57 protein-coding genes and 4 pseudogenes (2 of these 61 running past the window's edge) are annotated in these 56987 nt (G+C 66.1%); 24 read left to right on the forward strand and 37 right to left on the reverse strand.

Going from position 1 to position 56987, the window contains the following annotated elements; translation table 11 throughout:
• A protein-coding gene (locus ACX9NE_RS17360) for an SDR family NAD(P)-dependent oxidoreductase (protein ID WP_459362924.1) crosses the window boundary here: on the reverse strand, positions 1-481 show its 5' portion. 482 nt of this gene lie to the left of the window's left edge; 481 of the gene's 963 nt are visible here — the first part of the coding sequence; the start codon lies at positions 479-481; the stop codon falls past the left edge of the window.
• 55 nt (positions 482-536) lie between these two features.
• Here ACX9NE_RS17360 and ACX9NE_RS17365 point away from each other — a divergent pair, with 55 nt between their 5' ends.
• Complete coding sequence (locus ACX9NE_RS17365; RefSeq protein WP_459362925.1) at positions 537-1889, forward strand: TIGR01777 family oxidoreductase; 1353 nt, start codon at positions 537-539, stop codon at positions 1887-1889.
• On the opposite strand, the gene ACX9NE_RS17370 is transcribed toward ACX9NE_RS17365, so the two are convergent.
• Genes ACX9NE_RS17370 through ACX9NE_RS17380 form a run of 3 tightly spaced genes read right to left on the reverse strand, consistent with a single transcriptional unit; the run spans position 1810 to position 3037 of the window.
• Positions 1810-2154, reverse strand: a complete 345-nt coding sequence (locus ACX9NE_RS17370) for a hypothetical protein (protein WP_459362926.1) — start codon at positions 2152-2154, stop codon at positions 1810-1812. The two genes, ACX9NE_RS17365 and ACX9NE_RS17370, sit on opposite strands and share 80 nt — an antisense overlap.
• Positions 2155-2166: 12 nt before the next feature.
• On the reverse strand, positions 2167-2346 hold the full coding sequence (locus ACX9NE_RS17375; protein ID WP_459362927.1) for an NAD-dependent epimerase/dehydratase family protein: 180 nt from the start codon (positions 2344-2346) through the stop codon (positions 2167-2169).
• Positions 2339-3037, reverse strand: a complete 699-nt coding sequence (locus ACX9NE_RS17380) for a phosphodiesterase (RefSeq protein WP_459362928.1) — start codon at positions 3035-3037, stop codon at positions 2339-2341. Before ACX9NE_RS17380 ends, ACX9NE_RS17375 begins: the two co-directional genes overlap by 8 nt.
• Before the next feature lie 329 nt (positions 3038-3366).
• Here ACX9NE_RS17380 and ACX9NE_RS17385 point away from each other — a divergent pair, with 329 nt between their 5' ends.
• The 12 genes from ACX9NE_RS17385 (at position 3367) to ACX9NE_RS17440 (ending at position 12454) form a co-directional block, all read left to right on the forward strand.
• Positions 3367-4437, forward strand: coding sequence for a polyprenyl synthetase family protein (locus tag ACX9NE_RS17385; RefSeq protein WP_459362988.1), 1071 nt, complete (start codon positions 3367-3369; stop codon positions 4435-4437).
• A 19-nt stretch (positions 4438-4456) separates the two neighbouring features.
• On the forward strand, positions 4457-5977 hold the full coding sequence (crtI, locus tag ACX9NE_RS17390; RefSeq protein ID WP_459362929.1) for a phytoene desaturase family protein: 1521 nt from the start codon (positions 4457-4459) through the stop codon (positions 5975-5977).
• Positions 5974-6927, forward strand: a complete 954-nt coding sequence (locus tag ACX9NE_RS17395) for a phytoene/squalene synthase family protein (RefSeq protein WP_459362930.1) — start codon at positions 5974-5976, stop codon at positions 6925-6927. The genes crtI and ACX9NE_RS17395 overlap by 4 nt, the downstream gene beginning before the upstream one ends.
• A complete protein-coding gene (locus ACX9NE_RS17400) occupies positions 6924-7247 on the forward strand; it encodes a lycopene cyclase domain-containing protein (RefSeq protein ID WP_459362931.1) in 324 nt (107 codons plus the stop codon). The genes ACX9NE_RS17395 and ACX9NE_RS17400 overlap by 4 nt, the downstream gene beginning before the upstream one ends.
• Positions 7244-7555 carry a lycopene cyclase domain-containing protein gene (locus ACX9NE_RS17405; protein WP_459362932.1) on the forward strand — a complete coding sequence of 104 codons (312 nt, stop codon included), beginning with the start codon at positions 7244-7246 and terminating at the stop codon, positions 7553-7555. Before ACX9NE_RS17400 ends, ACX9NE_RS17405 begins: the two co-directional genes overlap by 4 nt.
• Before the next feature lie 2 nt (positions 7556-7557).
• Positions 7558-8277 carry a class I SAM-dependent methyltransferase gene (locus ACX9NE_RS17410; protein ID WP_459362933.1) on the forward strand — a complete coding sequence of 240 codons (720 nt, stop codon included), beginning with the start codon at positions 7558-7560 and terminating at the stop codon, positions 8275-8277.
• Positions 8274-9791: a hydroxysqualene dehydroxylase gene (locus ACX9NE_RS17415; protein WP_459362934.1), complete on the forward strand. Its 1518-nt coding sequence runs from the start codon at positions 8274-8276 to the stop codon at positions 9789-9791. Before ACX9NE_RS17410 ends, ACX9NE_RS17415 begins: the two co-directional genes overlap by 4 nt.
• Entirely contained in the window at positions 9788-10783 is a 996-nt protein-coding gene (locus ACX9NE_RS17420; RefSeq protein WP_459362935.1) for a DUF5914 domain-containing protein, read from the forward strand. The genes ACX9NE_RS17415 and ACX9NE_RS17420 overlap by 4 nt, the downstream gene beginning before the upstream one ends.
• A gap of 60 nt (positions 10784-10843) precedes the next feature.
• Complete coding sequence (locus ACX9NE_RS17425) at positions 10844-11212, forward strand: DUF2784 domain-containing protein (protein WP_459362936.1); 369 nt, start codon at positions 10844-10846, stop codon at positions 11210-11212.
• 27 nt (positions 11213-11239) lie between these two features.
• Positions 11240-11455: a hypervirulence associated TUDOR domain-containing protein gene (locus ACX9NE_RS17430; RefSeq protein ID WP_459362937.1), complete on the forward strand. Its 216-nt coding sequence runs from the start codon at positions 11240-11242 to the stop codon at positions 11453-11455.
• A gap of 9 nt (positions 11456-11464) precedes the next feature.
• Entirely contained in the window at positions 11465-11800 is a 336-nt protein-coding gene (locus tag ACX9NE_RS17435) for a DUF3140 domain-containing protein (protein WP_459362938.1), read from the forward strand.
• 75 nt (positions 11801-11875) lie between these two features.
• Positions 11876-12454 carry a MarR family winged helix-turn-helix transcriptional regulator gene (locus ACX9NE_RS17440; RefSeq protein ID WP_459362939.1) on the forward strand — a complete coding sequence of 193 codons (579 nt, stop codon included), beginning with the start codon at positions 11876-11878 and terminating at the stop codon, positions 12452-12454.
• Here the strand turns inward: ACX9NE_RS17440 and ACX9NE_RS17445 are convergent.
• The 3 genes from ACX9NE_RS17445 to ACX9NE_RS17455 form a co-directional block, all read right to left on the reverse strand.
• Positions 12383-13675: a glycosyltransferase gene (locus tag ACX9NE_RS17445; protein ID WP_459362940.1), complete on the reverse strand. Its 1293-nt coding sequence runs from the start codon at positions 13673-13675 to the stop codon at positions 12383-12385. The two genes, ACX9NE_RS17440 and ACX9NE_RS17445, sit on opposite strands and share 72 nt — an antisense overlap.
• 8 nt (positions 13676-13683) lie before the next feature.
• Positions 13684-14727, reverse strand: coding sequence for a type 2 isopentenyl-diphosphate Delta-isomerase (gene fni, locus ACX9NE_RS17450; protein ID WP_459362941.1), 1044 nt, complete (start codon positions 14725-14727; stop codon positions 13684-13686).
• Between the two features lie 67 nt (positions 14728-14794).
• Positions 14795-15391 carry an SOUL family heme-binding protein gene (locus ACX9NE_RS17455; RefSeq protein ID WP_459362942.1) on the reverse strand — a complete coding sequence of 199 codons (597 nt, stop codon included), beginning with the start codon at positions 15389-15391 and terminating at the stop codon, positions 14795-14797.
• 375 nt (positions 15392-15766) lie between these two features.
• Between ACX9NE_RS17455 and ACX9NE_RS17460 the strand changes: the two are divergent.
• A pseudogene (locus ACX9NE_RS17460) lies at positions 15767-15965 on the forward strand (hypothetical protein); the annotation flags it as partial.
• A gap of 135 nt (positions 15966-16100) precedes the next feature.
• Positions 16101-18359 carry an MMPL family transporter gene (locus tag ACX9NE_RS17465; RefSeq protein ID WP_459362943.1) on the forward strand — a complete coding sequence of 753 codons (2259 nt, stop codon included), beginning with the start codon at positions 16101-16103 and terminating at the stop codon, positions 18357-18359.
• On the opposite strand, the gene ACX9NE_RS17470 is transcribed toward ACX9NE_RS17465, so the two are convergent.
• A complete protein-coding gene (locus tag ACX9NE_RS17470; protein ID WP_459362944.1) occupies positions 18326-18823 on the reverse strand; it encodes a MarR family winged helix-turn-helix transcriptional regulator in 498 nt (165 codons plus the stop codon). The two genes, ACX9NE_RS17465 and ACX9NE_RS17470, sit on opposite strands and share 34 nt — an antisense overlap.
• A 96-nt stretch (positions 18824-18919) precedes the next feature.
• Here ACX9NE_RS17470 and ACX9NE_RS17475 point away from each other — a divergent pair, with 96 nt between their 5' ends.
• From ACX9NE_RS17475 to ACX9NE_RS17490, 4 genes are all read left to right on the forward strand, one after another.
• On the forward strand, positions 18920-20968 hold the full coding sequence (locus ACX9NE_RS17475; RefSeq protein ID WP_459362945.1) for an MMPL family transporter: 2049 nt from the start codon (positions 18920-18922) through the stop codon (positions 20966-20968).
• Entirely contained in the window at positions 20965-21444 is a 480-nt protein-coding gene (locus ACX9NE_RS17480; protein ID WP_459362946.1) for a TspO/MBR family protein, read from the forward strand. The genes ACX9NE_RS17475 and ACX9NE_RS17480 overlap by 4 nt, the downstream gene beginning before the upstream one ends.
• 11 nt (positions 21445-21455) lie before the next feature.
• Positions 21456-22790 (forward strand): cryptochrome/photolyase family protein, encoded by a 1335-nt coding sequence (locus ACX9NE_RS17485; protein ID WP_459362947.1) that lies wholly within the window; start codon positions 21456-21458, stop codon positions 22788-22790.
• A gap of 97 nt (positions 22791-22887) precedes the next feature.
• Positions 22888-23433 carry an anti-apoptotic protein gene (locus ACX9NE_RS17490; RefSeq protein WP_459362948.1) on the forward strand — a complete coding sequence of 182 codons (546 nt, stop codon included), beginning with the start codon at positions 22888-22890 and terminating at the stop codon, positions 23431-23433.
• 89 nt (positions 23434-23522) lie between these two features.
• Here the strand turns inward: ACX9NE_RS17490 and ACX9NE_RS17495 are convergent, their stop codons facing one another.
• Positions 23523-24158, reverse strand: coding sequence for a hypothetical protein (locus ACX9NE_RS17495; RefSeq protein ID WP_459362949.1), 636 nt, complete (start codon positions 24156-24158; stop codon positions 23523-23525).
• Between the two features lie 93 nt (positions 24159-24251).
• On the reverse strand, positions 24252-24989 hold the full coding sequence (locus tag ACX9NE_RS17500) for an acyltransferase (protein WP_459362950.1): 738 nt from the start codon (positions 24987-24989) through the stop codon (positions 24252-24254).
• 123 nt (positions 24990-25112) lie between these two features.
• Here ACX9NE_RS17500 and ACX9NE_RS17505 point away from each other — a divergent pair, with 123 nt between their 5' ends.
• On the forward strand, positions 25113-26339 hold the full coding sequence (locus ACX9NE_RS17505; protein WP_459362951.1) for an outer membrane protein assembly factor BamB family protein: 1227 nt from the start codon (positions 25113-25115) through the stop codon (positions 26337-26339).
• A gap of 58 nt (positions 26340-26397) precedes the next feature.
• On the opposite strand, the gene ACX9NE_RS17510 is transcribed toward ACX9NE_RS17505, so the two are convergent.
• The 15 genes from ACX9NE_RS17510 to ctaD form a co-directional block, all read right to left on the reverse strand.
• Positions 26398-27078: an esterase gene (locus ACX9NE_RS17510; protein ID WP_459362952.1), complete on the reverse strand. Its 681-nt coding sequence runs from the start codon at positions 27076-27078 to the stop codon at positions 26398-26400.
• Between the two features lie 85 nt (positions 27079-27163).
• A complete protein-coding gene (locus ACX9NE_RS17515) occupies positions 27164-28390 on the reverse strand; it encodes a class I SAM-dependent methyltransferase (protein ID WP_459362989.1) in 1227 nt (408 codons plus the stop codon).
• On the reverse strand, positions 28348-29331 hold the full coding sequence (locus ACX9NE_RS17520; RefSeq protein WP_459362953.1) for a class I SAM-dependent methyltransferase: 984 nt from the start codon (positions 29329-29331) through the stop codon (positions 28348-28350). The genes ACX9NE_RS17515 and ACX9NE_RS17520 overlap by 43 nt, the downstream gene beginning before the upstream one ends.
• 10 nt (positions 29332-29341) lie before the next feature.
• A complete protein-coding gene (locus tag ACX9NE_RS17525; protein WP_459362954.1) occupies positions 29342-30109 on the reverse strand; it encodes an enoyl-CoA hydratase in 768 nt (255 codons plus the stop codon).
• Positions 30106-30876, reverse strand: a complete 771-nt coding sequence (locus ACX9NE_RS17530) for an NUDIX hydrolase (protein ID WP_459362990.1) — start codon at positions 30874-30876, stop codon at positions 30106-30108. Before ACX9NE_RS17530 ends, ACX9NE_RS17525 begins: the two co-directional genes overlap by 4 nt.
• A 44-nt stretch (positions 30877-30920) precedes the next feature.
• The gene (locus ACX9NE_RS17535) at positions 30921-31763 is read right to left on the reverse strand and encodes an ABC transporter ATP-binding protein (RefSeq protein ID WP_459362955.1); all 843 of its coding nucleotides are present in this window, start codon (positions 31761-31763) and stop codon (positions 30921-30923) included.
• A gap of 155 nt (positions 31764-31918) precedes the next feature.
• On the reverse strand, positions 31919-33376 hold the full coding sequence (locus ACX9NE_RS17540; protein WP_459362956.1) for a hydrogenase large subunit: 1458 nt from the start codon (positions 33374-33376) through the stop codon (positions 31919-31921).
• Positions 33376-34833 carry a proton-conducting transporter transmembrane domain-containing protein gene (locus ACX9NE_RS17545; RefSeq protein WP_459362957.1) on the reverse strand — a complete coding sequence of 486 codons (1458 nt, stop codon included), beginning with the start codon at positions 34831-34833 and terminating at the stop codon, positions 33376-33378. Before ACX9NE_RS17545 ends, ACX9NE_RS17540 begins: the two co-directional genes overlap by 1 nt.
• Before the next feature lie 14 nt (positions 34834-34847).
• Positions 34848-35510 carry a hypothetical protein gene (locus ACX9NE_RS17550; protein ID WP_459362958.1) on the reverse strand — a complete coding sequence of 221 codons (663 nt, stop codon included), beginning with the start codon at positions 35508-35510 and terminating at the stop codon, positions 34848-34850.
• 3 nt (positions 35511-35513) lie between these two features.
• Positions 35514-36464, reverse strand: a complete 951-nt coding sequence (locus tag ACX9NE_RS17555) for a respiratory chain complex I subunit 1 family protein (RefSeq protein WP_459362991.1) — start codon at positions 36462-36464, stop codon at positions 35514-35516.
• 5 nt (positions 36465-36469) lie between these two features.
• Positions 36470-38386 carry a proton-conducting transporter transmembrane domain-containing protein gene (locus ACX9NE_RS17560; protein ID WP_459362992.1) on the reverse strand — a complete coding sequence of 639 codons (1917 nt, stop codon included), beginning with the start codon at positions 38384-38386 and terminating at the stop codon, positions 36470-36472.
• 56 nt (positions 38387-38442) lie between these two features.
• Positions 38443-38922, reverse strand: a complete 480-nt coding sequence (locus ACX9NE_RS17565) for an NADH-quinone oxidoreductase subunit B family protein (RefSeq protein WP_459362959.1) — start codon at positions 38920-38922, stop codon at positions 38443-38445.
• Between the two features lie 6 nt (positions 38923-38928).
• Positions 38929-39273: an ArsR/SmtB family transcription factor gene (locus ACX9NE_RS17570; protein WP_459362960.1), complete on the reverse strand. Its 345-nt coding sequence runs from the start codon at positions 39271-39273 to the stop codon at positions 38929-38931.
• A 166-nt stretch (positions 39274-39439) separates the two neighbouring features.
• Positions 39440-40675, reverse strand: coding sequence for a phosphoserine phosphatase SerB (gene serB, locus ACX9NE_RS17575; RefSeq protein WP_459362961.1), 1236 nt, complete (start codon positions 40673-40675; stop codon positions 39440-39442).
• A 24-nt stretch (positions 40676-40699) separates the two neighbouring features.
• Positions 40700-42448 carry an aa3-type cytochrome oxidase subunit I gene (gene ctaD, locus ACX9NE_RS17580; protein WP_459362962.1) on the reverse strand — a complete coding sequence of 583 codons (1749 nt, stop codon included), beginning with the start codon at positions 42446-42448 and terminating at the stop codon, positions 40700-40702.
• Positions 42449-42639: 191 nt separating this feature from the next.
• On the opposite strand from ctaD, the gene ACX9NE_RS17585 reads away from it, so the two are divergent.
• Entirely contained in the window at positions 42640-43710 is a 1071-nt protein-coding gene (locus tag ACX9NE_RS17585) for an iron-siderophore ABC transporter substrate-binding protein (protein ID WP_459362993.1), read from the forward strand.
• 92 nt (positions 43711-43802) lie between these two features.
• On the forward strand, positions 43803-44843 hold the full coding sequence (locus ACX9NE_RS17590; RefSeq protein ID WP_459362963.1) for an NAD(P)-dependent alcohol dehydrogenase: 1041 nt from the start codon (positions 43803-43805) through the stop codon (positions 44841-44843).
• A gap of 3 nt (positions 44844-44846) precedes the next feature.
• On the opposite strand, the gene ACX9NE_RS17595 is transcribed toward ACX9NE_RS17590, so the two are convergent.
• On the reverse strand, positions 44847-45257 hold the full coding sequence (locus ACX9NE_RS17595) for a DUF3349 domain-containing protein (protein WP_459362964.1): 411 nt from the start codon (positions 45255-45257) through the stop codon (positions 44847-44849).
• Between the two features lie 168 nt (positions 45258-45425).
• On the opposite strand from ACX9NE_RS17595, the gene ACX9NE_RS17600 reads away from it, so the two are divergent.
• On the forward strand, positions 45426-45965 hold the full coding sequence (locus ACX9NE_RS17600; protein WP_459362965.1) for a restriction endonuclease: 540 nt from the start codon (positions 45426-45428) through the stop codon (positions 45963-45965).
• On the opposite strand, the gene nrdF is transcribed toward ACX9NE_RS17600, so the two are convergent.
• From nrdF to ACX9NE_RS17620, 4 genes are all read right to left on the reverse strand, one after another.
• Positions 45962-46936 (reverse strand): class 1b ribonucleoside-diphosphate reductase subunit beta, encoded by a 975-nt coding sequence (gene nrdF, locus ACX9NE_RS17605; protein ID WP_459362966.1) that lies wholly within the window; start codon positions 46934-46936, stop codon positions 45962-45964. The genes ACX9NE_RS17600 and nrdF overlap by 4 nt on opposite strands.
• Before the next feature lie 137 nt (positions 46937-47073).
• Complete coding sequence (locus ACX9NE_RS17610; RefSeq protein ID WP_459362967.1) at positions 47074-47712, reverse strand: TIGR03085 family metal-binding protein; 639 nt, start codon at positions 47710-47712, stop codon at positions 47074-47076.
• Positions 47713-47724: 12 nt separating this feature from the next.
• Positions 47725-48753 (reverse strand): YncE family protein, encoded by a 1029-nt coding sequence (locus tag ACX9NE_RS17615; RefSeq protein WP_459362968.1) that lies wholly within the window; start codon positions 48751-48753, stop codon positions 47725-47727.
• Positions 48754-48779: 26 nt separating this feature from the next.
• Positions 48780-49364, reverse strand: coding sequence for a TetR/AcrR family transcriptional regulator (locus ACX9NE_RS17620; RefSeq protein ID WP_459362994.1), 585 nt, complete (start codon positions 49362-49364; stop codon positions 48780-48782).
• 96 nt (positions 49365-49460) lie between these two features.
• Here ACX9NE_RS17620 and ACX9NE_RS17625 point away from each other — a divergent pair, with 96 nt between their 5' ends.
• A complete protein-coding gene (locus ACX9NE_RS17625) occupies positions 49461-50354 on the forward strand; it encodes an SDR family NAD(P)-dependent oxidoreductase (protein WP_459362969.1) in 894 nt (297 codons plus the stop codon).
• Here the strand turns inward: ACX9NE_RS17625 and ACX9NE_RS17630 are convergent.
• The 7 genes and pseudogenes from ACX9NE_RS17630 to ACX9NE_RS17660 form a co-directional block, all read right to left on the reverse strand.
• Positions 50343-51884 carry a flavin-containing monooxygenase gene (locus ACX9NE_RS17630; RefSeq protein ID WP_459362970.1) on the reverse strand — a complete coding sequence of 514 codons (1542 nt, stop codon included), beginning with the start codon at positions 51882-51884 and terminating at the stop codon, positions 50343-50345. The two genes, ACX9NE_RS17625 and ACX9NE_RS17630, sit on opposite strands and share 12 nt — an antisense overlap.
• 132 nt (positions 51885-52016) lie before the next feature.
• Positions 52017-52760 carry a TetR/AcrR family transcriptional regulator gene (locus ACX9NE_RS17635; protein ID WP_459362971.1) on the reverse strand — a complete coding sequence of 248 codons (744 nt, stop codon included), beginning with the start codon at positions 52758-52760 and terminating at the stop codon, positions 52017-52019.
• Between the two features lie 127 nt (positions 52761-52887).
• A pseudogene (gene nrdE / locus ACX9NE_RS17640) lies at positions 52888-54504 on the reverse strand (class 1b ribonucleoside-diphosphate reductase subunit alpha); the annotation flags it as partial.
• Positions 54505-54528: 24 nt separating this feature from the next.
• Positions 54529-55734: pseudogene (locus ACX9NE_RS17645) on the reverse strand (LAGLIDADG family homing endonuclease); the annotation flags it as partial.
• Positions 55723-56292, reverse strand: a pseudogene (locus ACX9NE_RS17650) (ribonucleotide reductase N-terminal alpha domain-containing protein); the annotation flags it as partial. The pseudogenes ACX9NE_RS17650 and ACX9NE_RS17645, both read right to left, overlap by 12 nt.
• Entirely contained in the window at positions 56262-56744 is a 483-nt protein-coding gene (gene nrdI / locus ACX9NE_RS17655) for a class Ib ribonucleoside-diphosphate reductase assembly flavoprotein NrdI (protein ID WP_459362972.1), read from the reverse strand. The pseudogene ACX9NE_RS17650 and the gene nrdI, both read right to left, overlap by 31 nt.
• Before the next feature lie 40 nt (positions 56745-56784).
• Positions 56785-56987, reverse strand: the 3' portion of a protein-coding gene (locus ACX9NE_RS17660) for a redoxin NrdH (protein WP_459362973.1). It continues 37 nt past the right edge of the window; only the last 203 of its 240 coding nucleotides appear in the window; its start codon lies beyond the right edge, outside the window — the gene reads right to left on this strand; it ends in the stop codon at positions 56785-56787.

Consider the following 56987-nt stretch of genomic DNA (forward strand, 5'->3'; position numbering starts at 1 on the left):
GCAGCAACGGGCCCAGCACGTGGGTGGCCAGCGTGACCTCATGTCCCTCGCCGGTTTCGGTGCGCTGGGCGGGCAGCAGTCCGGCGTTGTGGATCAGCACGTCCAGCCCCGCCATCCGGCCCGCCAGATCCGCGGCGAAGGCGCGGACCAACGCCAGGTCCGACATGTCACACACCTCGACCCGGATGTCGGCGCCGGGGTGCTGGGCGATGATCTGCGCACGGGCCTGTTCCCCCTTGGACCGGTCGCGCACCGTGAGCAGCACCGTCGCGCCCAGGGCCGCCAGCCCTGAGGCGATCGCCCATCCGATGCCGCGGTTGGCGCCGGTGACCAGCACCGTGCGTCCTTTCAGGGCGCCCGCCGGCGGATCATCCGGCCAGTCAAGGGCTCGCAGGCGGTAGCCGATCCGGGTATAGCCGGGAACCACCGCCCGGTCCAGCACGGCGTCGAACAGCGAAACGATTCCGTCGCGAACACCCATGCAGATAAGAATGCCGCACCGGCACCGCACCGGATCGGTCGGTAACGTCACACGCATGGGCCTGATCTATTCGAGCGTGGTCGACGCACCGCGCGATGAGGTGTTCGCCTGGCACACCCGCCCCGGCGCCTTCGCCAGGCTTTCCCCGCCGTGGTCGCCGATGCGGCTCGTCAGCGAGGCCGAATCGGTGAAGGACGGGCGCGCCATCCTCGGTTTGCCGGGCGGCCTGCGATGGGTGGCTCAGCATCAGCCGGATTCCTATGATCCGCCGCGGCGTTTCGTCGATGTGCTCAGCAGCGACGGACTGGCCTCGCTACCGCCGCGGATCATCGGCCACTGGCGGCACTTCCATGATTTCGAAGAGGTCGGCGCAGACCAGACCCGCGTCGTCGATCGTGTCGAGACGCCGGTGCCCGCACGCGCGCTGCGCCCGATGTTCGTCTATCGGCACCGCCAGCTGGCCGACGACCTGGCCGCGCACAAACGGGCCGCCCAGCACGGTCTGGCGCCCTCGACCGTCGCCGTGACGGGTGCGTCAGGCTTGGTCGGCACCGCCCTGGCGGCCTTCCTGCGGACCGGGGGGCACCGCGTCATTCGACTGGTTCGCGGCGCCGCGCACGGTCCCGATGAGCGGACATGGAATACCGACGACCCCGATCCCGAGCTGTTGGCCGGTGTGGACGCGGTCATTCACCTCGCCGGTGCGTCGATCGCCGGGCGCTTCACCGGCAAACACCGGAAAGCGATCCGGGACAGTCGGATCGGGCCAACCCGGCGGCTCGCCGACTTGGTGGCGCGCAGCGGAACGCCCGTGCTGATCTCGGCATCGGCGATCGGCTTCTACGGGTATGACCGAGGCGATGAGCCCCTCACCGAAGACAGCGCACGCGGGGATGGGTTTCTCGCCGAAGTCGTGGCCGACTGGGAGGATGCGACTGCCCCGGCCCAGCAGGCCGGAGCGCGGGTGGTCAAGGTTCGCACCGGCATCGTCCAGTCCCCGGCCGGCGGCACCCTGGCGCTGATGCGGCCGCTGTTCAGCGCCGGGCTGGGCGGCCGGCTCGGTGATGGCCGGCAGTGGTTCTCCTGGATCGGGATCGACGACCTGATTGACATCTATCACCGCGCGTGGTGGGACAGCGATCTGTCCGGACCGGTCAATGCCGTTGCGCCACAACCTGTCCGCAACACCGAATACACCCGCACCCTGGCGCGGGTGCTGCACCGCCCCGCCGTCCTGCCGGTACCGGCGCTGGGACCCAGGGTGCTGCTGGGCGCCCAGGGCGCTCGGGAACTGGCGCTGGCCGATCAGCGGGTGGTCCCCGCCCGACTCAGCAGGGCCGAGCACCCGTTCCGGCAGCCCGATCTCGAATCGGCGTTGCGGCATGTGCTGGGACGCAGCATGGGCTAGACGGGGATTTGGTTCTGCTGTAGGTCGACGAACTCAGACGCGCGGCCGACCACGTCTCATCCACCTTCTCCCCGTACCGTCCCGGCGCGCAGGTGCCCGGCGAGGACATGTGGACCAGGTGCCGAACTCCGGCGCTGTGAGCTGCGTTCAGGACGGCGGTGCAGCGCAAGCCGACTTCGTACACATAGCGGGTGTTGCGGGTGGGCTGAAACTCCCAGGCCAGATGCGCGACGCAGTCGACGTCGCGAAAGATGCTGTGCAGCATGGCTTGCGCGCCCTACTCGGGGACATCCAGCTGATGCCACTCGACATTTCCGTAGACGTCCTCGGACGGGGGCTCACGCCGCGCGATACCGACTATCTCGTAATCCCTGTCCCCGCGGGCTTCGGCGAGCATGCGCAACAGCGCCGTGCCCACGTTGCCGGATGCGCCGGTGACAGCGATCCGCCTAGCCACGTGCCACCTCGTGGTCCGGTGCGTCCGCGTCCCGACCCTCACGGCTGCGGGCGTAGGCACTGGCCCGCAGTGTGGCCAGCCATCCCGGATACAGCTTCACCTCCGGCGCGGCATTCACCACCGGATCGAACGAAATATCCTGTCCCGCTCCAAGTTCGACGATCCTGTTCAACGACAGTCGGGCCAGTTCCCGAAAATCGGAGCTACCGCATGCCTGCTCGAGCGATACTGCGATGCCGCCGTTGTCGATGCCGTCACGGACCCTGTCGAGCGACAGCCCCATTCCTTGCAGATCGGTGTCGATTCGCGCCCGCAGCCACCACTTCTTGCCGCCGTAACTGAGCGGCATCAGCGTGGTCATGTTCTGGTGTGACCACGACGTGACAGGCCGCAGCGCCAGGGCCCGGGTCACGAACCCCGATCCCGCAGAGACCAGCAGGATGTCCCAGGGTTGGTCCCCGGACTCGAGACGGATGGCAAGTCCGATGAAGTCGGGTAACACGCTCGGTGTGCCGGTGGCTTTGGAGAACCGGGCGACGACATCGCAGCTGCGCACCGGTAGTCCCTCGCCCTCCGGCGCGATACGCGTGAGGGAACCGTGGGCGATCAAACCCAATGGGTGAAAAAACCGCTTGCGTCTCAGTGCGGAACCCCACCGGAAAGGTGTCGCGATCAAATCAGGAACGTTCACCGGCGGCGGGTTCCCCGTCTGCGCACCCGAAAACCTCGGTGAACCGGATCGGGCTCTGCTACGTGTGCTCAATAGTCGGGGCCCGACCCGCACGACTGGCGCGCCACAGAATCATTCATTAAGTTAACGATTAAATAAATGAAGAGATAGTTCGACCGCCCGACGCCACCAGCCGGTGGTTTCACTTCTCGTCGAAGGGGTACCAACGCGTGAATCTGAGCCGTCCCGGATCAGCGGCCGCCGGTAGTTGCGAGGGAGCCGCTGTGGGAGATGTACGTGACTTTTCGCGAGTCGCACTTGCGGAAGCCGCAAGTCAGAGCGTTGCCGGCCTGCCATCGATCGCTCACTTCGATTCGTGGAGAACGAGTTTGCGCCGCGCAGTACTGAACGAGGTGGAAGACTTCGTCGCCGCACGCTGCAGCGACAACTTGGTTGACTGCGGCGTGGACGTCGCCGGCAACATCCTCCTCGAATTCGTCAAAGGGGGGAAGTGCCTGCGCTCGACGTTCATGTACCTGGGCTGGTTGTGCGGGGCGCCGGCCAGCGACGCGGCCCTGTCGGCGACGTCCAGTCTTGAACTACTGCATGCTTTTGCCCTGCTGCAAGACGACGTGATGGACGATTCGCCGTCGCGGCGGGGGCTGCCGGCGGCACACATGCAGTTCACCCGATGGCACAGCGAGCACGGCCTGTCCGGCTGCTCCCGTCGGTTCGGCGAATCCGCCGCGGTGCTGTTAGGTGACCTGTGCCTGATCTGGGCCGAGCAGATGCTGCGCGATTGTGGCCTGAGCCGTCATCAGCTGCAGCGTGCCTGGCCACGCTACGACGCGATGCGGACCGAGCTGGCGGTGGGCCAGTTCGCTGACCTGGTGCTGGACCTGCGCAGGTTGCCCACGCTGGACGCGGTGCTCAATGTCGCTCGGCTCAAGTCCGGGAACTATACGGTGCGCCGGCCACTGGAGATCGGCGCGGCGATGGCCGGCTGCAGCGACCGCACCCTGGCCCGGCTGGGCGAATACGGCAGCGCGGTGGGTGAAGCGTTCCAACTTCGTGACGACGTCCTGGGCATCTTCGGATCTCCGTCGACCACGGGCAAACCGAACGGCGGCGATCTGCTGGAACGCAAGGCCACCAGCGTCATGGTCGCGGCATACGAGCTGGCCGACGGTGCAACCCGCCGGCAGTTCGGCGACCTGATCGAAAGCCATCACCTCACCGACGACGACCTCGAGCACTGGCGGGGACTGATTTTCGCGACGGGCGCGGTGCAGCGAATCGAAGAACTCATCGCAGATCGGGTAGCGATCGCCCGGAAAGCTCTGGACAATAGCGGAATCGACGGCACGATGAGTGGCGCACTGGCCAGTATGGCCGGAGTGTGCACGCGGCGCGCCGCATGATGGGGCGGGGGTGGTGATGATGCGTACCGTGGGAGGCCGCACCGATCGGGTGGTCGTCGTCGGTGCGGGATTTGCCGGACTGTCGGCGGCCCTGCACCTGGCCGGGCGGGAACGGGAAGTCACGGTGGTCGAACGCGAACCGTGGCCGGGCGGCCGGGCCGGGCGCCGCGACATTGGCGGCTACCTGATCGACACCGGGCCGACGGTGCTCACCATGCCCGACATCATCGACGAGGTATTCGCCGCCGTCGGTGAGTCCCTCGAGCAGCGCATGGACCTGTTGCCGGTAGACCCGGCCTACCGCGCCATGTTCGCCGACGGCGCCGGCCTCGATGTACACACCGATGCCGAGCGGATGACCGCCTCGGTGCGCGAGTTCGCCGGAGCGCGCGACGCCGACGGTTATCGCGCGCTGCGCGTCTGGCTGGATCGGCTCTACCGGACGGAGTTCGACGGCTTCATCTCCGCCAACTTCGATTCACCTTTGTCGATGCTGACGCCGCAGCTGGCCCGCCTCGCCGGCATGGGTGGGTTCCGCCGCTGGGAAACCATGGTCAAGCGCCACATCAGCGACCCCCGGCTGCGACGGGTGTTCACCTTCCAGGCGCTCTACGCCGGGGTGGCGCCCCAGGACGCGCTGGCCGTATACGCCGTGATCGCCTACATGGACACCGTGTCGGGCGTCTTTTTCCCGCGCGGTGGTGTGCGGGCGCTTCCCGACGCGCTCGCCGCTGCCGGGCGAGACGCCGGGGTGCACTTCCGTTACGGAGCGACGGTCACCTCGCTGGAGCGCAGCGGCGACCGCGTCAACGCGGTCGTCACCGCCGACGGCGAGCGCATTGCGTGTGACGCGGTGGTGTTGACCACCGAGCTACCGCTGACCTATGAACTACTGGGCCGTCGGCCAAAGCGTCTTTTGCCGCTCAGAGCCGCGCCGTCGGCGGTGGTGATGCATGTGGGCTGCCGCGCTCTCGATCCCCCGCCGGCACACCACACCATTCTGTTCGGTGACGCGTGGGATCAGACGTTCACCGACATCATCCGCGATGGTCAGCTGATGCGGGATCCGTCACTGCTGGTCACCCGCCCGACCGCCAGCGATCCCGCCCTGGCCCCGGCGGGACGTGATCTGCTCTTCGTGCTGGCACCGGCACCGAACCTGGACCGCGGTCGCATCGACTGGTCGACCACCGCTGCGCCCTACACGCAGACCATGCTGGAGGCCGTGGAGCAACGGCTGTTGCCCAATCTGGGCGACAGTGCCGAGGTTTTACACGTGGACACACCCGCCGACTGGGCGCGGGCGGGCATGGCGGCGGGCACGCCGTTCGCCCTGGCCCATACGTTCGCGCAGACCGGACCGTTCCGGCCGGCCAACCTGGTACGAGGTATCGAGAACGCAGTGCTGGCCGGGTCGTCGACCACCCCCGGCGTGGGCGTTCCCACTACCCTGATATCCGGGCGGTTGGCCGCGGACCGTATCACCGGCGTCCCGAACCGCAGTTCCACGCAACTAGATCTGAAAGCCCGACTTCCATGATCCGCACCGAATTGGACGCCGCCGGCATCGACGATCCCGACTTGCGGGCCGCCTATCGCACCTGCCGGAAGATCGCCGCGCAAAACGGCCGCACCTACTTCCTGGCCACCAGGTTGCTCGCGCCGGACCAGCGCCCGGCGGTGCACGCGCTGTACGCCTTCGCCCGCCTGGCCGACGACATTCTCGACGAGTTCAATCCCAACCTGGACGCCGGCGCGCGCGGCGAGCGGCTCCAACTGCTGTCCGAGCGCTTCTTCGCCGGCGGTGACCAGCGCGACGAGCCGGTGCTGGCGGCGGTCGACGATACCGTAAACCGCTACCAGATCTCGACCGAGCTGTTCCGGGATTTCCTGGAATCCATGCGCATGGACCTCACCGTCACCGACTATCCGGACCGCCCGGCGCTCAACCGTTACATGCGTGGTTCGGCGGAAGTCATTGGCCTGCAGGTGCTTCCGGTGCTCGGGACGGTCACCGACGCTACCGAAGCAGCACCATACGCCGAGGCGTTGGGCCGGGCGTTCCAGTTGACCAACTTTCTGCGGGACGTCGACGAAGACCTGATGCGCGACCGGATCTACCTCCCGGCCGACGAACTCGCCGCACACGGTGTCGATCGCGAGTTGATGCTGTGGTGTCATATGCATCGCCGCACCGATGCCCGGGTACGCGACGCCCTCGCGGAGCAGCACAAGATAACCCGCGACATCTACCACTTCGCCGCCCAGGGGATTGATCTGCTCGCGTCGCGGTCACGCCCCTGCGTGGCCACCGCGTTGACGCTCTACTCGGAAATCCTGGACCGCATCGAGGACAGTGGCTTCGCCGTGTTCAGCCACCGCGCGACCGTCGGCAAGGCCCGCCGCGTCCAGGTTGCCGGCAGTGCCCTGTTCCAGTCCTGGCGAATCCGGCGGTCACCGGCTGAACGGCGGAAGCCCGGTGCTGCGTGAGCGACCACTGGCAATATCTGATCGTGCTGGGGCTGTGCCTGCTGATCACCTTGCCGCTGGAGATATTCGGCGAAGGAGTGTATCGCCGGCCCGGCCGCCTGATACGCGCCATCGCCCCGTTCGCTGCGGTGTTCCTGGTCTGGGACGCGGTCGCGATCGCCGCCGGAATATGGTGGTATAACGGCAAATACCTGATCGGCGTGGACCTGCCTCCACGTATTCCGATCGAAGAAGTGCTGTTTTTCGTGGTGATTCCGGTGTGCGGATTGCTCACCTATAACGCGGTGAGCACCATCCTCAACTGGAGCCGGCGTCGATGACCGGACTGGGTTACACCGTTCCGGCGGTGGTGTCGGTGCTGGCGGTGTGCGCCCTCGAGTTCACGGTGTTGCGCACCGGGCTGTTCCGTCGCCTGGCCTACTGGCTGTCGATGGTGATCGTGCTGGGATTCCAGGTTCCGGTGGATGGCTGGCTCACCAAGCTCAGTGCCCCCGTGGTCATTTACGACCAACGGCAGACCAGCGGGCTGCGATTCCCGTTCGACATTCCCGTCGAGGACTTCTTGTTCGGCTTCGCTCTGGTCACCGGGGTGTTGCTGTTGTGGGAGTATCAACGTGTACGGCGGTGATCATGGATAAAGCAGGCCTTGCCCGGGGCGACGTGCCGGACGCGTTCGACGTCGGCGCGGACGCTTACGACCAACTGGTGGGTGCAAACCCCGGGTACCACAAGAACCTCCGGCGGTCGGTGCAGCGCATGGGATTGCCCGACAACGGTCGCGGGTTACGGTTGCTCGATGCCGGTTGCGGCACCGGCGCTTCCACCGCCGCACTGCTGGCCGAGGCTCCCGAAGCCGAGATCGTCGCCGTTGACGCATCCCGCGGCATGCTGGCGGCGGCGCGGGCCAAACCGTGGCCGCCATCGGTCCGGTTCGTGCACACCCCCATCGAAGAACTCGGCGAACACGGCATCACCGGCCCGTTCGACGGCATCCTCGCGGCCTACCTACTGCGAAATCTGGCCGACCCGGACCGCCAGCTGCAAGCTTTCCGCGACCTGCTGCGGCCGGGCGGAAGGCTGGCGGTGCATGAATACTCGGTGCGCGATTCCCCTGTCGCCACGCGGATCTGGCACGCGGTGTGCTGGGGCATCATCATTCCGTCCGGGTGGTGGCGAACCCGCAGTACCACCCTGTACCGGCACCTGTGGCGTAGCGTGCTGACCTTCGACGGCGCAGCGGCGTTCCGTCAGCGGATGTCCGACGCCGGATTCTGCGACGTCCACACCGAAACGATGCCAGGCTGGGAACGCAACATCGTCCATACTTTTATCGGGGAGGTGCCGAGATGACCGACCGCCGCCGCGAACGACATCTGGCCACACCAGGCCTGGCCGATGCCCACGCACTGTCGTCACGCCCGCGGGTCGTGGTTGTCGGTGCCGGCATCGCCGGGCTGACGGCCGCCACCGGGCTTGCCGAGCGGGGTGTCGACGTCGAGGTGGTGGAAAAGGAACCCTATCTCGGCGGGCGGGTCGGCGGATGGACCGAACAGCACGACGGCACCCACCTGCCGATGAACCGGGGATTTCACGCCTTCTTCCGCCAGTACTACAACCTGCGGAACTTGCTGGGCCGCGTCGATCCGCAGCTGCGGATGCTCACTGCCGTAGCGGATTATCCGCTGATCGACGGCGCGGGCCGTCGTGACACCTTCCGCGGACTGCCCCGCACACCGCCGTGGAACGCGCTGGTATTCGCGTTGCGCAGTCCCACGTTCCGGCTATCGGATCTGGCACGCATCGACGCCCGGGCATCCGCGCCGCTGGCCGCGGTGTCGGTCCCCGACATCTACCATCAGCTTGATCACGTCGACGCCGAAACGTTCTTGAAAAGCATTAATTTCCCCGAGTCAGCGCGACACCTCGCGTTCGAAGTGTTCTCCCGCAGCTTCTTCGCCGAGCCGACACAGCTCTCGGCCGGCGAACTGGCCACGATGTTCCACATCTACTTCCTGGGATCCAACGAGGGACTCATCTTCGATGTGGCCAATGCCAACTTCGATACCGCCCTGTGGAATCCGTTGCGGGACTACCTGATTAAACGGGGTGTGCAATTCCGGCTCGGCACGGCGGTACTGCGCGTCGACACCGCGAACACCGGGTTCACGGTACACACCGACGACGAGCGGCTGCAGGCGGACGCGGTGGTGCTGGCGCTCGATGTGGGCGGCCTGCAAAAGATCACGTCCGCATCAGCGAGCCTGGCCAACGACCTGTGGCGGGCCCAGATCCGGCGGCTGGGCACCGCTCCTTCGTTTGTGGTTCACCGGTTGTGGCTGGACCGACCCGTCAGGTCCGACCGGGCCGCGTTCCTGGGCACCGCCGGCCATCCACCGCTGGACAACATCAGCGTGCTGGAGCGTTACGAAGCCGAGGCCGCCGCCTGGTCCCGCCGCACCGGTGGTTCTGTCGTCGAGTTGCATTGCTATGCAATGGATTCCGCGACTCCGAAGGACGCAGCGATCGAGCAGCTGCACAAGCTCTACCCGGAAACCGCTGCGGCCGGCGTGATTCACGAACTCGTGCTGCGCCGAAGCGACTGCCCGCTGTTCACCCCGGGAACCTACACGCGGCGGCCGACAGTCGCCACGCCGCAACCAGGCCTGGTGCTGGCGGGTGACGGCATTCGCGTCGACCTTCCGGTGGCGTTGATGGAACGGGCCGCAACGACGGGCTGGGTGGCCGCCAACCAGTTGCTGGCGAGCTGGGGAGTGTCGGGGCACGACCTGTTCACGGTGCCCACCCGCGGACGCTCGACGCTGCTGCGGACGCTGGCGCTGCGGCAACGGCGAGGACAGTCATGAGTGTCGGCGATCAGCTGCGGGAACGCTGGCCGAAGGACTGGCCGCTGCAATTGGTGCCGCGCGCGCCGTGGACCGCGCAGCGTCCCACCTACGGTCAAGCGCAGCCGGCAATCATCAACGCCGCGTTGGAACGGTCGCAACGGCGGCCGACGGGGAATTGGTACGTACTGTGCGCCAGCCGCGACGTGCGGCAGACTCGGCCACTCGGCGCCAGCATCGCCGGCGTCGAACTCGTCGCCTGGCGCAATCAGCTGGGCCGCCTGACGGTGGGTCCGGCCGCTTGCCCGCATCTGGGGGCAGACCTGGCCACCGGCACGGTGTCCGACGGAGTCCTGTTCTGTCGCTGGCATGGCCTCGCCCTCGACGGCACCGGATGCAAGCTCGGATGGGCCCCGCTGCCCAGCTACGACGACGGTGTTCTGGCCTGGGTGCGACTCGACTCGGTGGGCGGGGAGGCGCCGCTGGACGTGCCGGTGATCCCGGATCGCCCTACCGGTACCACGCTGTCCGCAGTCGCCAAGGTCGTCGGCACCTGCGAACCGCAGGACGTCATCGCCAACCGCCTCGACCCCTGGCACGGCGGATGGTTCCATCCCTACTCCTTCACCAGGCTCGAGGTGCTCACCACTCCGACCGAGGACGACGACCGCTTCGTCGTGTCGGTCACCTTCCGGCTCGGGCGCTTCGGCGTGCCCACCATCGCGGAATTCACCTGCCCCGAAGCGCGCACCATCGTGATGCGCATCGTCGAAGGCGAAGGCGCCGGTAGCGTCGTCGAAACCCACGCGACGCCAATAGGTCCGGGGCCCGACGGCCACCCCCGGCTAGCGGTGATCGAAGCCGTCGTCGCGCACTCCCAACGTCCCGGGTTCAAAGCGGCGCGCAACGTGGCACCGCTGGTCACCCCACTGATGCGCTACGCCGCCAACCGGCTCTGGCGCGACGATCTGGCGTACGCGGAACGGCGCTACCGCTTGCGCAGCGGCGACTGAGCGCTGCATGTCACTTCAATCCTTTAGGCTCAATCAGCGGTCCTCTAGGCTGAATCAGCGATGAGAAGAAAATATTTCGCCGTTGTCGTCGCCACCGTGGCCGCGCACTTCGCCTACCTCGCTTACCTGCCGAGCGGCGGTTTTCTGGCATTGCGCTGGCGGCGCACCTTCTGGCTGCACCTGCCGACCGTCTGCTGGGGCGCGGCGGTGGTGACACTGAATCTTCAGTGCCCGTTGACTTCACTGGAAGACTGGGCCCGCACCCGGGCCGGCATGGACGCCCTGCCCGAAAACGGGTTCATCGGCCGCTACGTCGACGGTGCCGTCGTGCCGTCCAACCGCACCGGAACCGCGCAAGCGCTCGCCTTCACCGCTGCCGCGCTTTCCTGGATCGCGTTACTGATCCAGGGACGGCGGGTACCCGCGTGAGAAACCGACGACGAGGAGCGAAGTCACTTGAGCGACCACGAACTGCGCAAAGGCGACAAGGTCGAGTGGAGGAGCCACGGTAACGACGTCAAAGGCACGGTGGAGCGAAAGATCACCTCGGACACCGAGGCGGCCGGGCGCACCGTGCGGGCTTCCGAGGAGGACCCGCAGTATCAGGTCCGCAGCGACAAGACCGGTAAAGACGCCGTGCACAATCCGGATGCGCTGCGCCGGGAACGCTGACGAGCCCGCGTGGCGACCACCGCCGACGACACCACGTGGACGGAATTTCACCAGCAAGTCAATATGACCGCGAGCGAGCTCGAGAAGTGGCTCGAGACAAAGCAATCACAGGCTGTGGGCCAGAAAAGCGGGGGCGAAGAATCTACCGGCCACGCCAGCGGCAGGCGCATCGTCGCGATCCTGCGGTCCAAGCGCGCCGACCTCAGCGACGACGATTACGCCCACATGCGCAAGGTCACCGGATACACCAAGCGGCACCTCGCCCAACGCCCCAGCGGCGACATCCGCGACACGGCTTGGCGTTATTCACTGATGAACTGGGGTCACGACCCGACCAAGCGGTGAAGCCGCGCTACCGGCTGACGCAACATTCGGGCGAGCACGCCGTACTCTGGACCGTTGATGAAGGGGTGCGAGTAAGTGACCAAACGCGGCGCGAGTGAGCCGCCGCCGAGGCGGACGGAGCTGGAGAAGCAGCTGTCGGCCGACATTCGCGCTATCACTGCCCGATCTGATCGGGTTGGCCGCCACTATGCCCGCGTCAACGATGTCAGCAACAGCGATTTCCACGCCCTACTGCACATCATGGTGGCCGAGACGGCAGGAGCGCCGCTGACCCTCGCGCAGTTGCGGCAACGCATGGATGTCTCGCCGCCGGCCATCACCTACCTGGTTGACCGGATGATCGAGGCCGGCCACATCCGGCGCGAACCGGATCCCGAAGACCGCCGAAAGTGGCTCCTGCGCTACGAAAGCCGCGGCATGACACTGGCGCACACGTTCTTCATGCCGCTTGGCGCACATATCAGGGCCGCGCTGGCCGACATGCCCGACCAGGATCTGCTGGCCGCACACCGGGTGTTCACAGCGATGATCGACGCGATGTCGACATTCGAGGACGAAATGTCGGCAGGCGAATCTCGCGACTCAGCGGAATTCGGTCGAGGCGCCGCGACCACCCGGCGCAGGGCCGCTCGGTCGGACGGGTCCAGGCCTTGACAGCAGCCGCTGCTCGATCAGCTCCGCGCCGCGCGCTACTCCCCCGGTCGCGGCGAAACCATCCGACACCCGACGCGCTCCACCAGACATCGCCATCGCCGTGCCGACGGCGACCCGCAATCGTGCCGGCGTGAGCCGCTTCGGAGGAAGCCGCGTACCGCAGCCGGCCACCTCGACGCGTCGTGCCACCTCGGCCTGATCACGCGCGAACGGCACCACACAGACCGGCACACCCCGATCCAGAGCTTTCACGGTGGTTCCCATCCCGCCATGGGTGACGACGCACACCGCGCGATCGAGCACCGCACCGTGCGGCAGGAACTGACACACCGTCGCATTCGGCGTCCGCGGCAGGCCCGGGGGAACACCGGCCGGGAAGGTCGCCACCACGTGCACCGGTTCATCAGCCAATGCGCGCAGAGCGACTTCCCCCAGCCTCGCGTCGGCCTGGGCGATCGAGGACGTGCTGATTAGCACGATGGGCTGGTCGATGGCGTCCAGCCAGTCCGGTGCCGGCACCGCAGCCGGTTCGAACACGCACGCGCCGATGAAGTGCACGGCATCTGCCCAGTCGGGGTGTGGATATTCGAACGGCTCCCCGCCGACCGCCAACAGCAACGGCGCCCGGCGCATCAGCTCATCCACCGAGCCGATGGGCGGGACGCCCAGGCCGGCACGAAGAGCGTTGATCCTCGGCAGCACCGGGCGATCGAAGAGATATCTGACAAAAGGCCGCATCGACGCGTCACGGATCTGCCCGGCCGGCCCGGACAGCGGCCGCAGGCCGGGGCCGAACGGCGGCGCTGATCGTGATCGCAGGTAGGGGGTGAACGGTGAGAACACCGTCCATGGCAATCCGCCCGCGTCGGCCGCCGAAATCGCGCCCCAGCAGTTCGCGTCGACGATCACCGCCTCGGGCCTCACCTGGGCAACGGCCCGGGCGAAATCGTCTACCTCGATCACCGCGCGTCGGCACAGTACATCGATGGACCGTTTGAGCACACCTAGAGCGTTGTGCGCCAGAAAGTCCTGCCCCACGATGGCCTCGATCCGGGGATCGACCGCCTCGGTGTGCACTCCGAGGGCGCGCATACCGCCGACCTCGCTGCTCATCGTGCGCAGGTGAACCTGGTGACCGCGCGTGGTCAACTCCGTCAGCATCGCCATCATCGGGAACAGATGACCCAACGCGGGTGAACCGTAAGCCAGGATCACTGCCACGAGTCCACCTAGCCGATGGGTAGTGCACCAAGGGTGCGCAGTGCGGGCAGATCGGCGGCACCGCACCCGTGCAGACAGATGCGCAACTCGTCGAGAAATCCCTGCAGCCACAGGGTCGCGGCATCGGCGGACTCGATCGCGGCCGGCAACAGCGGACGCGCCACGGCCACCACGTCGGCGCCCAGCGCGAGTGCCTTGGCAGCGTCCATGCCGCTGCGGATTCCGCCGGAGGCGACCAGCGGAATGTGCGGAAGGGCCGCACGCACCTCGAGCAGCGCCTGTGCGGTCGGTATACCCCAGTCGGCCAGATCGGGATAGCGCAGTTCGCCGTAGCGAACCAACTGCTCGACACGCGACCATGACGTGCCGCCGGCACCGGCGACGTCGATGGCCGCAACGGGCGCCTCCCCGGTCAAGCGCAACAAGTGGGCTACCGCGGTCGCGCCGATACCGTGACCCACCTCCTTCAACAACACGGGGTAATCCAGCATCGGGGCCAGGTCGTGCAGCCTGTCCAGCGAGCCCACGAAATCGGTGTCGCCATTGTGCTGCATTGCCTCTTGCAACGGATTGGTATGCACCGCAAGTACATTCGCCCCGACACGGTCCAGCGCTTTGACGATCTCGGGCACTGCTTGCTTGACGAACTGAGACAGGCCGATATTTCCCACCAACAGTACGTCAGGTGCCACATCCCGCACGGCGAAGCTGGGTGCGGCCTGCTCACCCAGCGCACTGTCGAGCATGACCCGCTGCGAGCCCAGCATCATCCCGATACCCAGTCGTTGAGCGGCAGTCGCCAGATTCCGGTTGATGGTGCCCGCCAGCTCGGCACCACCGGTCATGGCGCCGACCAGCATCGGCGCGCGCAACCGGGTCCCGAGGAAGTCCACCGAAAGGTCGATATCGGCCAGGCTGGTCTGGGTCAGCCCGTTGTATGGCAGCCGATAACGTTCCAGGCCGGTCGTGACGCCGTGATAGGTCACATCCCCGTCCAGGCAGACGTCGATGTGGCGGAGCTTGCGGGAAGCCATTTCCCGCCGTTCGGACATCACCGGACCCTACACCTCGGCGCAGCGACCGCGGCATCGCTGACGGTCGTCGCGGGCGGGCACACTTTCAGACCTCGGCCCTCGGCTTGACCGGCACGGCGATTTCGTTGCGGCGCAACGCCGGAACGGTCCAGGGCGGGTCGTAGAACCAAGCGGCCGGCGAGTCGGTGGCTTCGAATCCGAACTCGCCCAGCGTGCTCATCAAGTGCTCGGTGTGCGATTCCACGGCGCGACGGGTGGGGATACCGGAGAACCGGTGCACCGCAACGGTCACCGGCGGCACACTCACCAGTTTGACGTCGTCGTCGTCGGGCTTGGGCAGCGTGTCCATGGTCTTGTGGGACGGCATGAAGAACTGGATCACCCACTCGCCTTCGCCGCGCGATTCTTGCGCAACCGGCGCCGTCATCGCAACCTTTTCGCGGTCGTTGTTCGCGCCAAAGATGTAACGGGCAATCCGACGGAAACCGACGTTGCGTGCGGACTCTTCGTCCGCGACGACCGTCGTCTCGGCCGCGATCCGATCACCGTAGTGGCGGATCTCGACGTCTCGAGACAGCTTTTCGGTGCTGTGAGCGGGTTCTTCGGTGCCGTTGCGGTAGCCCACCACCGATCCCGCCGCATCGACGAACTGCCCCACCACTGAACCAATCGATTTGAGCACGGTCGCCTCTTTCCTGGTCGATTTTCATCGTGTCGCGATTTCTCGGCGCCCACAACCACACCGGTACGACGGTTCGCACCGGCGCCCTACCGCGCCCGGGCGACAGCCTCGGGCCGGAAACCTCAGCATACGCGGCAGAAGTCATTTTGTTAAGTAACTGAATTTTTAATTGAGTTAAGGTAATCCTTCCGGCCCCGATCCCGTTGGCCGAGTCCTTGCCGGAACCCCTGCAATTGATCAAGTAAGCACTGGCGACCCGGCGTCAGGCTCGCTAGAGGTGCCACCCCGGGACGAGCGGGGCCGCCAGTTCCCTTCTCACTAGGACCGCCGATCGGCTCCGATTTGGCTTCAAGTCCGCTGGCCGGGCGATCAGCGGCGGTCGGTCCCCAGTTGTCCGTGGTCGATGACGGACCGACGTTCGGAACCAACGCTCTCGCCGGTGTGTGCATCCATTTCCAACCGTTGCAAGTGAGTGATCTGCCTGCGGGATCCCTCGGCGCTCACGGTGACCGTCGCAGACACCGACGGGCTGGTGAACGCCCTGAGCGGACAACACGTATCTACCCACAGATGAGGCGCAAACTCGCGCGGTGCGATCCTTCCGGCCACCTGACCGGATTCGGCTGGCGGGGCTCGCTTCATTAGATTAATATTTAACAAACTTAACCGTTGTGCTGGTGTCGGCGCAGCGTCATCACGAGGGCGGATCATGCTATCGGGAATAGCGCGAGTCTGTGTCGCCGCACCGGGACGGGTGATCGCCGGCGCACTTCTGGTGATGATCGCGACCGCCATCTTCGGCATTCCCGCCGCCGCCAGCTTGTCCGGCGGCGGTTTCCTGGACCCCACTTCGGAATCCGCCCGCGCTTCGGCGATGCTCTCCAACACCTTTCATCAAGGCGACCTGGAGCTGGTGCTGCTGATCAAGTCGGAGGCCGGCGTAAAGGGAGGTACGGCGCAGCTTGTCGGCAACGACGTGACGCGTCAGTTGGCCGAATCGCCTTTCGTCTCCCAGGTCGCCTCGCCCTGGCAGCCGCAACCCACCCCCGGCACGCTCAGCGCCGACGGGAAAACCGCGATGATCATCGCGGCATTGAGGGGTGACGAGAACACCGCGGCAAAACACGCGCAGACATTGTCTGACCGCTTCGTCGGGGACCGCGACGGCGTCACCGTGCAAGCCGGCGGATCGGCAATGGTCTACGCCCAGATCAATGTGCAGACCGAAAACGACCTGATTCGAATGGAACTCATCGCAATACCGCTGAGTTTCGTCGCCCTGGTATGGGTCTTCGGCGGTGTGCTGGCCGCGGCACTCCCGGTTGCGGTGGGAGGATTCGCGATTCTGGGGTCACTCGCTGTGCTACGCGGAATGGCGTTGGTGACCAACGTCTCGATCTTCGCGCTCAACGTTGCCGTCGCTCTCGGATTCGCCCTGGCCATCGATTACACCCTGCTGATCGTCAGCCGGTACCGGGAAGAGCTCACCGACGGTACACCGCCCGCCGAAGCCGTGGTGCGCACGATGGTCACCGCCGGGCGAACGGTGTTGTTCTCGGCGATGACAGTGGCCCTCGCGCTGCTCGGGATGGCGTTCTTCCCGATGTACTTCTTGAAGTCCTTCGCATATGCCGGGATCGCAGTGGTGGCATTCGCCGCTGCGGCCGCAGTGGCGTTGGCACCGGCGGCGCTGGTGTTGCTGGGCAGCCGTATCGACGCGTTCGACGTGCGGCGCCTGATCAGGCGGATGCTGGGCCGCCCGGAACCATCCGTGCAGCCGGTCGAGCGCAATTTCTTCTACCGCATGGCCAAAGTCGTTATGCGGCATTCGATCCCGTTGGGATTGGTGCTGGTGGTGTTGCTGCTCTCGCTGGGCTTGCCGTTCCTCGGCGTGCATTGGGGATATACGGACGACCGCGTACTGCCGGCCACATCGCCGGCGCGGGTGGCCAACGACCGGATACGCGCCGACTTTCCCACGAACTCTGCGACGCGAGTCAAGATCGTGGTCCCGGACACGAACGGTCTCACCCGCTCGGACCTCGAGGCGTATGCCGCAGCGCTGTCCCGGGTGGCAGACGTGTCATCGGTGTCCGCGCCAACCGGCACCTTCGTCGCGGGTGAACCCAAGGGTCCCCCGTCGGCCCCGGCCGGAATGGCCGAAGGCAGAGCTTTTCTCACGGTCGACAGCGCCGCGCCGCTCTACACACAAGCATCGGAAACCCAGTTGGACCGCCTGCACCAGGTCGCGCTGCCCGCGGACAAGAGGGTCTTGATCACCGGTATGGCGCAGACGAATCGCGATTGCGTGCGCGGCATCACTTCACGCTTACCGCTGGTGTTCGGTTTCATCGCGGCAGTCATGCTGGTGCTGCTCTTCCTGTTGACCGGCAGCGTGGTGCTGCCGATCAAGGCGGTGCTGCTCAACATCCTTTCGCTCACGGCGACCTTCGGTGCCTTGGTGTGGATCTTCCAGGATGGACACCTGGGAGCGGCAGGCACCACTGCCACCGGAACCCTCGCGGTGAACGTCCCCGTCCTGATGTTCTGCATCGCCTTCGGCCTGTCGATGGATTACGAAGTCTTCCTGATGTCGCGCATCCGTGAATACTGGCTCGCGTCCTCACAAAACGCCGCCGACAACGACGAAAGCGTGGCGATGGGTATCGGCCGCACCGGTCGGGTGGTGACGGCGGCGGCATTGTTGATGTCGATCTCGTTCGCTGCCCTGATGTCCGCCGGGGTGTCGTTCATGCGCATGTTCGCCGTCGGCTTGACGATCGCAATACTGATGGACGCCACGGTGATCCGAATGATCCTTGTCCCCGCGTTCATGCATGTCCTCGGCCGGCTCAACTGGTGGGCACCGAAACCACTGGCCCGCTGGCACCGAAGGACGTTCAACGCCGCACCGGAAAGCTCTGCGCCCCAGCCTTATCCGGAGTCCGTCGGACCCAGTTCGCTCTGAAACTCCCGCATCGCCCTCAACAACGCGGCGAAGACCCGGTGCGCGGCTGCAAGGTCTTCGTCGGGCAACTCCTCCATGGCGACGTGGGTGTGCTCGGCCAGCGGGGTGAAGAACATCCGCGCCGTCTTCATGCCGGGCTCGGCGTGACGCAGGATCACCTTGCGCCGGTCGGCGGGGTGGGAGTCGCGGCGGATGTGGCCCGACTCGATCAGGCGATCGACGAGGTAGGTGATCGCGGCGCCCGAAAGCCCCATCCGCTGGCTCAAGTCACCCGAAGTCATGGGCTGACCGGCGGTTTCGGCAACCATGATGTGCAGGAGAGCGCGAAAGTCGGTGGGACGCACGTCATGTGAGACCGCGAAGATCCGGCCAATCTGGTCGGATTCTGACGACAACTCTCGCAGATCGGCCGTGATCTGCGATTCAAGTGTGGCCCGTTGGCTGGCCTGCTCGTCGGTTTGCACTGATGAGCAGCATATCGGGTTTCCACCCGAATTTCAGTTGATTAATATTTCACTAACTGAAATGCTGTTGGTGTGTGGGAGGGTTTCGCCGCAGCCGTGACCAGACAGCGTTCGTGGCTGCTCGCAGTAACTGTGTTTGTGTTGGGCGCCGGTTTCATGGTCATCGTCGGCGGGAATGCGTCGGCGGGGCAGGCACCCCTGTCAGTGCCTACCGATTCCGATTCCGCAAAGGTGCAGCAGCTGTCCAAACAGTTCCCCGGAGGCGACCAGGCCCCGTTGATCGTGGTGGTGACCAGTGACTCCGCCGAGCCTGCGGACACCCTGATGCAGGCCTGCGCAGCTGCCCGCGACCGCATGCAGACGGTCGCGCATGGCGGGATGCCTTCGGCGCCGGTGCTGGTATCTGACGATGGTGAAGCGGCTATCGGCGTGGTACCGGTCAGCGCCGACTTGTCGGGGTTACCTCTCAGCGATGAAGTCGCAGCACTGCGGCGCGCCGCCAATGACGGCCTGCCCGTGGGGATGACTGCACACGTCACCGGCGGGCCCGCATTCGGCGCTGACATCGCCGGCGCGTTCAGCAACGCCAACATCACGCTTCTCGCGGTGACGGCATCGGTGGTGGCACTGTTGTTGATCGCCACCTACCGGTCGCCGGTGCTGTGGCTGGTGCCGCTGGTGGTGATCGGATTCGCCGACCGGTTGGCCAGTGCGGTGGGGACAGCGGTGGCGTCAGTGACCGGTCTGAGTTTCGACGGGTCCACCTCCGGCATCACCAGCGTGCTGGTATTCGGCGCCGGAACCAATTACGCGCTCTTGCTGATTTCGCGCTACCGGCAGGAACTTCGGCGCCACCATGACCATCGCGACGCGTTGCGTAGGGCGGTGCGGATGTCCGGGCCGGCGATCGTGGCTAGCAACGCCACCGTGGTGCTGGCGCTACTCACGCTGATCTTCGCGTCGACCCCGAGCACCCGCAGCCTGGGGGCACTGGCCGCCTGCGGCCTGGTGGTGGCCGCGGCGTCCGTCCTGGTGCTGTTGCCGCCACTCCTGGCGGCGTTCGGGCGCCGGCTGTTCTGGCCGTTCATCCCCCGGCCCGACGAATCACACCATGCGGCACCGGAATTGGGCATCTGGCAGCGCGTCGCCGAATCGGTGGCGCGGCGTCCGGCCCTGGTCGCCTCGGTCACCATCGTACTGCTGGGCGCCCTGGCCACCGGCCTGTTCGCCACCCCCATCGGCCTCACTCAAACCGAACAGTTCCGCGTCAAGGCCGACTCGGTGACCGGTTACGAGATCGTGGCGCGGCATTTCACGGCCGGCCTGGCCAACCCCACCGAGGTGATCGCACCGACCGACAAAGCGCCACAGGTCCAGCAGGCGATCATCACCACCCCCGGTGTCGTATCGGTACACCCGTCGGGCACGTCGACCAGCGGCCTGACGAAGTGGTCGGTGGTGACCGACGCCGCTCCTTCATCGCCACAGGCGTTCACTACCATTGCGGCTCTGCGGCATTCGACCCAGAACGTGACGCGCGAGGCACTGGTGGGCGGGCCGGACGCACAGGCGCTCGACGTGCGCGACGCCGCGGCGCACGACCGGCTGTTATTGATCCCGGCAATCCTGGCGGTGATCCTGCTCGTCCTGTTCGTGCTGCTGCGGTCGGCGCTGGCGCCGCCCACACTGCTGGCGGCAACGATCCTGGGCGCGCTGGCCGCACTCGGCCTCGGCGGCTGGGCAAGCACGCATGTGCTCGGGTTTCCGGCACTGGACAATATCGCTCCGCTGTATGCCTTTCTGTTCCTGGCCGCTCTCGGCGTCGACTACACCATCTTCCTGGTCACCCGGGCCCGCGAGGAAGCCGCCGAACACGGCGCCAAAGACGGCATGGTCCGTGCGGTGTCGGCCACCGGCGGTGTCATCACCAGCGCGGGAATCGTTCTGGCCGCGGTGTTTTGCGTGCTCGGCGTGTTGCCGCTGATCGTCATGACTCAGCTGGGTGTCATCGTGGGCCTGGGCATCCTTCTCGACACCTTCGTGGTACGCACCCTGGTGATCCCCTCTCTCTTCGCCCTCATCGGCGACCGCATCTGGTGGCCCGCTGTTCTGACCCATCCCAAAAACCGAAGGGAAACAACATGAATAAGTCAACCTTGACCGGCACCGCCCTCGCCGTCACAGCCGCCGCCGTCTCGGGAAGTATCGCAAGTCCCGGCCGGACACCCGGCTGGTACGACCGGCTGCGCAAACCGAGCTACCAGCCGCCCAAAGTCGCCTTCCCGATCGCATGGACCAGTCTCTACACCGACATCGCCGTGACGTCGGCCAACACCATAGACCGATTCAACGAGGACGGGCGCGACGAGGAGGCCCGCCGCTACGCCGCCGCCCTCGGCGTCAACCTGGCTGTCAACGCCGGCTGGAGCTGGCTGTTTTTCCGCTATCACAAGCTGGGCGCGTCGGCACTCGGCGCCGCAGTCCTGACCGCCAGTAGCGCCGATCTGGTTCGGCGCGCCGTCGACGCCGACCCTGGCAAGGGATGGGCGCTGCTGCCCTACCCGTTGTGGACCGGTTTCGCCACCGTGCTGGCCACGCACCTGTGGCGCCTCAACCGTTAGGGAACCCGAACATGCCGGCATTGTTATGGTTTCGACGCGACCTGCGCTTGCGCGACCATCCCGCTCTGGCGGCCGCATCCGAGAGTGACCGGGTGCTGGCCTGTTTCGTGCTGGATCCGCGGCTGGAGGCATCGTCGGGACTGCGACGACTACAGTTTCTCGGTGACTCACTGCGGCGGCTCAACGACGATCTGGACGGCCGGCTGCTGGTGACCCGCGGCCGTCCGGAGGAGCGAATTCCTGCACTTGCCAACGCGATCGACGCTTCCGCCGTGCACATCTCAGAGGATTTCGCACCCTTCGGACGACGCCGCGACGAGAAGGTGCGCGAGGCGCTGGGTCCGGTTGCCCTGGTGGCCACCGGCTCGCCCTACCTGGTTTCACCCGGCCGAGTCATGAAGGACGACGGCACGCCCTACAAGGTGTTCACGCCGTTCTTCGGCAAGTGGCGCGAAACCGGCTGGCGAGCACCGGCGCAGACCGGGGCAGATTCCGCCCGCTGGCTCCGGCCCTCGGAGGTGAACGCCGGCAAAGAGGCCAAGATTCCCGATCCCGGCGTCGAGCTCGATCTCGCCGCCGGCGAGGCGGAAGCACTTGCACAGTGGGCGAGATTCCTCGGCGACGGAATCGAACGCTATGCCGACGACCGCAACCGGCCGGATCTGCCGGGCACCAGCCGGATGTCGGCGCACCTCAAGTTCGGCACCATCCACCCCCGGACGATAGTCGCGGACCTGCACGGGGGACGCAAGGGCGACGCAGCGTACTTGCGCGAGTTGGCCTTCCGCGACTTCTATGCCGCGGTGTTGCATCACTGGCCGCACAGTGTGTGGTGGAACTGGAACCGCGACTTCGACGCCATCGAAACCGACACCGACTCCGAGGCCCAACGCCGGTTCGAGGCATGGAAGGCCGGCCAGACCGGGTATCCGTTTGTGGACGCCGGGATGCGCCAGCTGCGGGAAACCGGCTTCATGCACAACCGGGTCCGCATGATCGTCGCGTCCTTTCTGGTGAAGGATCTGCATTTGCCGTGGCAGTGGGGTGCCCGCTGGTTCCTCGAGCAACTGGTGGACGGCGACATGGCCAACAACCAGCACGGGTGGCAGTGGAGCGCCGGATGCGGTACCGACGCCGCGCCCTACTTCCGGGTCTTCAATCCCAATAAGCAGGGCGAAAAGTTCGATCCCGCGGGCGATTACATCCGCCGTTGGGTCCCTGAACTGGCCGGCGCCGGCGACGTCCACCTCAGCACGGGTGAACGTCCCGAGGGATATCCCGCTCCTATCGTCGACCACGCCGCTGAACGTGCCGAGGCACTGAGCCGCTACCAGGGCATCGGCTGAAGGATCAACCTTTTCCCTCGTTCGCTTTCCAGATGACGCGTGGCGTGCAATTATCTCCCCGACTCATCTCAGGTTCTGCACACGCCAGGGAGGCGATATGGCTCGGTTCGTTCGGACACTACTGGTCTCGGGTGCGGCCGTCGGCCTGATGGCCAGCGCCGGAGCCTGTTCCTGCTCGGTCGGGTCGTCGGGACCCAAGACGGTGAGCAAGAAGGACGTCGCCGGCCAGATCATCACCAAGATGACCGATGCCAACGGCAACAAACCCAGTTCGGTCAGCTGCCCGGACGACCTGCCGGCCAAGGTGGGCGCGGAAACGAATTGCGAGATGAAGGTGAAGGACGAGACCTACAACGTCAACGTCAAAGTCACCAGCGTCGAAGGCAAGGACGTCAAGTTCGACATGGTCGAGACGGTCGACAAGAACCAGGTCGCCCACATCATCAGCGACAAGCTGTACCAGCAGGTCGGGCAGCGGCCCGATGCCGTGACCTGCCCGGAAAACCTGAAGGGCTTCGAGGGCGCCACGCTGCGCTGCCAACTCACCGACGGCAACTCCAAGTACGGCATCAACGTGACCGTCACCAACGTGGTCGGGGGCGACGTGAACTTCGACTTCAAGGTCGACGACCACCCCGAGTAGGGCTCGGCCCGTCGAGATTGAAGCCGTGTACAGCCGCTTCGGCGTGTCGGGTGCGTGGTGTCAGTGTCGCGCGACCCGACGACTACACGCTAGGCCGGCAGGTTCTTCTTGATGGTGCTGTCCTGCGCCTGAGCGACCGCGGTGGCGAAATCAACCGGCACCACGTCGGCCGGCGGACTCTCGAAGTGCAGGGTCACCGACGCCTTGCCCTCGGTGAACAACAGCACGGTCACCGCTTTGGACTTGTCCGGCGATGTCCCCGCCACCAGCGTTCCGCCGTTGCCGACGGAAACGGGTTGCGGCGTACCGCCGACCACCGTGGTGTCCAGCGAGCCCAATGTGCCATTCATCGCGTTGACCGCGGCCGCGGCGTCCGGCAACACGAAGATGTTGACGCTGATGATGTTGTCGCCGGCCGGATTCTTGAATGTGCCCTGCGCTCCGGGCGTTCCGTCGGTCGGAGTGGCCGGCTGCCCCACGGTGAAGGGGGTTCCCGACAAGGCGCTGATGTCGCTGGCCGGAACCACGAGGTTGGTGTAGTCGGCGGGCGCGCCTGTCGCCGAGGTCGCCGTTGCCGACGTCGAAGAACCGGCGCTGGTTGAGCCTGATGACGACGTCGCCGATGACGGAGCCGCCTTGTCTGATTTGCCGTCGCATGCGGGCACCAACGCGCCCAAAGCTATGGCCGCCGCCACGCCCACCATCGCGATCGTAGGCTTGTTCATCCACGCTCCCATCGTTTGCTTACGGCAAGGAGGCGAGATACGCGGTCCCCGGTAGGTTGATAGAACAGCATGGTGAGCGGGTCTGCAACCCTGCTACTGAGCGGCCTTCTTGCGTTCGATGTCAGCCAGCGCGGCCGCCAGTTCGGCGCGCTGTGCGGCTGATGTCTCCCAGGACAGTTTGCGGTTCTTGACCACCTTTGCCGGTGCCCCGACCGCGATCGAGTAGTCCGGGATGATGCCTCGGACCACCGCGTGCGACCCCAGCACGCAGCCCCTTCCGACGGCCGTGCCGCGCAGCACCGACACCTTCACCCCGATCCAGGTGTCGGGCCCGATCCGAACCGGCGACTTGATGATGCCCTGGTCCTTGATCGGCAGCGTGATGTCGTCCATCCGGTGGTCGAAATCGCAGACATAACACCAGTCGGCCATCAGCGCGGAGTCCCCGAGTTCGATGTCGAGATAGCAGTTGATGACGTTGTCGCGGCCGAGTACCACCTTGTCGCCGAACCGCAGCGAACCCTCGTGCGCCCGGATGGTGTTTTTGTCCCCGATGTGCACCCAGCGGCCGATTTCCAGCTGCGCGAGTTCGGGGGTGCAGTGGATCTCCACCCCCTTGCCCAGAAACACCATGCCGCGGGTGATGATGTGCGGATTCTGCAACTTGAATTTGAGCAGCCGCCAATATCTGACCAGGTACCACGGTGTGTAGGCTTTGTTGCGCAGCACCCATTTCAGCGAAGCCAGCGTCAGGAATCTCGCCTGGCGCGGGTCTCTGAGCCGACCTCCGCGCCACCTGCGATGGAGCGGAGCACCCCACATGCTCGTCATGTCCGGCAAGCCTACCGACGGCGACCGGCGGCGGACCGCTGGGCTGCGGAGTCAGCCCGTCAGCCACCCGCGATACCCTCACGTGTGCTCGCGCGACGTCTCCCGACGGCTGTTCTGGTGGCCATGCTCACCCTTGCGCTGGGCGGTTGCGGCAACACCGACTCCTGGGTGAACGCGGCGCCTGCGCTGGGCTGGCCGGCGCAGTACGGCGACGCGGCCAACAGCAGCTATACCAAGACGACGGGGGCCGGAAAGCTGGTCCTGCGATGGACGCGCTCGGCGAAAGGGAGCCTGGCGGCCGGTCCCGCCTTGGGTGCCCGCGGTTTTCTGGCGCTCAACGCGCAGACACCGGCCGGTTGCTCCTTGATGGAGTGGGACATCGGCAACGGGCGGCAACGTTGGTGCACCCGCCTGGTCCAGGGCGGCGGCTTCGGCGGCCCGCTGTTCGACGGCTTCGACAACCTCTACGTCGGTCAGCCCGGGGCGATCATCTCGTTTCCGCCGACCCAGTGGACGCGGTGGCGGGAGCCGGTTATCGGGATGCCTACCACCCCGCGCTTTCTCGGCGACGGTCACCTCCTGGTGAGTACGCATCTGGGGCAGCTGCTTGTTTTCGACACCCACCGCGGTGCCGTGGTGGGCACGGCGCTGGATCTGGTGGACGGCGTCGATCCGGCCGATGCGACGCGCGGGTTGCCCGACTGCGCGCCCGCACGCCAGGGTTGCCCGGTCGCGGCTGCTCCGGCGTTCTCGACGGCCAGCGCGACGGTGGTGGTCGGCGTGTGGCAGCCGGGCGCGCCGGCCGCGGGTCTTATCGGGTTGAAGTACCGCGGTGAGCAGCTGTCCCGGGAGTGGACCAGCGACGCCGTCGGCTCCGGTGTGCTCGGCAGTCCGGTGCTGTCCGCCGACGGGTCCACCGTCTACGTCAACGGCCGCGACCAACGGCTGTGGGCGCTGCACGCCGCCGACGGCAAGGTTAAATGGTCTGTCCCACAAGGTTTTTCGCCGCTGACGCCACCGGCGGTCACGCCGCAGGGCCTGATCGTCTGCGGCGGCGGCCCCGATGCCCGGTTGGCGGCCTTCCGTGATGCCGGGGACCACGCCGAGATGGCGTGGCGACGCGATGACATCACTGCCCTGACCACGTCGTCTCTGGCCGGCGGCGGTGTCGGCTACACCGTGACTGCGGGCATGGCGCTGCTGGTGTTCGATCCGGGCAACGGCCACACCATCAACAGCTATCCGCTTCCGGCGGCCACCGGATCACCGCTCGGTGTTTCGGTGGGCAAGGACCGGCAAGTGGTGGCCACGACGAGCGACGGCCAGGTCTACAGTTTCGTACCGGCTTAGGCGGCCCGGCCGGGGCGCCACTGACGATGCCGCCGGCGCCCGGTGAACGTCGACGGCGCTAAACAGCCAGCGGCGGGAGCGAGCTGCGCGGCACCTGGACCTGCGTGGCGCCCGCGAACGACGGCAACAACTCGCCCTGAGCGAAGTAGAAGATCAGCGCGTCGTCGGTGATGGCGAAGTTCTGGTAGTTGGTCGGGTCATGACCGGCGCCCGGCGAGATCGCGACACCCAGCCCGGTTTGGTGTTCCAGTTCCCGCTGCACGATCGGGAAGATAGCGTCCATTGCGTTGGTGTTGGGCGCGAAGAGCGTGTCGAAGGTGATGGGCTGCTTGGTCGCCAGGTTGTAGTTGAACGCCTTGTACCAGTTGGACGGACGGGCCCCGCCCAGATCTTGGAAGAACTTCAGCACCACGCTGCGGGTGCGGGGAGGCTGTCCGGAGCTGCGCTGTTCGTTGGTGGCGTCCATCTGATACGGCTGGTCACGCCGTCCGGAGCCCTGCGCGACGTTGACGAACCCATCGCGGTTCTGGGTGATGTAGTCCGTGAGGGCCTGCTGATCCGGGTAGTCCACCGGAAACGTCATGTCCAGCGTGTAGGTGGCACCGGACTGGTGGATGTGGCAGATCTGAGCCGCCTCCATCGAGCCGCCCAGTGCCGCGCACGACGGCGGCGTGGCATAAGCCGGCCAGCCCACCACCGCCGCAGCCGCCAACATCGCGGCCGCAATCAGATAACGCATTCGTTTCTGTCCTTGCACGAAGTCCTTGCACGCCAAGGTGGCGCGAGTACGCCCTATGAGGTAATCGCCGCCAGCGTACCTGGCGTTACCGAGACGGACAGCAAACGTAGGCCACCGCGTGACCGGCACTCTTCGGGCCGCCCCGTCCGATCCGGGCGATCACGACCGAGAGCGCCGTGTCACCGCGCAGCCGCAGCCGACGACGCAAGGCGTCGGGGTCGACCTGCACCCCGCGGACCAGAATTTCCAGGGTTCCGCAGCCCAGGGCGGACAGCGTCTGACGCAGCCGGCGTTCGTCGAAGGCCAACTGTTCGAGCACCTCGAAGCCACGCACGCCGGGCGGCAGCCGATCACCGGACAGGTAGGCGATCTGGGGGTCGAGTTGCCACAACCCGTGCCGGGCGGCGTAGTGACGCACCAGCCCGGCCCGGACCACGGCGCCGTCGGGATCGACGATCCATCGGCCTGCCGGCCCCACCGCGCAGTCGTCCGGATCTGCTGAGGTGATGTGTTCGTCACGATCGAGGAGGCTCGCGCGTCGCCGCACACCGGGCTGGGCCAGACCGCCCGACCACAGGCACGCCTCCCGGACCGAGCCGCGGTAGGACGTCACCTCGATCTCCCCGTCGAATCCGAGTCGGCTGATCTTGTCGAAATCGATTCCAGGAGAACACTTCACCGCGACGTCCCGGCCGCGGTAGGCCGCCAGTAACGGGCCCAGGGCGGGCCGGTAGTCGGCCGGGTTGAAGCGGCGACGGCCGCTGCTGCGCCTGGCGGGATCGACGATGACGGCGGCGTCGCGGGTGACCGGACGCAGCGCATCGGCCCGGCAGAGTGGTGTCATGGTGCCCAGGTTGTGACGCGCCATCGCCAGCCGGACGGGATCGATGTCGCTGCCGATCACCCGCTCGGCCACGCCGGCGAGGGCTGCCAGCTCCGTGCCGATCGAGCAGGTTGCGTCGTGCACCACCCGTCCGGCCAGCCGGACCGCGCGGTGCAGCGCCACCGGTGCGGCGGTGGCCTGCTGCAGCGCTTCGCCGGTAAACAGCCAGCCCGAGACGTCGCCCAGCTCGGCCAGCTTGTCGGTGGCCTTGCGACGTAGCAGCGTGGTCTCCACCAGCACCGCAGCCCGCTCACCGAACCGGCCGCGCACCGCGGCGATGTCGGCGATCCGGCTGGCGTCGCTCAACTCCAATTCAGCAACCGCCGCCAACGACGCGGCGCCCGACTCCGAGCGCAGGTAACGGACGTCGTGGCAGGTGAAAGCCGTCAGGAGGGTTTGACCCCGGTGACCATGACGTTGTAGAACCAGCCCTTCGGGGCGACATGCCGCCAGATGCTGGCGTCCACCCAGCTCAGCGCCTTCCAGCCGTTGAACGCGAACTTCGCCCAGCCCCAGCCGAGCTTCCCCGGCGGCACCGTGGACTCGAAAGTGCGCACCGGCCAGCCGAGCATGGCGGCGGTGAACTCCTCGCTGGCGGTGCGCACGTCCACCGCCCCGGCGCTGGTGGCCATCCGCTCCAGGTCTTTGGGGTCGAAGGTGTGCAGGTCGACGATCCATTCCAGGGCCGCGGCCCGCGAGTTCTCGTCGATCTCCTCCTGCGGGCGGCGCCAGCTGCCCAGGCCGGGCAGCTTCACGGCGCGGATGGTGACGTTCCAGGTCAGGTCCGCCAGGGCCCGGGCGTACCCGTTGCCGACAGTGGTCGGCTCGCCGGCGAACACGAAACGGCCGCCCGGCTTGAGGACGCGCAGCACTTCCCGCAGGGACAGCTCGACATCGGGGATGTGGTGCAGCACGGCGTGCCCCACCACCAGGTCGAAGGTGTCGTCGTCGTACGGGATGCCCTCGGCGTCGGCAACCCGGCCGTCGACGTCCAGGCCCAGCGACTGCCCGTTGCGGGTGGCGACCTTGACCATGCCGGGCGACAGATCAGTGACCGACCCACGCCGGGCCACCCCGGCCTGGATCAGGTTGAGCAAGAAGAATCCGGTGCCACACCCCAGTTCCAGCGCACGGTCATACGGCAGCTCGCGGACGACCTCGGCAGGCACGATCGCGTCGAAGCGGCCGCGGGCGTAGTCGATGCACCGCTGGTCGTAGGAGATGGACCACTTGTCGTCATAGCTCTCGGCTTCCCAGTCGTGGTAGAGCACCTGCGCGAGCTTGCTGTCGTGCCGGGCCGCCTCCACCTGCTCGGCGGTGGGGTGCGGGTTGGGCGCGGCGTCAGCGGGGATTTCAGAACTCCTCGTCATGCAGGGCAGCCTAACCGTCCGCGGCAGTGCCCTCGGCGCCAGCGCCCTGAGCTGCGGTGAATACCTCGACATAGCGGCGGTCTTCGGCCGCATGCCGGTCGCTTTCCGCGAAGCAGTCGTAGACGGCGTTGATGCCGGCTTTCGCCGCGGCGAGGGCGGGGCGCGGACCGTCGAGAAAACGCCTCGCCCAGGCCGCCGCCACGTCGTAGACATTGTCCGGAGCCGCCATGTCGTCGATCAGACCCAGCGACAACGCCTCCTCGGCGTCGAAGAAACGACCGCTGTAGACCAGCTCTTTGGCCCGGCTGGACCCGACCGCGCGGGTCAGCCGGGACATACCACCACCACCGGGCACCAGGCCGGCCAGGATCTCGGTCGCGCCGAACTTCACGTTGTCACCGCTGACCCGCCAATCGGCGGCCAGCGCCAGCGTCAGGCCGGCGCCCAGCGCGTAGCCGGTGATGGCAGCCACGGTCGGCTTGGGGATCGCGGCCACCGCGTCGACGGCCTCGCGCCGCACCCGGGCCGCGGTGGCTGCCTCGGCCGCGTTCAGGGTCCGTAGCTCGGGCATGTCGTCGCCGGCGGAGAATATCTCGTGGCCGCCGAACAGGATCACCGACGCGACATCTTCGCGCCGGCTCAGCTCGTGGGCAGCGGCGATGATCTCCCGGTAGACCTGGCGCGTCATCGCGTTGGTGGGTGGCCGTGACAGCAGCAGCATGGCCAGGCCCGGATCTTGCGAGCCGTCGCTGACCACAACACTGACGAACTCGCTCACAGGGGCCACTTCATCGATCCACCGGCTTCACGGGCGCGGTGGTAGCGCTCGGAATCGAAGAACTCGAAAACCCAGTTGTCGCCGCGCTTTTCCAGCAGCGGCTGCACGGGCACGATCTGACGTTCCACGGCCAGCACTTCGGCCACGCTGCGGCCGGCCAGGGAATCGAGCTGCGTCCAGGTCGGTGGCAGCAACACATTTCGACCGGCCTCGAAGTCGGCGATCGCGTCCTGCGGCAACGCCCAGCCCGACAGATCGGACTCGGTGTTCTCGCCGTCGGCGCGCTGCCCCTCGGGCAGGGCCGCCACGAAGAAGTAGGTGTCATAGCGGCGCGTGCGCTCGGCCTCGGGCGTGACCCAGTTCGCCCACGGCCGCAGTAGATCCGAACGAAGCACCAGGTTCTCGCGGCGCAGGAAGTCCGCGAAAGACAACGTCCGGTCGGCCAGTGCATGGCGCGACTCCCGGTACACCGCGGCGTCGCCGACGATACTGTCGGGATCGTCGGCCGGTCCGGCGAACAGCACGCCGGACTCCTCGAACGTCTCCCGCGCCGCCGAGCAGACCAGCGCGATGGCAAGGTCGGTTTCGATGCCGAACCGCTGTGCCCACCAGTCCGGCGGCGGACCCCCCCACGCTATGTCGGCGTTGCGGTCGCGGTCGTCGACCCCGCCGCCGGGAAAAACTATCACCCCCGGGGCGAACTCCATGGCGGAGTGGCGGCGCATCAGGAAGATATGGAGGCCTGCGGGGGCGTCGCGGACCAGCATCACGGTTGCGGCCGGCCGCGCCGGGAGCGGCACGTGCGGTTCCGTCACGGGTGTCTCCGGTGGGCTGCGCGGGTGCGGACTCGCCGGGCGAAGTAGCGCCCGTCGGCCACGTCGAGCGCGATCCGCTGGCCGAACGCGACGGAGAGATTCTCGGCGGTCAGCACGTCGGGCAGCAGGCCGGACGCGACGACCTGGCCCTCCGACAACAGCAGGCAGTGGCTGAACCCGGGCGGCACCTCCTCGACGTGGTGAGTGACCAGCACCAGCGCGGGAGCGTCGGGGTCGGCAGCCAGGTCGGCCAGCCGGGCCACCAGTTCCTCGCGACCACCCAGGTCCAGGCCGGCGGCCGGCTCGTCGAGCAGCAGTAGCTCCGGATCGGTCATCAGGGCGCGCGCGATCAGCACCCGCTTGCGTTCGCCTTCGGACAGTGTCCCGTAGGTGCGATCGGCGAGATGCTCGGCGCCCAGGCTCTCGAGCATGTCGATCGCGCGGCGGTAGTCGACGTCCTCGTAGCGCTCCCGCCAGCGACCCAGCACCGAATAGCCGGCGGACACGACGAGATCGCGCACCACCTCGTCGGAGGGGATGCGCTGCGCCAGCGCCGAAGAACTCAACCCGATGCGGGACCGCAGCTCGCTGACGTCCACCCGGCCCAGCCGCTCCCCCAGTACGAACGCCGTGCCGCTGGACGGGTGTTCCGCGGCAGCGGCGATGCGCAGCAGCGACGTCTTGCCGGCGCCGTTGGGACCGATGATCACCCAGCGTTCATCGAGTTCGACGGCCCAGTCGAGCGGGCCCACCAGGGTGCGCCCGCCGCGGCGCAGCGACACGTGTCTGAAGTCGATCAGCAGGTCGGGATCGGCTTCGAGAGAGCCGGGTTCGGACACTCGCCCATCGTGCCGTACCGCGCCCCCGCCCTGGTTGCCGGGTCGCGTTACCCCACGAGCAGACACAAAATCGCGGTGGAGCATCCGCTCCACGGCGATTTTGTGTCTGGTCGCGCGGCTAACCGCGGGGCTGCGCTCCGGATAGCTGCTCGCGGTCAGAGGTCGTTGCCCGCGTACGAGAGGTTGAAGCTCTTGTTGGCTAATGGAAAGTCCGGGACGATCGTGTCGGCCATCGCGACGGGCAACGCGGGCCAGTTGAACCAGGACGGATCGACCACCTTGCACCGCGTGATCGTCCCGTCGTCGACCTCCACGCGATGAACGACGGTGCCGCGCCAGCCCTCCGCGATTCCCACTCCCGCACCGGACGCTACGGGCAGTGGTGCCCGGTACTCCAAATCGCCGCAGTGCCGATCGATCAACGCACAGATCAGATCGACGGACGCGGCGAACTCATCGCGTCGAATCGTGTAGCGGGCCAAGACGTCCCCTTCGGTGCGGCGGACCGGGATGACCGGCAGCGCAGTGCTCGGGTGGTCCAGCCGCGCGTCAGTGCTGATTCCGCTGGCCCGGGCGACGTAGCCCAGACAGCCCAGGGCGTGGGCGTCGTCGCGGCTCAACACCGCCGTGTCGGCGAACCGGTCATAAATCATCGGATTGCCCAGGGTCAGTTCGCAGATCTCGGCTACCTCAACGGCCAGTGCGCGCAGCTCTGGCCGTCTTGGTAGTTCTTGCAGCACAACACCTCCGGGCCGGATCGCACTGCGAAGCAGGCGGTGTCCAGTGACGCGACCGTTGATCCGCAACACGCATTCGCGCACCCGCTGGGCATGGGTGTTCGCCAGCGCGAAGCCGACGTCGTTGGCCAGCGCGCCGAGATCGGCGGCATGGTTGTAGAGCCGTTCCAGTTCGACCAGCAACGCCCGCAACCCGTGCGCCGGCTCGGGTAGCTGGATGCCGAGCGCGTCTTCCACCGCCAGGCTGTAAGCGAGGCTGTGAGCCGCCGAACTGTCTCCGCTGATCCGCTCGGCTAACTCGACCGCGGCTGCGGCGGTCCGGCCTTCGAAAAGCTTCTCGACTCCCCTGTGCACGAACCACAGTCGCGCCTTGAGCCGCAGTACCGATTCACCGATGACGGAAAACCGGAAGTGCCCCGGCTCGATCAAACCGGCATGCACCGGTCCCACCGGAATTTCGTACACTCCCGGACCGTCGACGGTCACGAACGGGAAACCGCCCTGTGTCGCGAACTCCGGCGGCGGTCCGGCATCACGGCGCATCGGATGCCAGCCCAGCGGCCAGTGCGCGTGGCTGACCAACCGCCGCGGCTGCGGGTGTCCCACCGGCACCACACCGTAGAGATCCATCATCTCCCGCTCGAAGCGACCCGCGGGAATCGACAGATGTCCCAGCGACGGCACCGACGGGTTGGTCGCATTCGTGGTCAGGGTGAGCTCTATTCGGCGGTCCGGCGGGCCACACAGCAACAGGTATACGATCCTCAGCTCGTCGCCGTCATCGTGGGCGGCCACCAATGCCAGGCGAAAACCGTTGTCCAGCAACTCCCCCACTGCGAGTGCGAGCTCGTCGGCGCTGACCTGACGACGCTGCATCAATCCGCTCCGAACTGGGCCGCTGCGACACTAAACAACCCGGTGAGCGGACCGGCCGTGACACCAAGCACCAACGATGCCACAACACCGGTCACCAGAGCGCCCGCTACGGTCGCTGGCACGGCGATGGGCGGCGCTTGTGTGCCCGGCGCCCCGAGCAGCATGCGTGTCGAATTGCCCGCCAAGGCAGCAAACGCCACCACCATCAACAGCAACGCAACCCCCAGCGCCCAGGACAGCCGGGCGCCAGCCAGCGACCGAGCGATCGAAATCTCACTGGCGAACATGGCGAACGGTGGCAGCCCAAGCAGGACGACCATCCCGACTGCGAACGACACACCGATCAACCGGGATCGCGACAAGACGGCACTGATGTCGTCGATCGCTGTCGAGCCGTGGGCGCACTGCAACTGCCCGCCGACCAGAAACAGCACGGTCTTGCCGATGCCGTGTGCCATTACGTGCAGCAGCAGTGCCGCGATCGCGAGCTTGGTGCCCGCCGCCGCCGCCACCGCGATCAGCCCCATGTTCTCCATCGAGGAGTACGCCAGCATCCTCTTGAGATCGGTTGCGACAGTGAGCAACAACGCCGCGACCAGGACGGTGGCGAGACCGACGGTGAGCAGACCGGTGCGCAGGAAGCCCGAACCGACGGCGGCATCGATGATCGGCCGTAGCCTAATGAGCACTGAAAAGGCAACGGAGAGAAGCACTCCGCTCATCAGCGCGGACACCGGGGCAGGCGCCTGGCTGTGCGCGTCAGCCAGCCAGCCGTGGAACGGAACCAGCCCGACTTTCGCCCCGTATCCCACCAGCAGCAGCCCGCCGGCCAGCCTGGTGACCGCCGGGTCGAGTTGTGCGGCACGGGAAGCCAGCACATCGAGATTTAGTGCGCCCGGCCCGCCGGCGTCGGCATGGCGCGCGGCGAAGTACAGCAGGACCGTGCCCAGGAACGCGACGGCGATGCCCACCGAGCAGACCACCACGTACTTCCAAGTAGCCTCCAACGCCGTGGCGGTGCGACGGTGTCCGACAAGGAACGCTGTGATCACCGTCGTTGCTTCCACCGCCACCCAGATCACCCCGATGTTGTTGGCCGACACCGCAACTGCCATTGACGCGAGAAACGCCGGGATCAGCGTGCCGTACAGCCGCGCGTCGCGCTGGTCGGTGCGGCCGTGGACGAGTTCGGCCTCGACGTAACCGACGCTCGCCCAGGTGGCCAGGGCGCCGACGACGCCGATCACGATGAGCATGGTCACCGAGAGCGCGTCGGTGCGCAGCACACTGCCCAGCACAATTTGCTGCCGCGCGCCGGTCGTGATGCCAAGCGCTACTGCGCATCCGAGCACGGCAAGCGTGGACAGCACGGTAAGCACCGCTGTCCAACGACGCCACCCGGCCACCAGGGCAGTCGCGGCGGCGACGGCGGGAGCCAGTATCGGTGCCAGAATCATACTGCTCAGCATCATTAATCTCGCAATCTCTGCAGCCGGTCGAGGTCGGTGCCCCCGAACATGCGCCGTAACCGGCCGGTCAACACGCCGAGCACGATCAGGGCGAACAGCACATCCAAGGAGGCACCGAGTTCCACGATCAGGGGCACACCTGCGGTCAGCAGGAATGCCGTGGCCGCAATCCCGTTGTCCAGCATCAGAAATCCCGCGGCCTGCGAGACGGCGTGTCGCCGGGTGACCATCACGAACATGGCGATCAGCACGACCGCCAGCCCGGCCGGGACGGCGCTGACCGCGACGCTGGGTTCAAGGTCGACCACCGGCCTGGTGACGGCCAGCGCGACCACCGTCAGCGCGCCGGCGATCAGCAGCGACGCGGTGCTGTTGACCAAAGGTGTGGCCTCGCGCTGTTGTCGCTGCTCGGCGCCGAGCGCATGGGCGAGCAGCCAGGGCAACACCACCGCGCGCAGCACGAATAACGCGCACCCGACTCCGACCAATTCCCAATCGCGGCTGTGCGCACCGACGATCATCGGAATCGCGGCCAGTGCCACGCCCTGCAGAGCGAGCAACCGCACGATCGAACGCAGGTCGCGCCGCCACACGATCAGCACCGCGGTCAGTACCAGTCCACCAGGCGCCAGGTCGAGCATGCCCGCATAGTCGAGGTCGGTCATCAGTCACCCTTGCGCCGCGAAGAAGTTGGCTGAGCTGACCGCCAGCAGTGCCAACAGGAATGAACCTGCCAGCAGTTCGGGCACCCGGAACAGCCGCAGCTTGGCGATGAAAACCTCGGCGCCCGCCAGCACCGCAGCCGCGGCGAAGACCTTGACGCTGATGGACACGACACCGATTCCCACACCGAGCAAGGTCGGCCGGTCACCTGCAATTCCCCACGGTATGAACAGGTTCACCAGCACCGCCAGCAAGACGGTAAGCCGCATGGCGCTAGCCCATTCGACGAGTGCCAGCCTGGGCCCGGCGAATTCGAGCACCATCGCCTCGTGAACCATCGTCAGTTCCAAGTGGGTGGCCGGGTTGTCCACCGGCAGTCGTCCGGTTTCGGCGATGATGACGATCACCAAGGCAACGAACGCAAGGATCGCCGCCAGCGACACCACCTCGCCCGGGTTGGCCAGGGTGAAGCCGACGATGGCGCCCAGATTGGCCGACCGCGCGGGAATGGACAGTGCGAACACCGCCAGCAGGATCGTCGGTTCCACCAGCGCGGCGATAGTGATCTCGCGACTGGCCCCCATTCCGCCGAACGAGGTGCCGGTGTCAATGCCGGCCAATGTCAGCGCCACCGTGCCCAGAAACAACAGCCCGACCACGCCGAACAGGTCGACCGCGGGATCAAGCGGCGACCCTGTCGCGGCCAGCGGCACGATGGCTGCGATCAGCAGCGTCGTTGCTGCCAACAGCACCGGCGCGGCGCGGAAAACCCACGTGGTGCCGTCCGGGGTGACCTGTTGCTTGCGCAACTGCTTACGCAGGTCACGCCAGGGCTGCAAAATCCCTGCGCCACAGCGTCCCTCCAATCGCGCCCGAACTTGGCGCATCAGCCCGAGCACCAGCGGCGCCCCGGCCATGACCGCGCCGATCTGTGCCGCGCCGGCCAGGGTGGACATGACGTTCATCGCGCCACCATTAAGACGATCAGCACGCCCAGAACGCCGTAACCCAGGTAGAGGTGCACACTTCCGTTGTGGACGAAACGGATGGCCCGCCCGCATGCGGCGACGGAGCGTAGCACCGGCGCGTATATTCGGTCTTCGACGGCGTCGGAGACGTTGGCGCGGTAGGCGATCCGCTCGATATGGTATCGGGTCTCCTCCAGATGGGTCACCTCGATGCCGGTGTCCGGACGCAGCACGTCGTCGAAAACGCGCTGCAGGGGTTGGGCGAACGACGTCGCGGTGTACTGCATCCGCGGTGTGAGATCGTCCGCGCCGCAGGCCCATAAGGGCGAACTCACCGGATCGGGTCGGTGCCGCGAGCCCCACCGCGCCAGGACCGGCACCACCAGGAGCACACCAGTCAGGGCCCCGGCCAGCAAAGTGGGCGACATGGAGCCGTCAATCCCGGGCAGGCGCAACACGATACCGAGTCCGCTCAGGTCGGCGCCGCGTGACGCGGGAACGCTGTCGAGCACCGACTGCAGCGCAGTCGTGACGGCGAACGGCGTCAGGGCGACCACGACGCAGCCGATGGCGGCCACCATCATCCCGACCAGCATGCTGACCGGCGCCTCTCGCGCATCGGCGACACTCTGGGAACGGGGGCGCGCCAGGAAGCCGGTCCCGAACGCCTTCACCATCGCGGCCACGCCCAGCCCGGTCGTCAGAGCAACGGCGCCCACACCGATCGGCGTCACCAGTCCGAGTAACGAATTGTGTTCCGGCCGGGCGTGAATCAGCGACTGCACCAGTAACCACTCACTGACGAATCCCGCCCCGAGCGGCAACCCTGACGCGCCTAGTGCAGCCACACCGAAAAGGGCTGTGGTGAGCGGCATCCGCCGGGCCAGGCCGCCCATCAGGTCGAGGTCCCGTAGGCCGGTAGCCACCAGCACCGAACCGGCCGCCATGAACCCCAGGCTTTTGAACGCGCAGTGCGCGACCAGGTGCAGCAGCGCTGCCGCGATCGCGATCACGGCGGCCGCATGGGCACCGCACGCCGACAGCAACGTGCCCGAACCCAACGCCAGGATGACCAATCCCATGTTCTCGATCGTCGAATATCCGAGCAGGCGTTTTAGGTCCGCGGCCACCGAGGCTTGCAGCACCCCATAGACGGCCGAGACCGCGCCGAGCGCGAGCAGCGTGGCACCCCACCACCGCGGCCCAGGGCCGAGGACCTGCAGATCTATCCTGAGGATCCCGTACACGCCGAGGTTGACCATGGCGGCACTCATCAACGCAGACACCGGGCTCGGCGCTTCAGGGTGAGCCCGCGGCAACCAGGCGTGCAACGGCAACAGGCCCGCTTTCGAACCGAAACCGAGCAACGTCAACAGAAAAACCACGTCACGTGTTGCGCGCGGCACACTGGTCCAGTCCGCGAACCGGTCGGCACCGACCGCTGCGGCCGCCACCATCAGTCCGAGCAGGATCGCGGCGAAGCCCAGCTGCGTCATCACCGCGTAATAAGTTGCAGCGGAACGTACTTCGGCACGTCGGTGATCGGAAGCCAGCAGGACCAGCGAACTGATGGACATCAGCTCCCAGCCAAGCAGGAAGGTGGCGACCGAATCAGCCGCGGGCACCAGCAGCATTGCCGCGACGAAGAGCGGCAACATCAGTTGTGCGGTGAGGCCGAGGCGTTCGCGACGCAGGTATCCGAGGCTGTAGATACCGACAACGACGGCCACCGCGCCGGTCAACGCCATGAAGAACCCACCCAGCGTACTGGCGTTGAGCTCCACACCGCTCAGCGGCAGCAGCCAGGGCAGCCGAACCGCCGGCAGCGAACCAAATACCGAGGTCAGTCCCAGCCCCACGCCGGCCGCCCCGATTCCCGCTGTCACCAGTGCGCTGGCCGGCGCGCCGATTCCGCGGAGAGAAGGCGCATCCGAGTGCCCAACGTTTGCGGCCTCCTGGGTCGCCGTCACCTGCCCGTCACCGATCGCAGGGCCTCGACCACCTGGTCCGGCGACGGTGGACAGCCGGGGACCTCGACGTCGACCGGGATCACCTCACCGACCGCGCCGATCACCCCGTAGGCCTCGCTGAACACGCCGCGGTTGAGAGCACAGTCTCCGCAGGCGATCACCACTCGCGGCTGCGGAGTGGCCGCAAGCGTGTTTCGAAGCGGCTGTGCCATGTTGCGGGTCACGACACCCGTGACCAGAAGTGCGTCGGCGTGCCGCGGCGACGCCACCAGCCGCGCCCCGAACCGCTCGGCGTCGTATACCGGCCCGAACGCACCTGAGATCTCCACCTCGCAGCCATTGCACGAGCCGGCGTCGACGTGGCGCACCTGTAATGATCCGCAGATCCCGGTCGGCGGCGGCGCGGCAGGCGCGGGTCGCTCGCCCATGCTTTCAGCGACCCGGCCGAGCCGCAGAATTCTGCTGATCCAGCCCACCGGAATCTACTGCCTGGCCGCGGAGACGTCGGCGCGCAGGTCTTCGAGCATCGCGACCTGGCCGGTCAGCATGCCAGTCAGCACTTGCCGTGCCACCGCCATCAGTTCGGCGATCAGCGGCGAGGTGATCGAGTAGATCACTGTGTTGCCATCCTTGTTGGCCGTCACCACTCCGGCCCGGCGCAGCACGGCGAGCTGCTGGGACAGGTTCGAGGATTCAAGGCCGACCTCAGGCAGCAGCTCGGCCACGGTGTGGTCTCGCTCGGACAGCAGTTCCAGGATCCGCACCCGTGCCGGATGCCCCAGCGTCTTGAAGAACTCGGCCTTCAATTTGTAGAGCGGCTCCGACACCTGACCTCACTAAGAATTCAGCAAATTAACAGTTGAAGAATTTATCATGTAATGGGCGACTCCGCAGCGGGAGCCAGCACAAATCGCACCGGCACGCTTGTGACAATGCGTGTTGTTTGCGGGTAACTACCGCGGGCGTAGGACTGCTCGCCGGCCGGCCGACGAACTATTGGGCAGGGATATCGACCCGGCGCACCACGCCGTCCACCGCGTCGGCGGCTTCGATCTCCCCGCGGGTGACGCCCAGCAGGAACAACACGGTGTCCAGATAGGGATGGCTCAACGATGCGTCCGCCACTTCACGTAGCGCGGGCTTGGCGTTGAACGCGATACCCATGCCCGCGGCTGCCAGCATGTCGATGTCGTTCGCGCCGTCTCCGACCGCGACGGTCTGCTCCATCGGCACCCCGTACTGCTCGGCGAAGGCACGCAGCGCGGTGGCTTTGCCGGCGCGATCGACGATGGTTCCCACCACCCGGCCGGTAAGGGTGCCGTCGATGATCTCCAGCTCATTGGCGGCCACGAAATCCAGCTTGAGTTCCTCGGCCAGCGGCTCGATGATGCGCCGAAAGCCGCCGGATACCACACCGCAGCGAAAACCCAAGCGCTGCAACGTGCGCAGCGTGGTGCGGGCGCCCGGCATCAGCTCCAGCTGGTCGGCGACATCGTCGATCACCGAGGCGGGCAGGCCGGCCAGTGTGGCGACCCGCTGCTCCAACGACTTGGCGAAGTCCAACTCGCCGCGCATCGCCGCTTCGGTGATCGCCGCGACTTTGCCCTCGGCACCCGCGCGGGCCGCCAGCATCTCGATCACCTCGCCCTGGACGAGGGTCGAATCGACGTCGAACACGATCAGCCGTTTGGTGCGCCAGGCCAGACCGTAGTCCTCGAGCGCCACATCCACGTGCTCTTCGGCGGCCACCCTGGTCAGGGCGCTCTGCAGGGGTCCCACGGCCTCCGGCGGCACCGACACCCGCAGCTCCAGGCCCGTGACGGGGTAGTCGGACACACCGCGGATGAAATCGATGTTTACGCCGAGGCCGGCCACTTCGTGGGCGAGCGCGCCGAAGGCGCCCGCCGTGATCGGGCGGCCGAGCACGAAAATGGTGTGCGTCGACGGTTCCTGGATGATCGGCAGGTCGTCGCTGCGCTCTATCGTGACGTCCATCCCTACGTCGCGGACGGCTGCTTCGACGTCGTCGCGCAGCGCGGTGCCGTCGGCGACCTCCGCCGGGCAGGACACCAGCACGCCCAGCGTCAACCGCGCCCTGATCACCACCTGTTCGACGTTGAGCAACTCCACCTGGTGCCGGGCCAGGACGCCGAAGAGGGCCGACGTGACACCCGGCTGGTCGATGCCGGTGACCGTGATCAGCACCGACACCCTGGGTGGCCTACTCACCCGCGACTGCCCCGCTACGGGCCATCAGGTGCGGACGCTGATGTCGTCCGCTCGGGTGACATCGCCGTCGGACGGGCCGTGGCTTCGCCCGATGTGGGCTTCGGCACGCAGCCGTTCCACCATGTGCGGATAGTGCAGCTCGAATGCCGGGCGCTCCGACCGGATTCGCGGCAGCTCGGTGAAGTTGTGCCGCGGCGGCGGGCAACTGGTGGCCCACTCCAGCGAATTGCCGTATCCCCACGGGTCGTCAACGGTCACCACCTCGCCGTAACGCCAGCTCTTGAAGACGTTCCACACGAACGGGAACATCGAGATGCCCAGGATGAACGCCCCGACGGTGGAGATGATGTTCAGCGTGGTGAAGCCGTCGGTGGGCAAGTAGTCGGCGTAGCGGCGCGGCATGCCCTGGTCACCGAGCCAGTGCTGCACCAGGAACGTGGTGTGGAACCCGATGAAGGTCAGCCAGAAGTGCAGCTTGCCCAGTCGCTCGTCCAGCAGCCGGCCCGTCATCTTCGGGAACCAGAAGTAGATGCCCGCGTACGTGGAGAACACGATGGTGCCGAACAACACGTAATGGAAGTGGGCGATCACGAAGTAGGTGTCGGTGACGTGGAAGTCCAGCGGCGGGCTGGCCAGCAGCACACCACTGAGACCGCCCAGCAGGAACGTCACGGCGAAGCCGATCGAGAACAGCATCGGCGTCTCGAACGTCAGCTGACCCTTCCACATTGTGCCCACCCAGTTGAAGAACTTGATCCCCGTCGGGACCGCGATCAGGAAGGTCATGAAGGAGAAGAAAGGAAGCAAAACCGCTCCGGTGGCGAACATGTGGTGGGCCCACACCGCGACCGACAAAGCGGCGATCGACAGCGTCGCGTAGACCAGGGTGGTGTAACCGAAGATCGGCTTGCGCGAGAACACCGGGAAGATCTCGGAGACCACACCGAAGAACGGCAGCGCCAGGATGTACACCTCCGGGTGACCGAAGAACCAGAACAGGTGCTGCCACAGCAGAACCCCGCCGTTGGCCGGGTCGTAGATGTGGGCGCCGAGGTGGCGGTCGGCGGCCAGTCCGAACAGCGCCGCGGTCAGCAGCGGGAAGGCGATCAGCACCAGCACCGAGGTCACCAGGATGTTCCAGGTGAAGATCGGCATCCGGAACATCGTCATGCCCGGTGCGCGCATGCACACCACGGTGGTGATCATGTTGACCGCGCCCAGGATGGTTCCCAGACCACCGACGGCGATACCCATGATCCACAGGTCTCCACCGACGCCAGGTGAATGGATCGCGTCGGTCAGCGGGGTGTAGGCGGTCCAGCCGAAGTCCGCGGCACCGCCAGGGGTGATGAAGCCGGCGATCGCGATGGTCGCCCCGAACAGGAACAGCCAGAACGAGAATGCGTTCAGCCGCGGGAAGGCCACGTCCGGTGCGCCGATCTGCAGCGGCAGCACCAGGTTGGCGAAGCCGAACACGATCGGCGTCGCATAGAACAGCAGCATGGCCGTGCCGTGCATGGTGAACAGCTGGTTGTACTGCTCATTCGACAGGAACTGCAGACCGGGTACCGCGAGCTCGGTCCGCATCAGCAGCGCCATCAGGCCGCCGATCATGAAGAAGATGAAGCAGGCGACGCAGTACATGATGCCGATCAGCTTGTGATCGGTCGTGGTGATCAGCTTGTAGACCAGGTTGCCCTTGGGTCCGGTTCGAGCCGGGTAGGGACGGACGGCTTCGAGTTCTCCTCCCAAGGGGGGCGCTTCGGCTGTCAACAGCTCCTCCAAACATCCATCCGCACAGGGGCGCACAACAATGCTGAGACGAATCTTAGCCCGCGTTCGGCGCGGCGGTAGGGCTGGTCCTACAAACTGTCGTAATTGATGCGGCGAGCGGCCCGCGCCGACGCTTGCGGTGCGGCCTGAGCGGGCCGGATGTTACCGTCGGACGCGTGCGATCCGGTGGCCTGCGAACCAGCCTGGCCGCCCTGTCCGCGGCGGTGCTGGTCCTGGCGTGCGGCGCTTGCGGTTCGGACAAGCCGGCAGCGACCTCGACGATGGTCACGCCCACCACTCAGATCGCCGGCGCCGGGGTGCTGGGCAACGACCGCAAGCCCGAGGAGTCCTGTGCGCGTGAACCGGCCCCGCCCGATGCCGGTCCCCCACGACCGGCCCGCAACGCTGCCGGTGTCCTGCCGGGCGAGGCGCAGGTGCCGGCGGACCCGCAACGCATCGTCGTACTGTCCGGAGACCAGCTCGACTTTCTGTGTGCGCTGGGCCTGCAATCCCGGGTGGTCGCCGCGGCGTTGCCGGACGGATCCTCGAGTCAGCCGTCCTACCTGGGCAAGGTGATTCACGACGCGCCGGGCGCCGGTTCGCGCAACGCACCGGACCTGAGGGCCATTGCGGCGGCCCACCCGGATTTGATCCTGGGGTCGATCTCCCTGACGCCGACGCTGTATCCGCAGCTGGCGGCGATTGCCCCGACGGTGTTCACCGCCGCCCCGGGTGCGGCGTGGGAGGACAACCTGCGCGGCGTCGGAGCCGCGACAGCCCGCGGCGGCGCGGCGAACGCACTCGTCAACGCGTTCCGGCAACGCGCCACCGATATCGGCGCAAAGCACGACGCGGCCCACTTTCAGGTATCGGTGGTGCAACTCACCACCAGCACACTGCGTGTCTACGGGTCCAGCAATTTTCCGGCCAGCGTGCTGAACGCCGTCGGGGTGGACCGCCCGGCGCCGCAGCGGTTCACCGACAAGCCCTACATCGAGTTCGGCACCACCGACACCGACCTGGCCAGGAGTCCGGACTTCTCCGCCGCCGACGCCGACATCGTTTACGTCTCGTGCGTGTCCACGGCAGCCGCCGAGCGCGCCGCCACCGTCCTGGACAGCCCCCCTTGGCGCCGGCTCGGCGCAAACCGCGACAACCGCATCTTCATCGTCAACGACGAGATCTGGCAGACCGGCGAAGGACTGATCGCTGCCCGCGGCATCGTCGATGATCTGCGGTGGATCAACGCCCCGATCAACTGAGAGGTGACCAGCGCAACCCCACGGCAACTGGTCCGAGACCGTTAACTTAGCTAATCTTTTGTGAGAGCGTATCCAGATCCCAGAGGATGATGATGAGCACCGTTTCCGCATACGCCGCGACGTCGGCCACCGAACCGTTGACCAAGACCACCATCGAACGTCGCGAACCCGGCCCGCACGATGTGGCCATCGACATCAAGTTCGCCGGAATCTGCCACTCCGACATCCACACCGTCAAAGCCGAATGGGGCGTGCCGAACTATCCGGTGGTACCCGGCCATGAGATTGCCGGCGTCGTCACCGCAGTCGGCTCCGAGGTGACCAGGCACAAGGTCGGCGACCACGTCGGCGTCGGCTGCATGGTGAACTCGTGCGGGCAGTGCAGCAGCTGTAACGCCGGCCTCGAGCAGTACTGCAAGAAGGGCGCCACCTTCACCTACAACTCCACCGACAAGGACGGCACCCCGACCCAGGGCGGCTACAGTCAGGCCGTCGTGGTGGACGAGAACTTCGTCGTGCGCATCCCCGAGTCGCTGCCGCTGGATGCGGCGGCCCCGTTGCTGTGCGCGGGCATCACGCTGTTCTCCCCGCTGCGGCACTGGAAGGCCGGCCCGGACACGCGGCTGGCCATCATCGGCTTGGGCGGGCTGGGCCACATGGGCGTCAAGCTGGGCGCGGCGCTGGGTTGCGAGGTGAGCGTGCTCTCGCAGTCGCTGAAGAAGATGGAAGACGGATTACGTTTGGGCGCAAGCAATTACTACGCAACCTCGGACCCGGACACCTTCAAGAAATTGCGCAGCAGCTTCGACCTGATCCTCAACACCGTCTCGGCGAACCTGGAGCTGGGCCGGTACCTGAACCTGCTCGACGTCGACGGCACCATGGTGGAGCTCGGCATTCCCGAGCACCCCATGGAGGTACCGGCATTCGGGCTCGCGTTGGCGCGGCGCAGCTTGTCCGGGTCGAACATCGGCGGTATCGCCGAGACCCAGGAGATGCTCGACTTCTGCGCCGAGCACAACGTGACACCCGAAATCGAGGTCATCGCAGCGGATTACGTCAACGAAGCCTACGAACGCGTGCTGTCCAGCGACGTGCGCTACCGCTTCGTCATCGACATCTCAACGCTGTAAGCGCTACAGTCCGGCCCTCAGCCGCGCGGCCACCTCTTCGGCCGCTTCGCCGTCCTCGTCCCCCGGGATCACTTCGCTGACGTCGATACCGGCCAGCGGCCAGCCGGCGGCGGCCAGGGTGGCCGCAACTCGCCGGATGTTTTCCGGGCCGGGGTCGTGGTGCGTCAATTCGGCAATCTGTTCCGCGATTTCGTTGCCGTCGATGACCCCGTCGGCCACCGCGGGTGAGCCCTTCGCGGTGAGATTGGCGATGACCTCCTTCAGCTGATCCGAGGTCAGGGGCGTGCTGCGCAGCAGGGCGAACAGCGGGACCCGGTCGGGCCCGGGCACGCCTTCGGGATAGCCGGCCTGCAGCCAGCGGATCACCGATCGAAAGAAGTGGGGGTGGGCGCAGTCGGATTGCTCTTTCGTCACCCGCACAGTGTCCCGAAAGCGAGGTCGACGACGCCACTTGCGCAGGCGTGCTGATCCGACAATTCACGCGTCGTTCACGACACGAACACGTGCGGGCGAACGGAGATGGCTTGTCGTCGCGCCGCCTTATCATCAGCCCGTGCAGACGGTTCCCCCGATAACCCGGGCATGACGACAACCCTGCTCGCCGTCCCGCTGATCGTCGCGGTAATCGCCGGCATCATCGAGCACAGCCTGGCGGCCGGGATTCTGGCGTTCTACCTTGCGCTGCTGTCCGTGGTACTGATGGGGTGGCTGGCCAACCGGGATTGGACGCGTCGCGGACGCCGCGCTACGACCCTGCGCGAGATCGATGCCATGGACGGTGTCGAGTTCGAAAGCTACATCGCCACCCGCCTCGGCCGCGCGGGCTGGCAGGTCACGTTCACCCCGCCCGTCGGTGACTACGGCGTCGACCTGGTCGCCGAGAAGGACGGCCGGTATGTGGCGGTGCAGTGCAAGCGGTACGGCAAACCGGTGGGCGTTGCGGCCGTCCAAGAGGTGGTGGCAGGCGCACGCCACCACGGCTGCACCCGCAGCATCGTCGTCAGCAACCAGGAATTCACCACTGCCGCAAGGCAATTGGCACGCACCCACGGCTGCCAATTGATCGGCCGCACAGTGCTAAAGAACTGGGTGCGGCCGCCGGAGTTACCGCCTTCTCCTTAGAAGTCCCAGTCCTCGTCCTCGGTGACCACGGCCTTGCCGATCACGTAGCTCGACCCCGAACCGGAGAAGAAGTCGTGGTTCTCGTCGGCATTGGGTGACAGTGCGGACAGGATCGCCGGGTTCACGTCGGTCTCGTCGCGCGGGAACAGCGCCTCGTAGCCCAGGTTCATCAGCGCCTTGTTGGCGTTGTAGCGCAGGAACTTCTTGACGTCCTCGGTGAGCCCGACCTCGTCGTAGAGGTCCTGGGTGTACTCGACCTCGTTGTCATACAGCTCGAACAGCAGCTCGTAGGTGTAGTCCTTGAGCTCCGCGCGCTTGGCCTCCTCTTCCAGGGCCAGGCCGCGCTGGTACTTGTAGCCGATGTAATACCCGTGCACCGCCTCGTCGCGGATGATGAGCCGGATCATGTCGGCGGTGTTGGTGAGCTTGGCCCGGCTCGACCAGTACATCGGCAGGTAGAACCCGGAGTAGAACAGGAAGCTCTCCAGCAGGGTGGAGGCGACCTTACGTTTGAGCGGTTCGTCGCCGCGGTAGTACTGCAGCACGATCTCGGCCTTGCGCTGCAGGTTCGGGTTCTCCTCCGACCAGCGGAACGCGTCGTCGATCTCGGCGGTCGAGCACAGCGTCGAGAAGATCTGGCTGTAGCTCTTGGCATGCACCGACTCCATGAATGCGATGTTGGTGTACACCGCCTCCTCGTGCGGGGTCAGCGCGTCGGGGATCAGGCTCACCGCACCGACGGTGCCCTGGATGGTGTCCAGCATCGTCAGGCCGGTGAACACCCGCATCGTCAGCTGCTTCTCGCTGGGGGTCAGCGTGCCCCAGGACGGGATGTCGTTGGACACCGGCACCTTCTCGGGCAGCCAGAAGTTTCCCGTCAACCGGTCCCAGACCTCTGCGTCTTTGTCGTCTTGCAGACGGTTCCAGTTGATCGCCGAAACGCGGTCGATCAGCTTTGCATTTCCACTCACCGCAACCCCACTTCACCAGGCCGATTTGGCTGCCGGCAACGCCGGACGTGCTTAGGCCTCAAACACTACCCCTAGGGGCCGACAAGGTTGCGCAACACAATAAGTTGTGTTTCCCGCGTGTCGCGACCAGCAGGCGTTCACATCCCGAATCGCGTTCGCGCCATCGCGGCGACGGCTCGCGGTGATCCGCCCACGTCGACCTGCGCTGCCGCTGTGCGGCCGAAGAGGTAGAGCAGCAGTTCGCCCGGCGAACCAGCGAGACTGGCCATCGGTTCCCCCCGCCGCAACACCACCTGCTCGCGTGTGCCGGCCCGGTTGATCTCAAGCCCACACGTGCCCAGTCGCCGACTCAGGAAGCGGCGCCGGACGTTGCGCCACAAGGCGGCGTCCAATTCGGGCGCCAGACGGCGCGGGCCCCGCCGATTGGCGCGGCGCACGTCCTCGTGGTGAACGAAGAACTCGTTGAGATTGGCCATGGACCGCACCCATTCAAGCCGGAAGATCCCCACCGGCGGGCCGGACCGGATCCGCGCGACCAGCGAACCGAAGTCGTTGTTCTTGGCCAGCGCGGCCCTGCGCCGCTCTGCGAATCGTTGAAAGGGAGCGGGCATCACCAGGCACGGTCCGGCCAGCAGATCGCGTTCGCGCAACAGGATATGGGCGGCGAGATCGTGAGTCGTCCAACCCTCCAGCAGAGTCGGCGCCAACGGACCCAGTTCGTCGAGGAGGTCGCAAAAAGCAAGACGCTCTTGTGTATCCAGCGGAACGTCAGTCATCCTCGCGCCTCATCAGGATTCGATGATCTGCACCACACCGGCGGTCACCCCGGCGACGAACAGCCGGCCGGTAGCCGCGTCCACACCGATGGTGTACGGATTCTGCACCGTCGGAAATCGTTGCACCTCACGCGGATTCGCCTCTGTCATGTCGTAGCCGACGACTTCGTTGGTTCCCGACGACGCCACCCAGAGCCGGTCGCGCGCCGCGTCGTAGGCGATGCCGTACGGCCCGCCCGCCTGCACGACGAAACCCACCTCACGCGGCGCGGGCAGCGGGGTGAACACGCGCACGGCATCACCACGTGTGTCGGCGGCGATCATCCGCCCGTGCCGGTCGGCGACCAGGTGCGTCGGGCCGGACCCGGCCGGGGCCGAACCCACGATGGTCAGCCGTTCGGCGTCATAGACGGTGAGGTCGTTCTTGCGCACGTCCAGCACGCCCATCGACGTCCCCACCGGGGCCGTACCGGCCGGCTGGACCCGGTCGGCGAAGACTTTGACGATCCGATCACCGCGCAGCACGGCCACCGTTCCGCCGTGTTCGTTGGCGACGAACACCGCACCGTTGGCCGCTGCGGCGGCGTCGTGCGGATGTGCGCCGGTGTGAATGGCCGGCTGCGACCTACCTTGGGGCAACTCGACGCGGATCAGTACGTCGGCGGTTTCTACCGGCACCAGTACGGGCCCGCCGGGAGCCTCGAGTTGGAGGTGGCGGACCGATCCCGGAAGAGGAACCCGGCCCGTCACCGCGCCCGAGTCGGCGTTGAGCAGTACCAACTCATCGGGGTCGCGCACCGCGACGGCGAGGGTTCGCGTCTGCGCGTCGACCACGACGCCTTCGGGTGAACGGCCAACCGCGACGGTCCGTCCGACGAGGGGGTCAGCGGGTGGCGGCCCTTGGCGGGGTTCGGCGGCCGGCGGCAGTCCAACGTCCGGCGGGCGACTGCCCTCGGTAGACACCGACTGCGGCCCGCTACCGGGCTGACCGCACCCGGCAACCAACAGGATCACCGACCACGCGACGCACAGTGCTTGCACCGCTGTCCTGCAACGACTTTCGGCCATCATGGATTTCCCGGTACAGTCGCGGCCGAAAGCATAGCGATCATCGTGTCGACGAGTTCCTCCGCGTCGGTGTGCCACTTGTCCAGATCCAGGTGACCACTCAAATCCAGGCCGGCGATCCCGTGAGCGCTGGCCAGCAGCAGCGCTCCGTAGCGCCTGGCCTGCTGCGGGCCGGTGAGGCGACCGACGATGTCGAGGAACAGATGTTGCGTGCGTTCACCGGCCTGCGCTGCTGCGGCCAGGTCAGCCGGCGGCGTGGTGAAGATCAGGCGGTAGAGGTGCGGCCGGCTGCGCCCGAGGGCGATCAGCGACAGCAGGGCAGACCGCAGCACCCCTTCGGGGGAATCGTCGCCAGCGGCCAACACCTCGAGCGAATCGCCCAATTCGTTCAACGCATTCATCGCCAGCACCGCAAGCAGAGATTCCTTATCGGCGAAGTGGCGATACGCCGCCGAACGGGACACACCGCTGCGAGCACCGACCTCGCGCAGGGTCACAGCCTCGACTCCCCCGTGGTCGAGCAACAGTCCCGCAGCCTCGAGCAGCGACCGGCGCGTGGCCGCCGCACTCTCCGCTCGTGTCATCACCAGCCGAGCATAAGCCCGTCGTTGAGTTGACAGCGTCAACTCAACTGGTAGTTTGAGATGACAGCGTCAACTCAAATGCCCACGGAGGCCGTCATGAACTCGTCCGATTGCCGCAATGAACTGATCGTCGTCACCGGTGCTTCCACCGGAATGGGCGCGGCCACCGCTAAAGAACTGTCCCGCCGGGGTTTTCACGTGCTGGCCGGAGTCAGACGGGAGGTTGACGCCGACGCGCTGTGCGGGGACGGGATCGAGCCGCACATCCTCGACATCACCGTCGACTCCGACGTCGCCGCAGTCGCCGACCGGGTCGCGCGCGACCAGCGCCCGCTGCGTGCGCTGATCAACAACGCCGGGATCGCGATCAACTCACCAGTCGAAGCGCTGCCGATTGCGCAGTGGCGCCGGCAGTTCGAGGTCAATCTGTTCGGTCATATCGCAATCACCCAGGCGCTGTTGCCCGCGCTGCTGAGCAGCTCGGGGACCGTCGTGAACATCAGCTCGGTGGGCGGGAAGGTGGTCCTCCCGACCTATGGCGCGTACGCGGGCTCGAAGTTCGCCCTCGAGGCCGCCAGCGACGCATTACGCCGAGAGGTCGCCGAGCTGGGAGTCAAGGTGGTGGTCGTCGAACCCGGTGCGGTCAAGACCGCGATGCCGGAGCGCGGGATCGCGACGGCGCAGGAGCTGATAGCGGACATGAGCCCCGCGCAACTCGCGCGCTACGGCGAGCTCAATGCGGCCGTGACGGCACAGGCGCGATCGTTCATGGAGATCGGCGTGCCGGCCGAACACGCCGCGAAGGTGATCGCCAAGGCCGCCACCGCGAGGCACCCCCGCACCCGCTACACCATCGGCCGCGACGCCGCGATCCTGGTGCGGATCAGCCGTGTGCTGCCCGACCGGATGCTGGACCGCATCGTGCGCCGCAACCTTCGGTCGTTTGCCCACAGTGCGTCCAGGCCGGAACAGCAGTTGTCACGCAACTGACTTGCGCGACCTCTTGCCCACTCCCAGGAATTGGTACTCCTGCGGCTTCAGCGAGCGGGTGGCCATCCAGTACTGCCAGGTGTAGCCACCCCACAACACCGTGTTCTTGCCGTGCTCGTCGAGATACCAGCTGCTGCAACCACCGCTGTTCCACACCGAACCGGCCAGCTTCTGCTGCAGTTCGGCGTTGAACCGGTCCTGTGCTTCGCGGGTGGGTGCCAGCGCCTGGGCACCCATCTTGTCGCACTTGGCGATCGCGTCGGCCACGTAGTGGATCTGGGACTCGATCATGAAGACCACCGAGTTGTGGCCCAGTCCGGTGTTGGGGCCCAGCAGGAAAAACAAGTTGGGCACGTCGGCAACGGTGATGCCGCGGTGGGCGCCGATGCCCTCGCGGTTCCACCGGTCCACCAGATCTTCGCCGTGCTGGCCCTTGATCTGGACGTAGGTGTAGGAGTCGGTGACATGGAAGCCGGTGGCGTACACGATCACGTCGGCCTTGTGTTCGCGGCCGTCGGCGGTGACGATGCCGTCGCGGGTGATCCGGGTGATTCCCTCGGTGATCAGCTTCGTCTTGGGGTCGGCAACCGCGCGGTAGTAGGTCGACGAGTTCAGGATGCGCTTGCAACCGATGCGGTATTTCGGGGTCAGCTTGCGGCGCAGTTCGCGGTCCTTCACCGAACGCCGGATGTTCCACTTGCAGTACGCCTCGATGAATTTCAGCGCATTGGGGCGCTTGGTCATGCCGAAGGCGAGGGCCTCTTGTCCCCAATAGATCGCCAGTCTCGCCAGCGCGCGCAGCCCCGGCACATTCTCCATGGCCGCGCGCAGCGCCGGCGGAATCTCGGGATTGGAACGCGGCACCACCCACGGCGGGGTGCGCTGGTAGAGCTGGAGTTCGGCGACCTGCCCGACGATCTCGGGGACGATCTGGATTGCGCTGGCGCCGGTGCCGATGATAGCCACCCGCTTGCCGGTCAGGTCGACGCTGTGGTCCCACTCCGCGGAATGAAAAGCGGCACCGGCAAATTCGTCACGACCGTCGATGTCCGGGACGGACGGGATGTGCAGGGCCCCGGCTCCGGAGACCAGAAACTGTGCCACGTACTCCCGCCCGTCGACGGTGAACACGTGCCAGCGGTACTCCTCGTCGTCCCAGTAGGCACGGTCGACCAGGGAGTTGAAGTGGATGTAGCGGCGCAGCCCGTACTTCTCGGTGACACCCTTGAGGTAATCCCAGATCTCGGCCTGGAACGAGAAGGGATTCCTCCAGTCCGGCTTGGGCTCGAATGAGAACGAGTAGAGATGCGACGGGATGTCGCAGGCACAGCCGGGGTAGCTGTTGTCGCGCCACGTGCCACCGATATCGTCAGCCTTTTCCAGGATGACGAAGTCCACGCCCTCCTTCTGCAGGGCGATCGCCATGCCGAGGCCGGAGAACCCGGTCCCGATGATGAGGGTGCGAGTATGGATGGGCTCGGCCTGCGGTTTCTCGGCTGCTTCGGTCGCCGAGGTCACGACGTCGGTCATGGTGGATCTTTCCTGTTGTGGCCCCTGTATGCGGGCGTGCTCAGCTCGACGCAGATACCCAGTACCCGGGGTATCGGATATATCCGAGTGTTACGGATCCCCACCATGATGTCAACGATGCTGAGGCTCACCTCACGGCAGCGCAGCGGGCAGCGCGTCGTGGATCGGCTTGTCCGGGTTTATCACGATGCCCAGCGTCTCGGCGGTGCCGACGATGACACCCATCATGATGGTCGTCAGCTGGCTCACGAACTGCTCGCGCGTCATCGAACGCGGGCTGTCCGGTTCGGGGCCCAGCCACCATTCGGTGGCCGAGGCTGCGCACCCGAAGGCCGAGAAGGCCGCGAGTTCGAGCGCTGCGGCGTCGAGTTCCATGTCCCGCAGTTCGTTGTTGAACATCTCGGCGATGGTCAGCGTGATCTCGCGGCCTTCGTTGAGGGTCCGCACCGTGGCCTTGGACTGGGCGCTCGAGCTGCCTTGGATGAACACCCGCATGACATTGGGGTGCTGGTCAAGCAGGGTGACGAACTCTTCGACGGCGCGATGGATCACTTGGCGGGCAGAGTCGGTGGCCAGGTTGATCGAGGGGAAGATCGCCGCCCACAACATGTCGCGCAGGCGTTCCCCGATCGCCAGGAACAGGTCGGACTTGTCGGTGAAATGCCGGTAGATCTTCGGCTTGGCGGTGCCGGCCTCCTCCGCGATCTCCCGCACGCTCAGCTCCGGGCCCAGCCGGTCGATGGCACGAAAGGCGGCGTCGACGATTTCGGCACGCACCTTCGTGCGGTGCTCGCGCCAGCGCTCGCTGCGCGCGTCGACTTTCACACCGGGCTTCGGGCTCGGGTGGGGCAACACGGGTCGAGGCATTCTCACCACGTCAAGCACCTTACCGCTTGGGAGCCGCTGACCTGCGCAGACCGCGGGTCCTGCGCTCGCCGAGTGTGAATCTCACGACCCGGCACGCCGTACAGCAGTCGCCTGATTCACACTCGGCGCGGGTGGCCTACAGCATGCAGGACACGCAGCCCTCGACCTCGGTCCCTTCCAGCGCCAGCTGCCGCAGCCGGATGTAGTACAGCGTCTTGATTCCCTTGCGCCAGGCGTAGATCTGCGCCTTGTTCACGTCACGCGTGGTGGCGGTGTCCTTGAAGAACAGCGTCAGCGACAGCCCCTGGTCCACGTGTTGGGTTGCCGCGGCGTAGGTGTCGATGATCTTCTCGTAGCCGATCTCGTAGGCGTCCTGGTAGTACTGCAGGTTGTCGTTGGTCATGTAGGGCGCCGGGTAGTAGACGCGGCCGATCTTGCCTTCCTTACGGATCTCCACCTTCGACACGATCGGGTGGATCGACGACGTCGAATGGTTGATGTAGGAGATCGACCCGGTCGGCGGCACCGCCTGCAGGTTCTGGTTGTAGATGCCGTGCCGTTGCACCGATTCCTTGAGCCGCTTCCAATCGTCCTGGTTCGGGATGCGGATGCCGGCTTTGGAAAAGAGCTGGCGCACCTTGTCGGTGGCCGGCTCCCAGACCTGTTCGGTGTACTTGTCGAAGAACTCACCCGAGGCGTACTTGGACCGCTCGAAACCCTTGAAGTGCGTGCCCCGTTCGATGGCGATGCGATTCGAGGCACGTAGCGCGTGGTAGAGCACCGTGTAGAAGTAGATGTTGGTGAAGTCGATGCCTTCTTCGGAGCCGTAGAAGATCTCCTCGCGAGCCAGGTAGCCGTGCAGGTTCATCTGTCCCAGCCCGATTGCGTGGGAGTCGTTGTTGCCCTGCTCGATTGACGGCACTGACGTGATGTGGGTCTGGTCGCTCACCGCGGTCAGCGCGCGGATGGCCACCTCGATGGTTTGGGCGAAGTCCGGCGAGTCCATCGTCTTGGCGATGTTCAGCGACCCCAGGTTGCACGAGATGTCCTTGCCCACCTTGGCATAGGACAAGTCGTCGTTGAACAGCGACGGCGTGGAGACCTGCAGGATCTCCGAGCACAGGTTCGAGTGGGTGATCTTGCCCTCGATAGGGTTGGCCCGGTTCACCGTGTCCTCGAACATGATGTAGGGGTAACCGGACTCGAACTGCAGCTCGGCCAGGGTCTGGAAGAACTCGCGCGCCTTGATCTTGGTCTTGCGGATACGCGCGTCGTCGACCATCTCGTAGTACTTCTCGGTCACCGAGATGTCGGCGAATGCCATGCCGTAGACGCGCTCGACGTCATAGGGCGAGAACAGGTACATGTCCTCGTTCTTCTTGGCCAGCTCGAAGGTGATGTCCGGAATCACCACGCCCAGGCTCAGCGTCTTGATCCTGATCTTCTCGTCGGCGTTCTCCCGCTTGGTGTCCAGGAACCGGTAGATGTCGGGGTGGTGAGCGTTGAGGTATACGGCGCCGGCGCCTTGGCGCGCTCCCAGCTGATTGGCATAGGAGAAGGAGTCCTCGAGCAGCTTCATAATCGGGATGACGCCCGAGGACTGGTTCTCGATGTTCTTGATCGGCGCGCCGTGCTCGCGAATGTTGCTCAGCAGCAACGCAACTCCTCCGCCGCGCTTGGACAGCTGCAGCGCGGAGTTGATGGATCGCCCGATCGACTCCATGTTGTCCTCGATGCGCAGCAGAAAGCAGTTGTGCACGACCGTGCCGCGAATCGTGTAGGTATGTGTGTCCTCGACGTGGAGGTTGTAGACCTTCGTCGGAACGTCCTGCGTGCGCCTCAATTCGCGGATTCCGTACACGTGCCGCCCATGCACGACCTGATAGGTCGTGCGCGAAGACCCCTTCTGGCCGACATAGTTGTGCAGATTCTTGCCGACGTCGAAGATGAACTCTTCGTTGGCGCCTGGCACACCAGGCACGAATACCTGTCCCGTTACGTTGCCTGCTTGGTTGACGTACTGGCGGACCCTGGACATGATTCCGTTTCGGCGCAGAAGTAGTTGCACCTGATCGATCAGCTCCGGATTCACCAGATCGAGCGCCATGCCGCCGCTGACACTGCACCCGTCCCCGCGGAACAACCCGGCCAGCAATCCACGCTGAAACTCTTCGTCGGCCGTTAAGACGTCGTGGGACAACCGCTTCGAGCGATATCCTGTGCCGACCAGAGAAAGGAACAGCGACGAAACGACCTTGCTGTTGCAAATCATGCGCACCGACTGGTCTGACACACTTTGGTGTATGGCGAGGTCGGCTGCGAACACCCGCTTGAACGCCACTGCGAGCTCGTGCTGGTACTCGAGTTCATGTGTGCCGATCGTGAAGTGAATGCCGTTGGGGTTCGGGCCCGCGGGTCCCGATCGCTTGGAGATATGGCCTTCGGCGACGTACCAGCCAAGGATAAGACCAAGGTCGTACGACTCTTCAACGTAGCGATTCACCGATATGAAGCTCATATGGTGGCGCTGCTTGTTGCGGTGCTTCCGATCGGAGTTGACCTTACGTATGAGCCCGTCGACCTCTTCGTATTCGCCCGCGCCAACGTACTCCATCAGGTCGTGGACCCGCCGCGTCCGTGCCTCCTGTGGTGCAGCCGTCACGATGAAGTCCGTGGAGCGAATGTCTTTGGCAGCCAACCATACGAATCCGTTGAAGGGGTCAGCACCGTCACCGTCGATAAGTGTTCGCACATCGCGCGTTGTCCACACCAGGATCGGATGCTCGGGCGTGCACAGGATCGGTTCCCCGTGCCCGAAGTGTGAGATCGCAACGAGCGCTTGGTCGTTGGGGTTCTCGATGACGGACTCGACGACGGAGAAGGACCCGTCGTGCGAGAGCACCCGGTCGCCTGCCCGCAGTGTCTCGATCGCTTGCGGCCCGTCGGGGGTATCCACTGGTGTTCCGGCGGGAAAGCAGCTCACCGGCTCGCCGCGCTGCTTTTTTCCAGAGTTCAGGAACGTCGGGGTGGCCGGCTGGAACCGGCCGTCGATAATCTCGTCCACCAGCTTTTCGGCCAGTCCGGTGTCACCGGCGGCCAGGGTGAGCGACACCATCACGACGCGATCTTCGAAGCGCTCCAGGTAGCGCTTCCCGTCGAAGGTCTTCAGCGTGTAGGAGGTGTAGTACTTGAATGCACCCAGGAACGTCGGGAAGCGGAACTTCTTGGCGTAGGCACGATCGAGCAGCGTCTTGACGAAATTGCGAGAGTACTGGTCCAGAACCTCGCGCTCGTAGTAATTCTCCCGGATCAGGTAGTCGAGCTTCTCGTCCTGGTTGTGGAAGAACACCGTGTTCTGGTTGACGTGCTCCAGGAAGTACTGGCGTGCGGCGAGTACGTCCTTGTCGAACTGAATCTTGCCGTCCGCGTCGTACAGATTCAGCCTCGCGTTCAGCGCGTGGTAATCCAACTCCGCCGCGCCTCCCGAAAGATGGGGGTGCACGCCGGTGGTTACAGGCTCTGTAGTGACGGTTGGTGGCACGTCTGTTCCTTCCAATATTGAGCCCAGAATTGAGCGAGGCCCGCCCGGACGGCGGCCACGTCGTCCTCGGTGCCCATGAGTTCGAAGCGGTAAAGGTACGGAACGCCGCACTTGCGGGAGACCACGTTGCCCGCGTAGGCGAATTCGGCACCGAAGTTGTTGTTGCCCGCGGCGATCACGCCGCGGATCAGCGAGCGGTTGTGCTCATTGTTCAGAAAGGCGATGACCTGTTTGGGTACGTAGCCGCCGTCCTCAATGTTCGAGCTGTTCGGGGTGACCCGTCCGCCGCCGTACGTGGGCAGCACCAGCACGTATGGTTCGTCTACCTCGATGCGGCCGTGCACCGGGATCCGCGTGGCGGGAACGCCCAGCTTCTGCACGAAGCGGTGGGTGTTCTCCGACACGGAGGAGAAATACACCAGGTTGCGCCCCACGATCTCTGAGACGTCCATCGCGCACCGCAACCCTTCCTGGTCTGTTCCGGCTACCGAACTAGGCGCTCATCGCCGATTCGGCAAGTGCCTTGATGCGGTCCGGCCGGAAACCGGACCAGTGTGCGTTGTCGGCCACCACGACGGGCGCCTGCAGGTAGCCGAGCGCCATCACGTAGTCGCGGGCCTCGGGGTCCAGAGTGATATCGACTTTCTGGTAGGCGATGCCCTGCTTGTCCAGCGCCTTGTAGGTGGCGACGCACT

The sequence above is a fragment of the Mycobacterium sp. ML4 genome (assembly GCF_054515735.1).

Coding starts and splice junctions, on each gene's coding strand:
- ACX9NE_RS17500 (WP_459362950.1), bottom strand. CDS start 24,989: ATGACGAGCATGTGGGGTGCTCCGCTCCATCGCAGGTGGCGCGGAGGT.
- ACX9NE_RS17405 (WP_459362932.1), top strand. CDS start 7,244: ATGACCGGACTGGGTTACACCGTTCCGGCGGTGGTGTCGGTGCTGGCG.
- ACX9NE_RS17490 (WP_459362948.1), top strand. CDS start 22,888: ATGGCTCGGTTCGTTCGGACACTACTGGTCTCGGGTGCGGCCGTCGGC.
- ACX9NE_RS17465 (WP_459362943.1), top strand. CDS start 16,101: ATGCTATCGGGAATAGCGCGAGTCTGTGTCGCCGCACCGGGACGGGTG.
- ACX9NE_RS17415 (WP_459362934.1), top strand. CDS start 8,274: ATGACCGACCGCCGCCGCGAACGACATCTGGCCACACCAGGCCTGGCC.
- ACX9NE_RS17590 (WP_459362963.1), top strand. CDS start 43,803: ATGAGCACCGTTTCCGCATACGCCGCGACGTCGGCCACCGAACCGTTG.
- ACX9NE_RS17550 (WP_459362958.1), bottom strand. CDS start 35,510: ATGACCGACCTCGACTATGCGGGCATGCTCGACCTGGCGCCTGGTGGA.
- ACX9NE_RS17540 (WP_459362956.1), bottom strand. CDS start 33,376: ATGCAGCGTCGTCAGGTCAGCGCCGACGAGCTCGCACTCGCAGTGGGG.
- ACX9NE_RS17530 (WP_459362990.1), bottom strand. CDS start 30,876: ATGCTGGTCCGCGACGCCCCCGCAGGCCTCCATATCTTCCTGATGCGC.
- ACX9NE_RS17545 (WP_459362957.1), bottom strand. CDS start 34,833: ATGATTCTGGCACCGATACTGGCTCCCGCCGTCGCCGCCGCGACTGCC.
- ACX9NE_RS17395 (WP_459362930.1), top strand. CDS start 5,974: ATGATCCGCACCGAATTGGACGCCGCCGGCATCGACGATCCCGACTTG.
- nrdI (WP_459362972.1), bottom strand. CDS start 56,744: ATGGACGTCTCAGAGATCGTGGGGCGCAACCTGGTGTATTTCTCCTCC.
- ACX9NE_RS17425 (WP_459362936.1), top strand. CDS start 10,844: ATGAGAAGAAAATATTTCGCCGTTGTCGTCGCCACCGTGGCCGCGCAC.
- ACX9NE_RS17365 (WP_459362925.1), top strand. CDS start 537: ATGGGCCTGATCTATTCGAGCGTGGTCGACGCACCGCGCGATGAGGTG.
- ACX9NE_RS17410 (WP_459362933.1), top strand. CDS start 7,558: ATGGATAAAGCAGGCCTTGCCCGGGGCGACGTGCCGGACGCGTTCGAC.
- ACX9NE_RS17610 (WP_459362967.1), bottom strand. CDS start 47,712: ATGACTGACGTTCCGCTGGATACACAAGAGCGTCTTGCTTTTTGCGAC.
- ACX9NE_RS17505 (WP_459362951.1), top strand. CDS start 25,113: ATGCTCACCCTTGCGCTGGGCGGTTGCGGCAACACCGACTCCTGGGTG.
- ACX9NE_RS17495 (WP_459362949.1), bottom strand. CDS start 24,158: ATGAACAAGCCTACGATCGCGATGGTGGGCGTGGCGGCGGCCATAGCT.
- ACX9NE_RS17370 (WP_459362926.1), bottom strand. CDS start 2,154: ATGCTGCACAGCATCTTTCGCGACGTCGACTGCGTCGCGCATCTGGCC.
- crtI (WP_459362929.1), top strand. CDS start 4,457: ATGCGTACCGTGGGAGGCCGCACCGATCGGGTGGTCGTCGTCGGTGCG.
- ACX9NE_RS17480 (WP_459362946.1), top strand. CDS start 20,965: ATGAATAAGTCAACCTTGACCGGCACCGCCCTCGCCGTCACAGCCGCC.
- ACX9NE_RS17620 (WP_459362994.1), bottom strand. CDS start 49,364: ATGACACGAGCGGAGAGTGCGGCGGCCACGCGCCGGTCGCTGCTCGAG.
- ACX9NE_RS17520 (WP_459362953.1), bottom strand. CDS start 29,331: ATGACGAGGAGTTCTGAAATCCCCGCTGACGCCGCGCCCAACCCGCAC.
- ACX9NE_RS17600 (WP_459362965.1), top strand. CDS start 45,426: ATGACGACAACCCTGCTCGCCGTCCCGCTGATCGTCGCGGTAATCGCC.
- fni (WP_459362941.1), bottom strand. CDS start 14,727: ATGTCCGAACGGCGGGAAATGGCTTCCCGCAAGCTCCGCCACATCGAC.
- ACX9NE_RS17485 (WP_459362947.1), top strand. CDS start 21,456: ATGCCGGCATTGTTATGGTTTCGACGCGACCTGCGCTTGCGCGACCAT.
- ACX9NE_RS17420 (WP_459362935.1), top strand. CDS start 9,788: ATGAGTGTCGGCGATCAGCTGCGGGAACGCTGGCCGAAGGACTGGCCG.
- ACX9NE_RS17630 (WP_459362970.1), bottom strand. CDS start 51,884: ATGACCGACGTCGTGACCTCGGCGACCGAAGCAGCCGAGAAACCGCAG.
- ACX9NE_RS17555 (WP_459362991.1), bottom strand. CDS start 36,464: ATGTCCACCCTGGCCGGCGCGGCACAGATCGGCGCGGTCATGGCCGGG.
- ACX9NE_RS17510 (WP_459362952.1), bottom strand. CDS start 27,078: ATGCGTTATCTGATTGCGGCCGCGATGTTGGCGGCTGCGGCGGTGGTG.
- ACX9NE_RS17625 (WP_459362969.1), top strand. CDS start 49,461: ATGAACTCGTCCGATTGCCGCAATGAACTGATCGTCGTCACCGGTGCT.